Raw genomic sequence first — 57,366 nt, forward strand, 5'->3', positions numbered from 1 at the left:
GCGCGGCGCAGCAGGGCGCGGACGTCCTCGTCGGTCAGCGACTCCAGGGTGAGCAGCAGCGAGCGGGACAGCAGCGGGGAGATCACCGAGAAGTACGGGTTCTCGGTGGTCGCCGCGATCAGGGTGACCCAGCGGTTCTCCACGGCCGGCAGCAGCGAGTCCTGCTGGGCCTTGGAGAAGCGGTGGATCTCGTCCAGGAACAGCACCGTCTCCCGGCCGGACATGCCGACCGCCCGCCGGGCGCCGTCGATCACCGCCCGGACCTCCTTGACCCCGGCGGTGATCGCGGACAGCTCGACGAAGCGGCCTTCCACGGCCTGGCTGATCACGTGCGCCAGGGTGGTCTTGCCGGTGCCGGGCGGGCCCCAGAGGATCACCGAGCTGGTCGCCGCCGGCCCGCGCGAGCCCGAGACCAGCCGCCGCAGCGGCGACCCGGGCTTCAGCAGCTGCCGCTGCCCGGCCACCTCGTCCAGGGTGCGCGGGCGCATCCGTACGGCCAGCGGCGCCCGGCCGGGCTCCCTGCTCTGGCGTTCCTCGGCGGCGGCGGTGAAGAGGTCCGGTTCGTCCACACCGGAAGCCTATGCGAGGCCGCCGACACACCCGCCGGAGCAGCCGGCCCCATCGCGCCTACGCCCTGTCCCGCCGATCGAGGCGGGCCGCGTGGTCCGGGACGTACTTCTGCAGGTCGCGCGGGGGCCGCTGGTAGCCGCGCGGGGCCGGGCGGGGCGGCAGGTCGATCTGCGGGGCGGTGATCTCGCGGTACGGCACGGTGGAGAGCAGGTGGGCGATCATGTTGATCCGGGCCCGCCGCTTGTCGTCGCTCTCCACCACGTGCCAGGGCGAGTCCGGGGTGTCGGTGTAGACGAACATCTCGTCCTTGGCCCGCGAGTAGTCCTCCCACCGGGTGATCGACTCGACGTCCATCGGGGAGAGCTTCCAGCGCTTCATCGGATCCTCCAGCCGGTCCCGGAAGCGCCGTTCCTGCTCGGTGTCGCTCACCGAGAACCAGTACTTGCGCAGCAGGATGCCCGACTCGATCAGCATCCGCTCGAAGGTCGGGCACTGGTGCAGGAACTGCCAGTACTGCTCGTCCGTGCAGAAGCCCATGACCCGCTCGACACCGGCCCGGTTGTACCAGCTGCGGTCGAACAGCACGATCTCCCCGGCGGCCGGCAGCTGCTCGACGTACCGCTGGAAGTACCACTGGGTCTTCTGCCGCTCGGTCGGGGTCGGCAGCGCCGCGACCCGGGCGATGCGCGGGTTCAGGTACTCCGTCACCCGCTTGATCGCGCCGCCCTTGCCGGCGGCGTCGCGCCCCTCGAAGACCACCACCAGCCGGGCGCCCTCGACCCGCACCCACTCCTGCAGCTTCACCAGTTCCTGCTGGAGCCGCAGCAGTTCCCGCTCGTACGGCTTCCTCGCGAGTCGTTCCGGCTTCGCGGTCCGCTGCTCCTCGGCCACCTGGGGTCCTCCGTCCGGCTGCTGCTGATGAGCACTCACCGTAGGCGCTGGAGGCCGCCTCCGCAGGTCGGCGGACGGATGGGCGGCAGCGGCGGCCCCCTGAACCGCCGCTGCCGCGCTCCCCCGTCCGGTCGGCGCGAACGCCGAACGATCAACCTTGGCCCACACCTGCCGGACGGGTCCAATATCCGGTTCCATAACCTTGGGGCATGGATGTCGACACCCGCCTGCTGCGCAGCTTCGCCGCGGTCTGCGAGGAGGGGCAGCTGACCGCTGCCGCGGCCCGGCTGTTCGTCTCCCAGCCGACGCTCACCAAGCAGATCCGCCAGCTGGAGTCGCTGCTCGGGGTCGAGCTGTTCGAGCGGTCGCGGCGCGGCATGGCGCCCACCCCGGCCGGGCGGGCGCTGGCGGACTACGCCGGGGCGATGCTGGCCGGCTGGGAGGACGCGCTGCGGGCCACCCGGGCGGCCGCCGCCGAGCAGGGCTCGGTGCTGCGGGTGGGGTTCGAGGGCGGCATCATCAACCTGATGACCCGCAGCACCGTCGCCGACTTCGCCCGGCGGATGCCCGGCTGGCAGGTGGAGCTGCGGCAGAACAACTGGTTCGACCCGACCTCGGGCCTGGCCACCGGCGAGATCGACCTGACGCTCTGGCACGGCCCGGCGTGGCTGGTCGAGCACTACAACGTCGCCGTGCTCGGCGAGGAGGCGCGGGTCGTGGCGCTGCCGGCCGGGCACCGGCTGGCGGACCGGGCCGAGCTGTCCGTCGAGGATCTGCTGGACGAGCCGTTCGTGGCGATACCGCACGAGGCCGGGCACTGGCGCGAGTACTGGCTGGCGGGCCGGGAGCGGGGCGGGCGTCCGGTGCGGATCGGCGCGGTGGCGCACAACACCGACGAGTGGCTGGCCGCGGTGGTGTGCGGTCAGGGCGTCGGCTTCGCACCGGAGACGATGAGCCGGCTGGCCGTACGGGATGACGTCGCGTACCGGCCGGTGCGGGGGCTCAGCCCGAGCCGGGTCGGGCTGTACTGGCCGAAGGACCGCGAACTCACGCCGGCGATGGCCGCGTTCGTGCGCAGCTGCCGGGTCACGGTCCCCTTCGGCCGGCTGGGAAGGTCGGGTGGGACGGAGCCCCTGGTGAAAACGGAGCCCCGGGTGGGCACGCGGTCGGTGGAACCGACCTGACGGTCTACACCGCCACGAAGGCCTCGGGGTAGCGGCAGAGCCCGCGCGGAGCGCCGTCGTACGCGGGCAGCGGCAGCGCCTGGAAGTAGGCGTCCGGCACCTCGAACGGCCCGCTGATCTCGTGCCGTCCGGCCGCGCTGAAGCCGAACCGCCCGTAGTACTCCGGGTCGCCGAGGACGACCACGAGCTTCTCCCCCGCCTTCTCGGCCGCCGACAGCGCGGCCCGGACGACGAGTTCGCCGACGCCCTTGCGCTGCCACTCCGGCGCGACGGCGACCGGCGCGAGCGCGAGGCCCGCGCCGTCCTCGCCGACCCGCAGCCGGGTCAGCAGCGCGTGCCCGATCACCAGCCCGGCCTCGTCGACCGCGACCAGCGACAGCTCGGGCAGCCAGGCCGGATCGCGGCGCAGCGCGTCGACCAGGTCCGCCTCGTCCGGGCCGGGGAACGCGGCCATGTGGACGCGTCTGGTCGCCGGGACGTCATCCGGACACTCGACTCTTGTGATCACCTGCATGAGTCAACCCTCCTTGTGTCACACGTCATTGTGGACCGGCCCCGGACGGTGGGTGGACCGTCCGGGGCCGTTGAAGGTTAGCGGATCCGGTGTCAGGCGTCGGACTTCGCGGCGTCCTCGCGCAGCTTCGGCTTGGCGTCCACGCCGGCCTCCCGGCGCTGGGCCGGGGTGATCGGGGTCGGGGCGCCGGTCAGCGGGTCACCGCCGGTGGACGTCTTCGGGAAGGCGATGACGTCGCGGATGGTGTCGTACCCGCCGAGCAGGGTGACGATGCGGTCGAGGCCGAAGGCGACGCCACCGTGCGGCGGCGGGCCGTAGTTGAAGGCGTCCAGCAGGAAGCCGAACTGCGAGGCCGCCTCCTCCTCGGAGAGGCCGATCGCGTCGAACGCCCGCTTCTGCACGTCGCGCTGGTGGATACGGATCGAACCGCCGCCCAGCTCCGAGCCGTTGAGGACCAGGTCGTAGGCGTTGGACAGCGCCGAGCCCGGGTCGGTGTCGAAGGTGGCGAGCGACTCGGCGGTCGGGGCGGTGAACGGGTGGTGCACCGCGTGCCAGCCCTGGAACTCGCCCTTGTCGTCCTCGATCGGCTCGAACATCGGGAAGTCGACGACCCAGAGGAAGGCCCACTGCGACGCGTCGATCAGCTCGCAGCGGCGGCCGATCTCCAGGCGGGCGGCGCCCAGCAGCTCCTGCGAGGGGCGCTGCTTGCCGGCCGCGAAGAAGATCGCGTCGCCGTTCTTGGCGCCCGCGGCGGCGGCCAGACCGGCCAGGTGCTCCTCGGACAGGTTCTTGGCGACCGGGCCGCGCAGCTCGCCGGTCTCGGCGTCGATGACGACGTAGGCCAGGCCGCGGGCGCCGCGCGCCTTGGCCCAGTCCTGCCAGGCGTCGAGCGCCTTGCGGGGCTGCGAGGCGCCGCCGGGCATCACCACGGCGCCGACGTACGGGGCCTGGAAGACGCGGAACGCGGTGCCCTTGAAGTACTCGGTGAGGTCGGTGAGTTCCTGTCCGAAGCGGACGTCCGGCTTGTCGGAGCCGTAGCGGGCCATGGCGTCCGCGTAGGTCATCCGGGGCAACGGGTTGGGGAGCTCGTAGCCGTGCACCTCGCGCCAGATCGAGCCGACGATCTTCTCGCCGAGGGCCAGGATGTCCTCCTGGTCGACGAACGAGGCCTCGATGTCGAGCTGGGTGAACTCCGGCTGCCGGTCGGCGCGGAAGTCCTCGTCGCGGAAGCAGCGGGCGATCTGGTAGTAGCGCTCCATGCCGGCCACCATCAGCAGCTGCTTGAACAGCTGGGGCGACTGCGGCAGCGCGTACCAGTGGCCGGGCTGCAGGCGGACCGGGACGAGGAAGTCGCGGGCACCCTCGGGGGTGGAGCGGGTGAGGTACGGCGTCTCGATGTCGAGGTAGTCGTTCTCCTCCATCACCCGGCGGATGATGTTGCTCACCTTGGAGCGCAGCCGCAGGCCCTTGGCCGGGCCCTCGCGGCGCAGGTCCAGGTAGCGGTAGCGCAGCCGGACCTCCTCGTTGACCGTGCCCGGCTCGTACTCGGCGACCGGGAAGGGCAGCGGGGCGGCCTCGGAGAGGACCTCGATCTCGCTGACGACGACCTCGACCGCGCCGGTCGGGATGTCCGGGTTCTCGTTGCCGTCGGGGCGCACCCGGACGTCGCCGACGACCTTGACGCAGTACTCGGCGCGAAGGCCGTGCACCGAGTCGAGGTCGCGGACCACGATCTGCACGGTGCCGGAGGCGTCGCGCAGATCGATGAAGGCGACACCGCCGTGGTCGCGGCGGCGGGCGACCCAGCCGGCCAGGGTGACGGTGGTGCCTGCGTGCTCCGGGCGGAGCGTGCCCGCGTCGTGCGTGCGGATCACAGCTGCTTCTCCTTCAGGGTGGTGACGAGTGCGTCGAGGGCGACGGGGTTCTGCTCGCCGGTGGTCAGGTCCTTGAGCTGGACGACGCCGTCGGCGAGGTCCCGGTCCCCGGCCACGAGGGCGAAGCGGGCGCCGGACCGGTCGGCGGACTTCATGGCGTTCTTGATGCTCTTGACGCCGAAGGCGAGGTCGGTGGCGACGCCGGCCCGGCGCAGCTCGACCACCTTGGCGAACAGGACGTTCTTGGCCTCCTCGCCGAGCGCGACGGCGTACACGGAGGTCGCGGCGGGCAGGTCGAGGACGATGCCCTCGGCCTCCATCGCCAGGAAGGTGCGGTCCACGCCGAGGGCCCAGCCGACGGACGGCAGCGCCGGGCCGCCGATCATCTCGGACAGGCCGTCGTAGCGGCCGCCGCCGCCGATCGCGGACTGGGCGCCGAGGCCGTTGTGCACGAACTCGAAGGTGGTGCGGGTGTAGTAGTCCAGGCCGCGGACCAGCTTCGGGTCGTCGACGAAGGCCACGCCGTTCGCGGTGAGCAGCTCGCGGACCTTCTCGTCGTACGCCTTGCACTCCTCGCACAGGTAGTCGCGCAGCTTGGGCGCGTCGACCAGCTGGGCCTGCACCGACTCGCGCTTGTCGTCCAGGACGCGCAGCGGGTTGATGTCGGCGCGGCGGCGGGTGTCCTCGTCCAAGTCCAGGCCGGCGAGGAACTCGACCAGGGCGGCGCGGTAGACCGGGCGGCACTGCTTGTCGCCGAGGCTGTTGAGCAGCAGCGAGTAGTCGCGCACGCCCAGCGAGCGGAAGGCGTCGTCGGCGAGGATGATCAGCTCGGCGTCCAGGGCCGGGTCCTCGGCCCCGATCGCCTCGGCGCCGACCTGGGAGAACTGGCGGTAGCGGCCCTTCTGGGCGCGCTCGTAGCGGTAGTACGAGCCGGAGTACCAGAGCTTGACCGGCAGGTTGCCCTGCTTGTGCAGGTTGGCCTGGAGGGCGGCGCGCAGCACCGAGGCGGTGCCCTCCGGGCGCAGCGCGAGCTCGTCGCCGCCGCGGGTGGTGAGGTTGTACATCTCCTTGCTGACGATGTCGGTGGACTCGCCGACGCCGCGGGAGAAGAGCTTCACGTCCTCGAAGACCGGAGTCTCGACGTAGCCGTAGCCGGCCCGGCGGGCGGGCGCGGCGATGCGCTCGCGGATCGCCAGGAAGGTCGCGGAGCTGGGGGGCAGCAGGTCGTAGGTGCCCTTGGGGGCGGTGAAGGTGCTCAACTTCTCTTCCGTCACATTCCTCGTCGCGGGAAAGCCTGGGCGCCGGCCGCCCCTGCTGCCTGTCGGAGGTAGGGGTTGGTGGCGCGCTCGTGGCCGATGGTGGTCTGTCCGCCGTGGCCGGAGAGGACCACGGTGGTGTCGTCGAGGGGCAGGCACACCCGGGCCAGCGACCGCATGATCGCCTCGCTGTCCCCGCCCGGGAGGTCGGTACGCCCGATGGAGCCGGCGAACAGCAGGTCGCCCGAGAACAGCACCGGGGGGAGGTCCTCGGCACCGGGCGTCCGGAAGGTCACCGACCCCCCGGTATGGCCCGGGGCGTGGTCCACGGTGAGCTGCAGGCCGGCGAGCTCCAGCACGGCGCCGTCGGTGAGCTCGCGCACGTCGTCGGGCTCGCCGACGGTGAGCTCGCCCATCAGCTGGGTGCCCAGGGCGCGGCCGAGGGCCTTCTCCGGGTCGGACATCATGTACCGGTCCTCGGGGTGGATCCAGGCCGGGACGCCGCGGGCGCCGCAGACCGGGACCACCGAGGCCACGTGGTCGATGTGGCCGTGCGTGAGCACCACGGCGACGGGCTTGAGCCCGTGCTCGCGGACCATCTCCTCGACACCGCGCGCCGCCTGGTGGCCGGGATCGACGATGACGCACTCCTCGCCAGCCGCCGGGGCGACCAGGTAGCAGTTGGTGCCCCAGGCTCCAGCGGGGAATCCGGCGATGAACACGCGCGTCCTTCGTGATGCGGTCGGCAGTGGCGGCTACGGTCGCGGCTGCCGGGTCGGATGCAGCCACCAGTCATGCAGCAAACCAGTGAGGTAAAGGCAGCCTACCGGCGGTGCGGGTGCGGTTGCGAACCAGATAGGGGTGGCGCGCGCGGTTCGCACTGACAGGTTCACCGCGTTCTTACAGGCCCGGTCCCTACACTTGGCCGCCGATGGATGCGATGATCCGCTTCGGTACCCATCCACTTTCCCAGCACATCCGTAGGAGACACGGCCGGTGGTCAGCAGCGAACAGCGGCGGCGGCAGCTCGCCCGAGAGAAGTACGAGCGCCAGATGGAGCGGCGGGTCGCCGCGCGGTCCGCGCGCAGGCGCCGCAACACGATCCTGGGCTCCGCGCTCGCCGTCGTGGTGCTGGCCGGCGGCGGTGCGCTGGTCGGCACCGGGGCGTTCAGCTCGGACAAGGACAAGTCGGCTTCGGCCGCCTCCTCCGCCAAGGCCGCGCCGAGCCAGAGCGCCGAGCCGACCACCCCGACCCGCAAGCCGGTCGAGGGCTGCGCCGATCCGGCGCCGGGCGCGCCGAACGGCAAGCAGTGGCAGGCCGAGCCGGCCATGGCGGTCGACGCGGGTGGCTCGTACACCGCGACGCTGGACACCAACTGCGGCAAGGTGACGCTCGCGCTCGACGCGGCCAAGGCCCCGCACACGGTGAACTCCTTCGTCTTCCTGGCCGGGGAGAAGTACTTCGACCACACCAAGTGCCACCGCCTCACCACCGACGGCATCTTCGTGCTCCAGTGCGGCGACCCGACCGCCAGCGCGACCGTCCCGGGCGGCACCGGCGGCCCCGGGTACAAGTTCGCGGACGAGAACCTGACCGGCGCGACCTACCCGGCGGGCACCGTGGCGATGGCCAACTCCGGCCCGGGCACGAACGGGAGCCAGTTCTTCCTGGTCTACAAGGACACCCAGCTGCCCCCGAACTACACCCCCTTCGGCAAGATCACCGGGGGCCTGGACGCGGTGCAGAAGATCGCCGCCGCGGGCACCCTGGAGGGCGCCCCGGACGGCCACCCGATGGCCGACGTCACCTTCAACTCGGTGACCACGGCAAAGAGTTGAGATCTCCCGGGGCCGCCCACAAGGGGCGCCCGAAGCGCCTCGGCGCGGCCCCGGCCCGAAATCGCCCGGCCCGGATGCGGACAGCACCGGGGCCGGTCGCCTATGTTGGCGTTGTATCAGGGTGCCCGTACCCGCCTGGCCGTCACCCTCGGCAGCAAGTCACGGCGGACGGGGACGGCGGACTCATCGGTCCGCCGCACATCAACTGTGGACGACGGACGCGCGCCGCCCCGGCGCGGGCGCGACGTCATGTGGAGGACGCGCTATGAGCAGCGACCCGTGGGGCCGTGTCGACGAGCAGGGCACGGTCTACGTCAGGACGGCCGACGGCGAACGCGTCGTGGGTTCCTGGCAGGCCGGCTCGCCCGAGGAGGCCCTCGCCTACTTCGAGCGCAAGTACCAGGGCATCGAGGTGGAGATCGGCCTGCTGGAGAAGCGGGTGCGCACCACCGACCTGGCCGCCAAGGACGCCCAGGCCGCGCTGGACCACCTGCGCGCCCAGGTGACCGAGGGGCACGCGGTCGGCGACCTGGCCGCCCTGGCCAAGCGGCTGGACACGCTCGCCGGCGAGATCGAGAGCCGGCGCGAGGAGCGCAAGGCCGCTCGCGCCAAGGCCCAGGACGAGACCCGCACCGCCAAGGAGGCGCTGGTCTCCGAGGCCGAGCAGCTCGCCGAGTCCACCCAGTGGCGGGAGGCCGGGGACCGGCTGCGCGCCCTGGTGGACACCTGGAAGGGCCTGCCCCGGCTGGACCGCAAGAGCGACGACGAGCTGTGGCACCGCTTCTCGCACGCCCGCTCGGTCTTCTCCAAGCACCGCAAGGCGCACTTCGCGACCCTGGACGCCGAGCGCGAGCAGGCCCGGCAGACCAAGGAGGCGCTGGTCGCCGAGGCCGAGGCGCTGTCCTCGTCCACCGAGTGGGGCGACACCGCGGCCGCCTACCGCGACCTGATGGCGCGCTGGAAGTCCGCCGGCCGGGCCCAGCGGGACATCGAGGACGAGCTGTGGGCGCGCTTCCGCGGCGCGCAGGACGTCTTCTTCCAGGCCCGTTCCGCGGTGTTCAGCGAGCGGGACGCCGAGCAGGTGGCCAACCAGAAGCTCAAGGAGGCGCTGGCCGTCGAGGCCGAGGCGATCCTGCCGATCACCGACCTGAAGGCCGCCAAGGCGGCGCTGCGCGAGGTCAACGAGCGCTGGGAGGCGATCGGGCACGTGCCGCGCGACGCCCGTCCGAAGCTGGACGGCCGGCTGAACACGGTCGAGCGGGCCATCCGCGAGGCCGAGGACTCCGAGTGGAAGCGCTCCAACCCGGAGGCCAAGGCGCGCGCCGCCGGCATGGTCGGCCTGTTCGAGGCGAAGGCCGACAAGATCCGGGCCGATCTGGACAAGGCCCGCGCCGCCGGCAACGCCGGCCGGATCGCCAAGCTGGAGAACGAGCTGGCCGGCGTGCAGACCCTGCTGGAGCAGGCGCACCGGAGCCAGGAGGAGTTCAGCGGCTGATCCGCCGAACGCACGAGAGAGGGCCCCGGGATCTCCCGGGGCCCTCTCTCGTGCTCGGGGCGCTACTTGCGGGCCGAGGTGACGCGGTAGACGTCGTAGACGCCCTCGACGCCGCGCACGGCCTTGAGCACATGGCCGAGGTGCTTCGGGTCGCCCATCTCGAAGGTGAAGCGGCTCATCGCGACCCGGTCGCGGGAGGTCTGCACCGCCGCCGACAGGATGTTGACGTGCTGGTCGGAGAGCACCCGGGTGACGTCCGAGAGCAGCCGGGAGCGGTCCAGCGCCTCGACCTGGATGGCCACCAGGAACACCGAGGACTGGGTGGCGGCCCACTCGACGTCGATCATCCGCTCGGGCTGCTGGCTCAGCGACTCGACGTTGACGCAGTCGGCGCGGTGCACCGAGACGCCGTTGCCGCGGGTCACGAAGCCGACGATCGGGTCGCCCGGCACCGGGGTGCAGCAGCGGGACAGCTTGACCCAGACGTCCTCGACGCCCTTGACGATCACGCCCGGGTCGCCCTTGGCCCGGCGGCGCACCGCCCGGCGGTCGTGCGTCGGGGTCGCGGTCTCGGCGAGGTCCTCGGTGGCGCCCTCCTCGCCGCCGAGCGCCTGGACCAGCTTCTGCACGATGTTCTGCGCGGTGACGTGGCCCTCGCCGATCGCGGCGTAGAGCGAGGAGATGTCGGGGTAGCGCATCTCGTGGGCCAGGGTGACCAGCGAGTCGCCGGTCAGGATCCGCTGGATCGGCAGGCCCTGCTTGCGCATCGCCCGGACGATCGCCTCCTTGCCGTGCTCGATCGCCTCCTCGCGGCGCTCCTTGGAGAACCAGGCGCGGATCTTGTTGCGGGCGCGCGGCGACTTGACGAAGCCCAGCCAGTCCCGGGACGGGCCGGCGTTCTCCGCCTTGGAGGTGAACACCTCGACGGCGTCGCCGTTCTCCAGCGTCGACTCCAGCGGCACCAGCCGCCCGTTGACCCGGGCCCCTATCGTCCGGTAGCCCACCTCGGTGTGCACCGCGAAGGCGAAGTCGACCGGGGTCGCACCGGCCGGCAGGGCTATCACGTCGCCCTTGGGCGTGAAGACGAAGACCTCGTTGCTGGCCAGGTCGAAGCGCAGCGACTCCAGGAACTCGCTCGGGTCGGCGGTCTCCTTCTGCCAGTCCAGCAGCTGCCGCAGCCAGGCCATCTCGTTGACGGCGCCGGCCTTGTCGTCCTTGCGGACCTGGGTCGGGGTGTCGGTGCGGACCTTGGACGCGCCGGCCACCGCGCGCTGCTTGTACTTCCAGTGCGCGGCGATGCCGTACTCGGCCCGGCGGTGCATGTCGAAGGTGCGGATCTGGAGTTCGACGGGCTTGCCGCCGGGGCCGATCACCGTCGTGTGCAGCGACTGGTACATGTTGAACTTGGGCATCGCGATGTAGTCCTTGAACCGCCCCGGCACCGGGTTCCACCGCGCGTGGATGGTGCCCAGCGCCGCGTAGCAGTCGCGGACGGTGTCGACCAGGACCCGGATGCCCACCAGGTCGTAGATCTCGGCGAAGTCCCGGCCCCGGACGATCATCTTCTGGTAGACCGAGTAGTAGTGCTTCGGCCGGCCGGTGACGGAGGCGGTGATCCGGGCGCCGCGCAGGTCCCCCTGGACCTGGTCGATGACGGTCGCCAGGTACTCGTCCCGCTTGGGGGCGCGCTCGGCGACCAGCCGGACGATCTCGTCGTACATCTTGGGGTAGAGGATCGCGAAGGCGAGGTCCTCCAGCTCCCACTTGATGGTGTTCATGCCCAGCCGGTGCGCCAGCGGGGCGTAGATCTCCAGCGTCTCGCGGGCCTTCTTCTCCTGCTTCTCCCGCTTGAGGTAGCGCATCGTGCGCATGTTGTGCAGGCGGTCGGCAAGCTTGATCACCAGGACCCGCGGGTCCTTGGCCATCGCGACGACCATCTTGCGGACGGTCTCGGCCTGCGCGGCCTCGCCGAACTTGACCCGGTCCAGCTTGGTGACGCCGTCCACCAGCAGCGCCACCGAGTCGCCGAAGTCCTTGCGCAGGGTCTCCAGGCCGTAGTCGGTGTCCTCGACGGTGTCGTGCAGCAGCCCGGCCATCAGGGTCGCGGCGTCCATCCCCAGCTCGGCCAGGATGGTGGCCACCGCCAGCGGGTGGGTGATGTACGGGTCACCGCTCTTGCGCTTCTGCCCGCGGTGCCACTTCTCGGCGACGGCGTAGGCCCGCTCGATGTCCCGCAGCAGCGCCGGGTCGGCCTTCGGGTCGTTCGCCCGGATCGACCGGAACAGCGGCTCCAGCACGGGGTTGAGCACGCTGGAGCGCTGGCCGCCGAGGCGGGCCAGGCGGGCACGCATGCCACCCGAGGAGGAGCCGCGCCCGGTGGGGGCGGCCGGTCGCGAGGAGGTCGGCGCCGGGCGTGCCGGGGTGGCCCCCGAGGGCGTGGGACGGTTGTCGGGGGCGGCCGCTTCGGCCGTGGGCACAACCTCGTCGGGCAAGGACTCTCCTCGGGGCACCGGGGCCGACCCCTGCCGCGGCCCGTACGGTCGGACGCAACCGGGAGGGGGTGAATCTTCATGGTACCGAGCCGGGCGCCGCGGCGTTCATCCACCCGGGCCGGAAACGGAAGGGCGGCGGTCGGATGATCCGACCGCCGCCCTTCACTCAGGTCCTTCAGACCGTGACCAGCGTCTCCAGCGGAGCGCCGTTCAGGTGCCCGGCCAGCCGTTCCCGGCCGTCCAGGAAGCCCAGCTCCATCAGCACCACGACGCCCACCAGCTCGGCGCCGGCCTCCTTCACCAGGTCCAGCGAGGCGCCGATGGTGCCACCGGTGGCCAGCACGTCGTCCACCACCAGCACCCGCTCACCGGGCGCGAAGGCATCGCACTGCACCTCCAGCGTCGCCGAGCCGTACTCCAGCTCGTACGAGCGCCGGAACACCTCGCCGGGCAGCTTGCCCTGCTTGCGGATCGGCACGAAGCCGAGCCCGGCCGCGAAGGCCGCCGGAGCCGCCAGCACGAAGCCGCGCGCCTCCAGGCCCACCACCTTGGTCGCCCCGAGCTCCCGCGCCCGGTCCGCCAGCGCCCTGGTGAGGGCGCCGAAGGCCTCGGCGTCGGCCAGCAGCGGCGCGATGTCCTTGAACAGCACACCCGGCTTCGGGTAGTCCGGGACGTCCCGGATCCGGCTGTTCAACAGCTCGGCCAGTGCGGTGTCGGCGGTGGTCACGGCGTGTCCTTACGGTCGGGTCGGTTCAGCGCTTGGTGGACGGACGGCCCTTGGCACGCGTGGTGCCGGCCGCCCGGCCGCGCTGACCGACCATACCCGCAGGCAGGTCCTCGTCCGCGATCTCCTCGCCCGCCGGCACCTCGCCCGCGGCCTTGGCAGCGGCCGCGGCCCGGTGCTGCAGGACCCGCTTGCGCAGCGCCTTCATCTCCGGCTGCTCCTCCTTGAGCTGCGCCAGCAGCGGGGTGGCGACGCAGATCGACGAGTAGGCACCGGCCGCGAGGCCGATGAACAGCGCCAGCGAGATGTCGTTCAGCGTGCCGGCGCCCAGGAGGCCGCCACCGATGAACAGCAGCGCGGCGACCGGGAGCAGGGCGACCACGGTGGTGTTGAGCGAACGCACCAGGGTCTGGTTGAGGCCCGCGTTGGCCGCCTCGCTGTAGGTGAGCTTGTTCTGCTTGGTGAGGTCCTTGGTGTTCTCCTTCACGGTGTCGAAGACGACGACCGTGTCGTAGAGCGAGTACCCGAGGATGGTCAGGAAGCCGATCACCGTACCGGGGGTGACCTCGAAGCCCACCAGGGCGTACACGCCGATGGTGATCAGGAGGTCGTGGATGAGGGCGACCAGGGCCGCCACCGCCATCCGCCACTCGAAGGCGATCGCCAGGTAGACCGTCACCAGGACCATGAAGATGATCAGGCCGGTGAGCGCCTTCGAGGAGATCTGCTTGCCCCAGCTGGGGCCGATCACCTGGGCCTCGACGGTGTCCAGCGGCACGGCCAGCTTCTCGGAGAGCTGAGCGCGGATCTCGTCCGAGCTCTTCGACTCCTCGGTGCTGACCTGGATGCGGATCTTGCCGTTGTCGGTCGACTGCACCAGCGGGTGCGAGGAGACGATCTGGTTGGACGTCTCCTGCGCCTGCGAGACGGTCAGCCCCGGCTTGGCCACGGTGTAGACCGAGCCGCCCTTGAACTCGATGCCCAGGTGCAGGCCCATCGACAGACCGATCGCCGCGATCAGCACGATCACGCCGGAGATGGAGTACCAGAGCTTACGGCGCCCGACGAAGTCGAAGCTGACCTCGCCCTGGTAGAGCCGGTGTCCCAGATTGGAGAAGCGTGACACGGTGTCAGGCCTCCTTCACGGCGGCAGAGGAGGGGCTACGACGACGGCTGCTGCGCAGCGGCGGGCGGGCGCCCAGCCGCTTCGGGTCCAGGCCGGACCACGGGTGACCGTTGGCGAAGAACTTGCGCCGGGCCAGCAGCGTGATCACCGGCTTGGTGAAGAGGAAGATCACCACGACGTCCAGCGCGGTGGTCAGCCCCAGGGTGAACGCGAAGCCCTGGACCTTGCCGACCGAGACCACGTAGAGCACGGCGGCACAGAGGAAGGACACGAAGTCCGACACCAGGATGGTGCGCCGGGCGCGCGGCCAGGCCCGCTGGACCGCCGGGCGCAGCGGGGCGCCCTCGCGGACCTCGTCGCGGATGCGCTCGAAGTAGACGATGAAGGAGTCGGCGGTGATGCCGATCGCGACGATCGCACCGCAGACCGCGGGCAGGTTCAGCGCGAAGCCGATCCCGGCGCCGAGCAGGCTCATGATCGAGTAGGTCAGGGCCGCCGAGACGAGCAGACCGGCGATCGAGACCAGGCCGAGGCCGCGGTAGTAGACCAGCGAGTAGAGCACCACCAGCAGCATGCCGATCGCGCCGGCGACCAGACCGGCCTTGAGCTGGTCGCTGCCGAGCGCCGGGGAGACGGTGGTGATGTCGCTCTTGCTGAATTCCAGCGGCAGGGCGCCGTAGCCCAGCACGTTGGACAGGTCCTGCGCCTCGGCCTGGCTGAAGCGGCCGGTGATCACGGCGCTGCCGCCGGGGATCACGTTCTTGACCTCGGGGTGCGAGACGACCTGGTTGTCCAGCACGATCGCGAACTGGTTGTTCGGCGGGGTCTGGGTGGCGAGCTGGCCGGTGACCTTGGTGAAGGCGTCGGTGCCGGCGCCGTTGAACTGCAGCTGGACCTGCCAGCCGGCACCCGTCTGGGTGTCGAGGCTCGGCTGGGCCTTGGAGACGTCCGAGCCCTTCACGGCGACGGGGCCGAGGGCGAGCTTCTCGTAGTAGCCGTTCTCGGGCTTCTGCGAACAGGCGACGACGGCCTTGTCCTCGGGGCCGGTCTGGGCCGCGCGGACCTCCGGCTTGGTGCAGTCGAGGGCGGTGAAGGCCGCGGCCAGCTCCGGCGGCACGGTGCCCTGGGTCATCGCGGCGCTGACGTCCGCGGCGCTGGGCGGGGTGGCGGGCGCGGACGGCGTGGCGGCGGCGCTCGGGGCGGTGCTCGCGCCCGTGGCGGCGGCGCTCGGGCTGGCGTCGGCGGCCAGCGCCTCACCGGCCGGGCGGCCCTGCTTGGTGCCGCTCGCGCTGGGCGTTCCGGTGGCGCTCGCGCCGGCCGAGGCGGTGGAGCCGGCGGACGGGGCCGCGCTCGGGGTGCCGGTGGCCGAGGGGGAGCCGGTGGGCGCCGGCGGCGTGAAGCCGCTGGGCGCCACCGCGAGGACCGGGCGGAAGAACAGCTTGGCGGTGGTACCCACCTGGTCCGCCGCGTTCTGCTGGTTGCCGCCCTTGGGGATGTTCACGATGATCGTGTTGTCGCCCTGGGTCTGCACCTCCGCCTCGGAGACACCCATGCCGTTGACGCGGCGCTCGATGATCCCGGTGGCGATGTCCATGTTGGACTTGGTGATCGCCTTGGGGTCGGTCGACTTCGCGGTCAGCGTGATACTGGTGCCACCGGCGAGGTCGATTCCGAGCCGGGGCTTGGTGTGGCCCGTCCCGAACATGAGGGCGACCAGTCCGACGGTGACGACCAGGATGAGGGCCAGCGCCCGCCCTGGGTAGCCGTCGCGCGGGCGCGACTTGGGTGTTGCCACCTTGCTCGTTTCTCCCTGTCCATGCCACTCCCCCAACCGGACCCCCGTCCGGCTTGTGGCGGGACGGGGGCATGGCGGTTCTGCGGCCCTGAGGTCCTGTGGGCTCGCGGCACTGGGCCGCGCGGCCGGGCTGGTGCCCGACCGTACTACTTGCTCGCGGGAGCCCCGCCCTCGACGTCGCCCTTGGCGCCGCCGTCCTTGGTGAGCGTCAGCGGCTTGTCCTCGACCGGCTCGGCGTCGGTGTCCTCGGCCTCCGGCTCGGCCAGCTCGTCATCGGCGGGGCGACCGTTGATGATCGCGTCGTACTCCTGGGGCTCCAGGACAGCGGCGATCGCGCTCTTGGTGAAGTGGGTGACCACGCCGGGCGCGATCTCCAGCTCGATGGTCTCCTCGTTGATCGCCTTCACCGTGGCGTACAGGCCACCGATGGTGCGCACCCCCGCCCCTGGCTCCAGCGAGGTCTGCATCTGCTGCATCTGCGACTGGCGCTTCTTCTGCGACCGGAACATGAGCACGATCGCGATGATCGGGAGGAGAAGGATGATGAAGTTCACTGCAGCCAGGGTCCTTTACGGGCCGCCGACCGGCGGCCTGTGTGGTATTGGTCGGCCCGTCAGGTGAGCGGGGCGGTCCGGCGGAGTCTAGGCGACCCCGAACTGATCGGACAACGCCAAGCATCGCATCCTGCCGCCGAAAGTGGCGACCCTCCGCCTGCACAGTTTCCCCGGACTTCGCCCCCGGCTCGCACCCGGGCCACTCACCGGGGCGGTGCATCGGACGCCTCCCGGGAACCGTCGGGCGGCGATCACCCGTTCAGCCCTCGTCGGCCCGGAAGAGTTCGGATTGCGCGGGCACGGCGCCCCGGGTGGTCTGGATCGGCGGGGTCAGCCCGAGGTGCTGCCAGGCCGCCGCGGTGGCGATCCGGCCGCGCGGGGTCCGGGCGAGCAGGCCCTCGCGGACCAGGAAGGGCTCCGCCACCTCCTCGACCGTCTCGGACTCCTCCCCCACCGCGACCGCAAGAGTCGACAAACCGACCGGTCCGCCGCCGAACAGCCGCAGCAGCGCGGTCAGCACCGCGCGGTCCAGCCGGTCCAGACCGCGGGCGTCCACCTCGTAGACGTCCAGCGCCCGGGCGGCGATCTCGACGGTGACCTGGCCGTCGTGCCGCACCTGCGCGAAGTCGCGGACCCGGCGCAGCAGCCGGTTGGCGATGCGCGGCGTCCCCCGCGAGCGGCCGGCGATCTCGGCGGCGCCGGCCGGGTCGATCTCCACGTCCAGCAGGGTGGCCGAGCGGCGCACCACCCGTTCGAGCTCGGCCGGGGCGTAGAACTCCATGTGCCCGGTGAAGCCGAAGCGGTCGCGCAGCGGGGGCGGCAGCAGGCCGGCCCGGGTGGTGGCGCCGACCAGGGTGAAGGGCGGCAGTTCCAGCGGGATGGCGGTGGCGCCCGGGCCCTTGCCGACGATCACGTCGACCCGGAAGTCCTCCATCGCCATGTAGAGCATCTCCTCGGCCGGACGGGACATCCGGTGGATCTCGTCGAGGAAGAGCACCTCGCCCTCGGCGAGCGAGGAGAGGATCGCCGCGAGGTCCCCCGCGTGCTGGATCGCCGGGCCGGAGGTGATCCGGATCGGGGCGCCCAGCTCGGCGGCGATGATCATGGACAGGGTGGTCTTGCCCAGCCCGGGCGGCCCGCTGAGCAGCACGTGGTCGGGCGCGCTGCCGCGCTTGCGGGCCGCCTGGAGCACCAGGGACAGCTGCTCGCGCACCCGCTCCTGACCGATGAACTCGTCCAGCAGCTTGGGGCGCAGCGCCGCCTCGACCGCCTGGTCCTCCCCGTCGGCGGCGGCCGTCACCAGCCGGTCGCCCGGGTCCGAGTCGTACGGACTCATCAGCACATGCTCCAAAGTCGACAAGAGGACAGATCGCCAGATGGCTTTAGCGGGATCGGTTGAGGCCGCGCAGGGCGAGCCGGAGCAGTGCGCCGACGTCCGGCGTCTGCTGGGCCTCCGCCTCGGGGGTGACGGCCACGACCGCCTCGTCCGCCTCGCGCGGAGCGTAGCCGAGACCGGTCAGCGCCGAGTGCAGCTGCTCGCTCCAGGGGGCCGGGCCGCTCGCGATCGGCTTCTGCGCCGGCACCGCGCCGTGCGGGGCGCCCAGCTTGTCCTTGTACTCCAGCAGCAGCTTGGCGGCCTTCGCCTTCCCGATGCCGGGCACGGCCACCAGCGCCTTCTCGTCGCCGCCGGCCACCGCGGCCCGCAGCGCGTCGGGGCTGTGCACCCCGAGGATCGCCTGCGCCAGCTTCGGGCCGACGCCCGGCGCGGCCTGGAGGATCTCGAAGACGGCGCGCTCGTCGTCGTCCGCGAAGCCGAACAGGGTCAGCGAGTCCTCCCGGACCACCAGCGAGGTCGCGAGCCGGGCGGGCTCACCCAGCCGGAGCCCGGCCAGCGTGTTCGGCGTGCACTGCACGGCCATGCCGACCCCGCCGACCTCGACCACGGCGAGTCCGGAGGAGATGGCCGCCACGGGCCCTTGCACGAAGGCGATCACCGGCTGCTTCCTTTCAGGGGGGTGGCGCGGGCCTCCCGTACCGCGGCCTCCAGGCGGTTGACCGCCCCGCCGCGCCAGATGTGGCAGATGGCCAGCGCCAGCGCGTCGGCGGCGTCGGCGGGCTTGGGCGGGGCGTCCAGTCGCAGCAGGCGCTGCACCATGGCCGTGACCTGCGCCTTGTCGGCCCGGCCGGAGCCGGTGACGGCGGCCTTGACCTCGCTCGGGGTGTGCAGGGTGACCGGGATGCCGCGCCGGGTGGCGCAGAGCATCGCGACCGCGCTGGCCTGGGCGGTGCCCATCACCGTCCGGACGTTGTGCTGGGCGAACACCCGCTCGACGGCGACCAGTTCCGGCTCGTGCTCGTCGAGCCAGGCCTCTATGCCCTGCTCCACCAGCAGCAGCCGCCGCCCGATCTCCTCCTCGGCGGGGGTGCGCACCACGCCGACCCCGACCATCCGCAGCGGCCGCCCCGGCGCACCCTCGACCACGCCGATCCCGCACCTGGTCAGCCCCGGGTCGACGCCCAGTACCCGTACCACAGCCCCGCCTCTCGTTGATCGCCGCTCGCCTCCGGGCGCTCCGGCCCGGGCAGGCCCTCCGGCCCACGGCGGGCGACCTGCGAAGGCTACCGTCCGGGTCCGACAGCGCCCGCAAAGACACCGGCCCGGCGGTCGGGAGACCGCCGGGCCGGGGAGTGAGAACGATCACTCGGCGTCGAGCTGCGCACCGACCTCGTCGGAGATGTCGAAGTTGGCGAAGACGTTCTGCACGTCGTCGCTGTCCTCCAGCACGTCGATCAGCTTGAGGATCTTGCGGGCGCCGTCGACGTCCAGCTCGACCTGCATGCTCGGGAGGAAGTTGGCCTCGGCCGAGTCGTAGTCGACACCGGCGTCCACCAGCGCGGTGCGCACGGCGACCATCTTGGTGGCCTCGGAGACGATCTCGAACGCGTCGCCGAGGTCGTTGATCTCCTCGGGCTCCTGGTCGAGGACGACCTCGAAGAGCTTGTCCTCGTCCACGCCGTCAGCCTTGGGGACGATCACGACGCCCTTGCGGGTGAACAGGTACGACACCGAGCCCGGGTCGGCCATCGAGCCGCCGTTGCGGGTCATCGCGACGCGCACGTCGGAGGCGGCGCGGTTGCGGTTGTCGGTGAGGCACTCGATCAGGACGGCGACGCCGTTCGGGCCGTAGCCCTCGTACATGATCGTCTGGTAGTCGGCGCCGCCGGCCTCCAGACCGCCACCGCGCTTGACGGCGCGGTTGATGTTGTCGATCGGGACCGAGCTCTTCTTCGCCTTCTGGATGGCGTCGTAGAGGGTCGGGTTGCCGGCCGGGTCGGAACCGCCGGTGCGCGCCGCCACCTCGATGTTCTTGATCATCTTGGCGAAGAGCTTGCCGCGCTTGGCGTCGATCACGGCCTTCTTGTGCTTGGTGGTAGCCCACTTAGAGTGGCCGGACATTCGCCAGCTCCTTTACGTCGCCAAAGGGAAATGAAACAGATGAGATCTTACCGGTGTCGTCACCGGAAAGGCGCACACGGTCAGCGCCGTCCCAGGTGCTCCTCGACCATCGCGACGAAGTAGGCGTGCACCCGGTGGTCGCCGGTGAGCTCCGGGTGGAAGGAGGTCGCCAGCAGGTTGCCCTGGCGCACGGCCACGATCCGGCTCTCCGGACCGTCCGCGGCGGGCAGCTCGGCCAGCACCTCGACACCCGCGCCGACGCCCTCGACCCAGGGGGCCCGGATGAAGACGCCGTGCACCGGCGCGTCGCCCAGGCCCTCGAAGGCGACACCGGACTCGAAGGACTCGTTCTGGCGGCCGAAGGCGTTGCGGCGCACGGTCATGTCGATGCCGCCGACGGTCTCCTGGTCGTCCCGGCCGTCCAGGATCTTGTCGGCCAGCATGATCATGCCCGCGCAGGTGCCGTACACCGGCATCCCGGCGGCGACCCGCTCGCGCAGCGGGTCCATCACGCCGAACAGCAGCGCCAGCTTGGACATGGTGGTGGACTCCCCGCCGGGGATCACCAGCGCGTCGACCTCGGCCAGCTCCTCGGCACGGCGCACCGGGCGGGCGAGCGCGTCGGCCTCGGCCAGCGCGACCAGGTGCTCGCGGACGTCACCCTGGAGGGCGAGGACGCCGATGACTGGAGTGCTCACGGTCTTCAACCTCGTTCGATCGTTCTACGGATGTACGTGACGCGGCCCGCCGCGCGCCAAGGCGCTGCGACGGGCCGGCACAGGGGGCGACTACCAGCCGCGGTTGGCGTAGCGCTCGGTCTCCGGCAGGGTGTCGCAGTTGATGCCGACCATGGCCTCGCCGAGGTTGCGGGAGGCGTCCGCGATGATCTTCGGGTCGTCGAAGAAGGTGGTGGCCTTCACGATGGCGGCGGCGCGCTTGGCCGGGTCGCCCGACTTGAAGATGCCCGAGCCGACGAAGACGCCCTCGGCACCGAGCTGGCGCATCAGCGCGGCGTCGGCCGGGGTGGCCACGCCACCGGCGGAGAACAGCACGACCGGCAGCTTGCCGAGCTCGGCGACCTCCTTGACGAGCTCGTACGGGGCGCGCAGCTCCTTGGCGGCGGCGTACAGCTCGTTGTTGTCGAAGCCGCGCAGCTTGGCGATCTCGTTCTTGATCTGGCGCAGGTGGCGGACCGCCTCGACGACGTTGCCGGTGCCGGCCTCGCCCTTCGAGCGGATCATGGCCGCGCCCTCGGCGATGCGGCGCAGGGCCTCGCCCAGGTTGGTGGCGCCACAGACGAAGGGGGTGGTGAAGGCCCACTTGTCGGAGTGGTTGACCTCGTCGGCCGGGGTCAGCACCTCGGACTCGTCGATGTAGTCGACGCCGAGCGACTGGAGGACCTGGGCCTCGACGAAGTGGCCGATCCGCGACTTGGCCATCACCGGGATGGAGACCGCCTCGATGATCTCCTCGATCATGTTCGGGTCGGACATCCGGGCCACGCCGCCGTCCTTGCGGATGTCGGCCGGAACCCGCTCCAGCGCCATGACGGCCACCGCGCCGGCGTCTTCAGCGATCTTGGCCTGCTCGGCGTTGACCACGTCCATGATCACACCGCCCTTGAGCTGCTCGGCCATGCCGCGCTTCACCCGGGCGGTACCGATCTGCGGCTGGTCTGCGGTGGTGGGGGTGGTGGACACGTGAGACCTCACTCGAAGATGAACCAGTGCTATCGCCCTATGGTAGGCGGAACGGGTGACGCAACCATGCGCCACCAAGTCCAGCCCGGACGACGGGATGCGACAAACGGGCCGTATCCGAGCACAGCCTAGGCGGGTGCCCCTTCGGGCGTGAGCGCGGGCGGCGGAGCATCGTCCATCTCGAACGCCAGCGGGAACGGAGCCTTCCCCGCCAGCCGGAAGTACCGCACCAGACGGTGCTCGCGCACCGCCCGGGCCGCCCGCACCGCGTCGTTGTGGAACCGGCGCGCCATCGGCGCCCGGCGCACCGCCGCCGTCAGGTCGCGCACCGCGTCCTCGCCGCCCGGCTCCGCCACCAGCGCCGCCACCTGCTCCGGCTCGGCGAACACCGCCCGCAGCGCCAGGCTCAGCTGGCTCTCCGCCACCTCACGCTGGTCGTCCTCGGCCTGCCGGGCCGCGTGCGCCGCGTCCAGCAGCAGCAGCGAGGCCGCCGGGTCCAGCAGCGAGGACGTGGCCAGCTCCATCGCCACCGAGGCCCGACGGACCAGCTGCGCGTCCAGCGCCGCCCGCGCGGCGTCGATCCTGGCGTGCAGCCGGTCCAACCGACCGGCCGTCCAACTCAGGTACATGCCGAACAGCACCACGGCCACGCCGGCCCAGATCCAGGTAGTCACGGGGCGCAACGCTACCGGGTGTCACCGGCTCAGCCCTCCGCGCTCGCGCTCCGGTAGGACCCGCGGTCGATGTCGGAGACGTTCACCGCGGTGTACAACCGGGTGCCCGGCGCCGGCGCGACGTGCTCGGCCAGCAGCGCCAGCACGCCCTCGCTGAGCGCCGCCTTCGCCTCCGGCGTACGGCCCGGGAAGATCTGGAACTCGACGTACACCTGCGCGGCGGCCTCCTCGCCCTCCCCCACCACGAAGTCGTCGTTCTGCCGGAACAGCGTCTTGCACGCCTCCGGCTTCGCGTCGATCGTCCCCACCGCGAGCCGGTTGATCGCCACGCCCAGCGCCCGGCGGTCGAAGGAGCCGGCCAGGCTCGGCGAGTAGTCGACGGAGATCTGCGGCATCGGTGCCCCCATGCGTCGTGCCCGAATACGGTCGACCGACCCTAACGCCGCCGGCACCCCGGAAAAGTCCCGGGCCGGCCGGGCTCGGTCCCGGGCTCAGTCCCGGGCCAGCCCGAACCGGCCGCGCCGGCCGCTGCGCACGTCCTCCTCGACCACCGCCGCGGCCCCCGCCGCCACCGTCTCGTACACCGCCAGGATGTCCGCGCCGACCGTCGACCAGTCGAACCGCCGCACGTACCGCGAAGCGGCCTTGCTCAGCTCCCCCAGCCGCCCCGGATCGCCCAGCAGCCGCAGCGCCGCAGCGGCCAGCGCGTCCGCGTCCTCCACCGGGAACAGCTCGCCCGCGTCCCCGCCGTCCAGCACCTGCTTGAACGCGTCCAGGTCGCTGGCCAGCACCGGGGCGCCCGCCGACATCGCCTCGACCAGGATGATCCCGAAACTCTCGCCACCGGTGTTCGGCGCCACGTACAGGTCCACGCTGCGCAGCAGCCGGGCCTTGTCGCGGTCGCTCACCATGCCGAGGAACTCCACCTGCCGGCGGACCTCCGGCGCCAGGCCGGCGACGGCCTCCTCCTCGTCCCCCTTGCCCGCCACCAGCAGCCGCACGCCCGGCCGCTCGGCCAGGATCTTCGGCAGCGCCGCCAGCAGCGTCGGCAGGCCCTTGCGCGGCTCGTTGATGCGGCCGACGAAGCCGATCGTGCCCGGCTCCCCCGCCGCCGCGCCGCCGCGCCAGCGCTCGTCCGGCTCGGCGTCCGCGAAGAAGCCGACGTCCACGCCGTTCGGGATCACCACCGCGTCGCCGCCCAGGTGCTCCACCAGCGTCCGCCGGGCGTACTCCGACACCGCGATCCGGGCCCGCATCTTCTCCAGGCCGGGCTGCAGGATCGGCGAGGCCGCGATCATCGCCCGCGAGCGCGGGTTGGAGGTGTGGAACGTCCCCACCATCGGCCCGGACGCCGACCAGGCGGCCAGCATCGACACGCTCGGCGCGGCCGGCTCGTGCACGTGCAGGATGTCGAACCGGCCCTCGTGCAGCCACCGCCGCGTCCGCGCCGCCGACAGGACGCCGAAGCTCAGCCGCGCCACCGACCCGTTGTACGGCACCGCCACCGCCCGCCCGGCACCGACCACGTACGGCGGCAGCGCCTCCTCGTCCTCGGCCGGCGACAGCACCGAGACCTCGTGGCCCAGACCGATCAGGTGCTCGGCCAAGTCCCGGATGTGGAACTGCACCCCACCGGGGACGTCCCAGTCGTACGGGCAGACGATGCCGATCTTCACGGGTTCCTCATGCTCCTTCGGGTACTCCTGCTGGCCGGGATCAGGACCCGGAGGCCTCGGCCGCCGGCTCGCCGGCCGGCTCCGGCGCGGCCGCCCGGGCCGCCTCGGAGTGCGGCGCGGCCGCCTCCTCCACCGTCTCACGGACCGGGAGGTCGGCCAGCCAGAACCGCTGCAGCATGTGCCAGTCCTCGGGGTGCTCGCGGATCGCCTGCTCCCACACCTGCGCCAGCGCCTGCGTCATCACCTGCGTCCGCTCCTTGCGGTCGCCCTCCTGCGGCACCGGCACCTCGGGGTGGATCCGCGCCCGCATCACCGGGCCGTCGTACCAGAGCGTCACCGGCAGCAGCGCCGCCCCGGTGCGCTGGCACAGCGCCGCCGGACCGGCCGGCATCCGGGTCGCCTCCCCGAAGAACGACACCTCCACGCCCGCCTCCGAGAGGTCCCGGTCCCCCACCAGGCAGACCAGCCGGCCCTCGCGCAGCCGTCGCGCCAGCGTGCCGATCACGTTCACCCCGCCCCCGGTCAACGCCAGGACCTCCATGCCCTGGCCCTCCCGGAACTCCACGAACCGGTCGAACAGCCGCTCCGGCTTCAACCGCTCCGCGACCGTGGTGAACGGGAAGCCCAGCTGCGCCACCCAGGTGCCCGCCAGGTCCCAGTTGCCCATGTGCGGCAGCGCGATCACCGCGCCCCGACCGGCCTCGATGTGCTCTCGCAGGTTCTCCAGGCCCTCCGACTGGACGTCCCGGGCCACCCGCTCCCTGCTCCAGACCGGCAGCCGGAACGACTCCATCCAGTACCGCAGGTACGAGCGCATCCCGGCCCGGGACAGCGCCCGCAGGCCCGCCTCGTCCAGCCCTGGACGGACCCGGCGCAGGTTCGCCTCCAACTGGAGCACCCGCTTGCCCCGCCGGCGCCAGGCGTAGTCCGCCAGCCGGTCGAACAGGCCCCGCGCCACCCGCTCCGGCAGGTGCTTCAGCACCGCCCAGCCCAGCGCGTACGCCCAGTACACCAGTCGGTCCGTCACCGCAGGACGCCCCCCATCAGCTCCCGGCCGCCGCTCGGTCGGCCTCGAACGCCTCCCGGCGCACGGTCAGCATGCGCTGGACCACCGTCACCAGACTGCCCACCGCGACCAGCCACAGCGCCACCGGCAGCAGCCACTCCACGTACGGCACCCCGAACTTGTGCAGACCCGCGACCCCGGCCGCCACCAGGCTGGCCACCAGCCGCTCGGCCCGCTCCACCAGCCCCGACACGTCGCACGGCAGCCCCTGGCTCTGCGCCCGCGCCTTGGTGTACGACACCACCAGCCCGCTCGCCAGGCAGCAGATCGCCACCGCGCACAGCAGGTTGTCGTCACCCTTGCCCGCGTACCACATCGCCAGACCACCGAAGATCGCCGCATCCGCGACCCGGTCCAGCGTGGAGTCCAGGAACGCCCCCCACCTGGTGCTCCGGCCCAGCTGGCGGGCCATGTTCCCGTCCACCAGGTCCGAGAAGATGAACAGCGTGATCGTGATGGTGCCCCAGAAGAACTCCCCGCGCGGGAAGAACACCAGCGCACCGGCCACCGAACCGGCCGTACCGATCAGCGTCACGGCGTCCGGGCTCACGCCCAGCCGGATCAGGAACGCGGCGAACGGGGTCAGAACACGTGTGAAGAAGGCACGCGCGTATTTGTTGAGCATGGCCTTCCCGACCGCTCCGATCTCCCTGGTACCCGCCTGGCGCAACACGCGCGGCAGACGGCCGGACGGATCAGCCCGTCCGGCCCACCCATCGTAGCCAGGCCGGAGGCACGCTCCGTCGCACGCACCGCCCGACGACACCCCGGCCACGTCCCACACACGGACGGTCACCGCCCACCCGTACGACACGCGCCGCCGCAGCACCCGCACCTACACTTTCGAAGGACAGCCCCGGCGCGACGGGAGGAGACCCCGATGCCCGACCGCAGCACGGCACGAGCCGCCCAGGCGCCCGCCGTCACCGCCCCCCGGGACCTGCGCAACGTCGTCCTCATCGGCTCCAGCGGTGTGGGCAAGACCACCCTCGCCGAATCCCTCGCCCTCGCCTCCGGCGCCACCGGCCGGGCCGGTCGCGTCACCGACGGCACCACCGTCTCCGACCACGAGGACATCGAGCACCACCAGCAGCGCTCCGTCCAGCTCTCGCTGCTCCCGCTCGAATGGAAGGGCGTCAAGATCAACCTGATCGACCCGCCCGGCCACCCCGACTTCACCGCCGACCTGCGCGCCGCCCTGCACGCCGCCGACGCCGCCGTCTTCGTCGTCTCCGCCACCGACCCCGTCACCGCCCCCACCCGCGCACTCTGGCGCGAGTGCGCCGCCGAAGGCATCCCGCGCGCCATCGCCGTCGCCAAACTCGACCTCGCCCGCACCGGCTTCGACGACATCCTCACCGCCTGCCACGACGCCTTCGACCTGGGCCCCGACACCCTCCGCCCGCTCTTCCTGCCCGTCCTCCACGACGGCCGCCCCGACGGCAGCGTCGACCTGCTCACCGGCGACACCTACGGCCGGGCCACCCCGCTGCCCGACACCGGGCCCGCCCACGACAGCCTCGTCGAGGCCATCTCCGGCCAGGACGACACCCTCATGGAGCGCTACCTCTCCGGCGACACCCTCGACACCGACGCCCTCGAAGCCGGCCTGCGCCGCGAAGTCCTCGGCTGCGCCCTCCACCCCGCCGTCCCCACCAGCGAGAACGGCCTCGGCGCCACCGAACTCCTCGACCTGATCGTCCACACCTTCCCCGACCCCAGCGAACGCACCCGCCCAGCCCCCGACTGCGACCCCGACGCCCCGCTCGCCGCCCAGGTCGTCCGCGTCACCGGCGACACCTACGTCGGCCGGATCAGCCTGCTGCGCCTGTACGCCGGCACCCTGCGCCCCGACACCCGCATCCACCTCGCCGGCCCCGCCCACAGCGCCGACCAGAACGGCGACGAACGCGTCACCGCCCTCAGCAGCCCCTTCGGCAAGCTCCAGCGGCCCGTCCCGCACGCCGTCGCCGGCGACCTCGTCTGCATCGCCAAGCTCACCACCGCCCGCGCCGGCGACACCGTCCACGACCCCGGCCACCCCGTCGACCTCGACGGCTGGAACCTCCCCGAGCCCCTGCTCCCGATCGCCGTCGAAGCCCACAGCAAGGCCGACGACGACAAGCTCTCCCAGGCCCTCACCCGCCTCACCGCCGAGGACCCGGCCCTACGCCTCGAACAGAACCCCGCCACCCACCAGCTCGTCCTCTGGTGCACCGGCGAGGCCCACGCCGAGGTCGTCCTCGACCGCCTGCGCACCCGGCACGGCGTCCACGTCGACACCGTCGAACCCCAGGTCGCCCTCCGCGAGACCTTCGGCACCGCCGCCGCCGGCCACGGCCGGCTCGTCAAGCAGTCCGGCGGCCACGGCCAGTACGCCATCTGCGACCTGGAGGTCGAACCCCTCCCGGCCGGCTCCGGCTTCGAGTTCCAGGAGCACGTCGTCGGCGGCGCCGTCCCCAAGCACTTCATCCCCTCCGTCGAGAAGGGCCTGCGCGCCCAGCTCGCCAAGGGCGTCGCCACCGGCCACCCGCTCGTCGACGTCCGGGTCACCCTCACCGACGGCAAGGCCCACTCCGTGGACTCCTCCGACGCGGCCTTCCAGGCCGCCGCCGCCCTCGCCCTGCGCGACGCCGCCGAACACGCCGTCATCCGGCTGCTCGAACCCGTCGCCGCCGTCACCGTCCTGCTGCCCGACGACTACCTCGGCGCCGTCCTCGGCGACCTCTCCGCCCGCCGCGGCCGCGTCCTCGGCACCGAGACCGGCGGCCCCGGCCTGACCCTGCTGCGCGCCGAGGTCCCCGAACTCGAACTCGTCCGCTACCCGGTCGACCTGCGCTCACTCACCCACGGCACCGCCGAGTTCTCCCGCGCCTACCTGCGCCACGAACCCATGCCGACCGCCCTGGCCACCCGCTACACCGACTGAGCGCCCTGGCGCCGAGGCAGCGCGCACGCCGCCGTACCCCCCGGCATCCGGTGCCGGTTGCGCGCCACCCAGCGGTACGCCAGGCCCGCCACCGGCCGCACCGGCGCCGACGCCAGCACCGCCCCCAGGTACGCCCACGCGCCGCCCGAACGCATCAGCAGCCGCGCCACCGCCTGCGCGCCCCCGTACACCCGGCCCGCCGGCGTCACCCACAGCACCTCGCGCTCCGCCCGCTCCGCGGTCACCTCGCCCCGCCCGCCCGCACGCGCGTCCAGCGCCGCCAGGTCCTCGAACTGGAACGGCACCGCGTCCCAGCCCCCCGAGGCCAGCGTCTGCCGCAGATAGCGCTCCGCCCACCGCACGCAGGACGAGCAGAACGAACAGTCCCCGTCGAACACCAGCACCGGATCCATCGCCTGGGCTCCCTTCCTCGCCGTCACGGCCATCCTGCCCCACCCCGACGACCCGCCGCCGACCGGGTATCGACCAGCCCGAAGCTGGGCATCATGCCTCTCAAGCCCGGGCGCGGCCCGATCGTGACGGCACTTCAGACGATCATGCGCGCGGCGACACCACGGCACGATAACCTGCCGCTGACAAGGGGAGGAGGGGACGCCACCGTGACCACACTCGACATGACTCCGGGTGCGCAGATACCCCGCACCGACGCCGGGCCGCAAACCGGAGTCACCCCGGCGCTCTCCTCGGTCGCGTACCGCGACGGCAAGATCGAGGACTTCGTCGGCAAGGTCACCGCCGCGACCCACAAGAAGCCCCGGTTCAAGCTCTTCGAGGCGAACCTCGGCGAAGCGTTCAGCGCCGCCGTCATCTCCCGCACCGTCGGTGCCGGGCGCAAGCCGATCGTGCCCTCGTTCGGCACCGACACCCGCCAGATCGTCGAACACTGCCTGGCCGCACAGGAGTTGCGGGCCGCTCGGGACCGCAAGCTCACCGTGGTCACCGTGCTCTTCGGCCTGCTCGCCCTGCCCGGCACCCTGATCTGGATCGGTGCGTTCTACCTGCGCATCTACCTCATGAAGGGCAAGGCCCTCCAGGACGAGCTCTACGGCGCCCTCGCGCTCCTGGCCGCCGCCGTGGTCTCCGTCCTGTTCCTCGTCAAGCCCCCCGTCAACGGCCCGCTCGGCATCTACCTGCGCGTCGCCATGATCCCGCCGATCATCGGCGGGATCCTCGCCCGGCGCATCGTGCTGCGCTCCACCAAGGAGCTCCGCGAACGCTGGCTCGCCCTCGCCGAGGGCAGCTCCGTCGCCGCCACCGTCTCCAAGGCCGTCCCCCGCGACGACCTCGACAAGAAGGCCGTCGACCTGCGCGACAAGCTCGCCCGCATGGAGGCCGAGCAGGAGACCAACGTCCAGCACTACGCCGGCCCCAAGGGCATCCTCGGCGTCGGCAAGCGCTGGGGCGAATGGCGCCTGGTCGACGTGATGCGCCCCGCCGCGGGCCACTCCGACTTCCGCGCCTTCCACCCCTGGGACCTCGTCCGGAAGATCTCCTCGCACCTCAAGGGGCTCGCCGTCAGCGAGGTCGCCAACAGCGGGATGACCAACATCACGGTCAAGCAGTGGGCGGTCCTCGAAATCGGCGAGAACGCCGACGAGATCTCCCGCCCCGGCAACGCCGACATGGACGGCGACCGGATGCGCGACTTCGCCCTCCAGACCATCGCCGACAAGCAGACCTTCGCCGGCGGCGGCCCCCGGCACTACCTCGCCACCCAGTTCATCACCTTCGACGGCAAGCTGATCATCACCTTCACCGTCACCGTCACCCTGCTCGCCAACACCCTCACCGTCACCGTCGCCGGCTACGCGCTCGGCCCGGTCAACGGCGTCTTCTCCGACAAGCCCTCGGCCAAGGAGAAGACCGTCCAGAAGACCGGCAAGTTCTGGGAGGAGCGCACCGTCAAGCTCCCCCTGATCGACAACGACGAGGTGGTCCGCCAGGCCCTGCGCGCGCCGCTCACCCGCGCCCCCGGGCTGCTCTCCTGGCTCGGCGGCGGCCTGGGCCTGCCCGAGCCGTTCGGCTTCCGGCACGCCTGGGCGAGCCCGCCGTGGGGCAGCCGGTTCATGACCGACAACGCGCTCAACGCCTCCGTCCCGGTCCTCGGCGCCGTGCACGCCGCCACCCTGGAGTTCCTGGAGGAGCACGACCTGGACACCGACCGCTTCAAGAACCGCGCGTCGATCATCAAGTCCGAGGCCCAGGGCACCCGCCCGTACAAGGTCGACCAGTTCGAGTAACCCCGGCCCGCGCACACCGGAGGGGCCCGCCACCGACTCAGCGGTGACGGGCCCCTCCGGCGTTCCCGATCAGTCCTGCGGCCAGGCCTCGGCCAGCATCTTCCGGGTGTCCGCCAGCAGTTGCGGCAGCACCTTGGTGTGGCCGACCACCGGCATGAAGTTGGTGTCCCCGCCCCAGCGCGGCACCACGTGCTGGTGCAGGTGCGCCGCGATCCCGGCACCGGCCGCCGTGCCCTGGTTCATCCCGATGTTGAACCCGTGCGCCCCCGAGGCCGCCCGCAGCGCGGTCATCGCCCGCTTGGTGAAGTCGGCCAGCTCGGCCGTCTCCGCCTCGTCCAGGTCGGTGTAGTCCGCGACGTGCCGGTACGGGACCACCATCAAGTGGCCGCCGTTGTACGGGTACAGGTTCAGCACCGCGAACACGGCGGCGCCCCGGGCGATGACCAGCCCGTCCTCGTCGCTCAGCGAGGGGATCGAGCAGAACGGACAACCGTCGTCCGGAGCCGGACCGGTGGGCTTGTTCTCACCCTGGATGTACGCCATCCGATGGGGGGTCCACAGGCGGCGGAAGCCGTCCGGCTCCCCGACGCCCCGCTGCAGTTCCGGCTCAGTCGTCATGCTGATCAGCATATTCGCCCAGCGCTGCTTGCAAAGCCGCGCGGGGCGGACTCATGAAGAGCCCGCCCCGCGCGTGGTGGTCCGAAGGCGTCACACCTGGATGCGGTTCTTCACCGCTTCCACGATCTCGGCGACGGCGTCCGCCACCGGCACGCCGTTCTTCTGCTCGCCGTTGCGGTAGCGGAAGGACACCGCGCCCGCCTCGACGTCGTCGTTGCCCGCGATGAGCATGAACGGCGTCTTGGACCTCTGGGCGTTGCGGATCTTCTTCTGCATGCGGTCGTCCGAGGTGTCCACCTCGACCCGGATCCCCTGCTTCTTCAGCTCGGCCGCGACCTCCAGCAGGTACGGCACGTGCTCGTCGGTGATCGGGATGCCCGTCACGGTGACCGGGGCCAGCCACGGCGGCATGGCGCCGGCGTAGTGCTCCAGCAGCACCGCGAAGAACCGCTCGATGCTGCCGAACAGCGCGCGGTGGATCATGACCGGCCGCTGGCGCGAGCCGTCCGCCGCCGTGTACTCAAGATCGAAACGCTCGGGGAGGTTGAAGTCGAGCTGGATCGTCGACATCTGCCAGGTCCGGCCGATCGCGTCGCGCGCCTGGACCGAGATCTTCGGGCCGTAGAAGGCCGCGCCGCCCGGGTCCGGCACCAGCGGCAGCCCCTGCTTCTCGGCCACGCTGGCGAGGACGGCGGTGGCCTCCTCCCAGGTCTCGTCCGAGCCGACGTACTTGACCGGGTCCTTGGTCGACAGCTCCAGGTAGAAGTCGGTCAGACCGTAGTCGCGGAGCAGGTTGAGCACGAAGGTCAGCGTCGAGTCGAGCTCCTCCGCCATCTGCTCGCGGGTGCAGTAGATGTGCGCGTCGTCCTGCGTGAAGCCGCGGGCGCGGGTCAGGCCGTGCACGACGCCGGACTTCTCGTAGCGGTACACCGTCCCGAACTCGAAGAGGCGCAGCGGCAGTTCACGGTACGAGCGGCCGCGCGCGTCGAAGATCAGGTTGTGCATCGGGCAGTTCATCGGCTTGAGGTAGTAGTCCACACCCTCGTCGAGCTGCATGGGCGGGTACATACCGTCCGCGTACCAGTCGAGGTGGCCGCTCTTCTCGAAGAGCTTCCCCTTGGTGGCGTGCGGGGTGTAGACGAACTCGTAGCCCTCTTCCTCGTGCCGCTTGCGCGAGTAGTCCTCCATCGCCCGGCGGATGATGCCGCCCTTGGGGTGGAAGACGGCGAGGCCGGAGCCGATCTCCTCGGGGATGGAGAAGAGGTCCAGCTCGTTGCCGAGCTTGCGGTGGTCGCGCTTCTCGGCCTCGATCAGGAAGTCGAGGTGGGCCTTGAGCTCGTCCTTGGTCGGCCAGGCGGTCCCGTAGATGCGCTGCAGCATCGGGTTCTTCTCGCTGCCGCGCCAGTAGGCGGCCGCGTTGCGCATCAGCTTGAACGCCGGGATGTACCGGGTGCTGGGCAGGTGCGGGCCGCGGCAGAGGTCGCCCCAGCACTGCTCGCCGGTCTTGGCGTCCAGGTTGTCGTAGATGGTGAGCTCGCCGGAGCCGACCTCGACGTCGGCGCCCTCGCCGGCGGTGGCGGCGGAGCCCTTGAGGCCGATCAGCTCCAGCTTGTACGGCTCGGCGGCCAGCTCCTCGCGGGCGGACTCGTCGGTGACCACGCGGCGGGAGAACTTCTGCCCGCGCTTGATGATCTCCTGCATCCGCTTCTCGATGACCTTGAGGTCATCGGGGTGGAAGGGCTTCTCGACGTCGAAGTCGTAGTAGAAGCCGTCCTTGACCGGCGGGCCGATGCCGAGCTTGGCCTCGGGGTAGAGCTGCTGCACGGCCTGCGCCATGACGTGCGCGGTGGAGTGGCGCAGGATGTCCAGGCCGTCCTTGCTGCCGATCGCGACCGGCTCGACCTCGTCGCCGTCCTGGACGGCGTACGCGAGGTCCTTGAGCTGGCCGCCGACGCGGGCGGCGATGATCGAGCGGTCGTCGGCAAAGAGCTCGGCGGCCGTAGTGCCCGTGGTCACCACGCGCTCTTCCCGATCGGGTTCGCGGTTGATGATTACCCGGACGTCCGTCACCGGTCTCTCCTGACGTGCTGGATTCAGAGGACGCAACACTGCGCTGCGCGTGACGATGGTACCGAGCGCGTCGACCCGGCCGCGCACCTACGCCCCCTCTCCCCCTTCCCCGAGGCCTCCGTCGAGCTCTTCGCCGAGTTCTTCGCCGAGTCCCTCCCCGAGGGACTTCAGCAGCCGCTCGCGGTCGGCGTCCTCCCAGCCGCACAGTTCCAGGCCCTGCGGCCGGGTGAGCCGGCGGAAGCCGCCGCGGCTCTCCAGCCGGCCGGCGACCCGGACCGGCAGGCCCGCGAGGTGGGCCTCGGCGGCGAGCCGGTAGTCGGGGTCGGGCAGGCGGAGCTTGAGCTCGCGGACTTCGGCGCCGCCGAGGACGCGCAGCCGTACCGCGCCCGGTCCGGCCGGGTCGGCGCGCTTGAGCCGGACGACCACGCCGACGACGGTGACGGCGACGGCGGGCTCGATCCGTTCGAGCAGTTCGGCGGCCTCGGTCAGGGCGGGCAGGTCGCCGGGCGAGAAGTCGAGGACGACCCGGCGGTCCCCGAAGCCGCCCGGGGTCCCTGCAGCGGCGGACCAGGCGACGGTCAGCCTGGTCGCCGTCGCGCCGCGGACCAGGTCCTCGACGGACTGGACGAGTTCCCGGCTGACTCCGGCCTGGACGGCGTTCTCGAAGGCCTCGGGCCCCCCGCTGACCCGGCGGTAGTCGACGGCGTCGCGCAGTGCCTCCAGGGCGCGGACCAGGGTGGTGACGGCGGCCCGGCCCTCGGGCGCGGGGGTGTAGGCGGTGAGGGCCGCGCCCTGCTCGACGACCAGGACGCGGTCCAGGAAGTCCCCGGCGTGGGCGTCCAGCCGGGCGCCGAAGTAGGCGGCCGGGGCCCGGCCGGCCTTGGCCCCGGCGGCGAGCATCGCGCGGGCCGCCCGTTGGAGCCGCTCGGCGTCGTCCCAGGTGGCGGCCTCGGCGGGGCCGGCCGGCTCCCGGTGCCAGCGCAGTTCGTCGCCGGGGACGGCGAGTGCGAGCAGGATGGCGCGGGCGGACGGGGTGGAGGAGCGGGACAGCGCGGTGACGGCGTCGGCGAGGAGGTCGACGGCGTCGTCGAAGCCGTCCCCGGCGGGGACGAGGACGCTGGTGCCGGACTCGTCGTCGGGCGGCGTCCAGCGGCCGTAGCGGGCGGCGGGGCCGCCGCGCCGGACCCAGCCGTGCCGGGCGAGCAGGGTGGCGAGCACCGCCGGGTCGACTGCGGCGGGGTCGGGCAGGGCCTGGACCGGCTCGCCGGGTGCGTGCGGCGGTGTCATGGGTGCTGCTCCTCGCTGCCGGGGCCGGGACCGGGGCGGGCGGTCACGGGCTGCCACCCGCGCCGACCCGGGCCATGATGTCGCAGAGCGCGCGGTCGTCGAAGACCTTGCCGGTGGGGACCCGCACGTTGGTGCGCCGCTGTCCGGTGACCGGGTGGCCGGCCAGGTTGACCCAGTAACAGCAGTGCCGCAGTTCCAGCGCGTCCGGGCGGGCGTGCAGCCAGCGGTCGACCCGCCGCGGCAGCAGCATCACGACCAGGATGCGCGGCACGGCGACCCTCGCCCGGGCGAGCTTGCGCAGGTGGTCGTTGTCGAGGGTGAAGCTGAAGAACGGCCCGGTCGGATCGGCCGCGATCTGCTGGGTGGCCTTCAGCTGGATCTTGATGGTGACCTCGTCGTCCACCTCGTGCGCCCGGGAGCCGTGGCTGACCTGCCAGTCGATCCCGTTGTCCGGGAACGGCTGGGAGAGCGAGCAGCCGGCCGCGGCGGCGACCGCGTGCAGGTAGCCGACCTGCAGCGTCTCCATGCAGGCGGTGACCGCCAGGTTCCCCCGTAGAACGGCCGCCGCTCCCTCGGGCTGCGGCTGCGTGAGTGCCATCGCCCCGTGGCCTCCCCCTGCTCCGGGCCCGTCCGGATCGGAACGACGGGCCCACGGGCAGGATCCCCGGTCGGGCTTGCGCCAAACGGTTGAACGGGTGTCAGAACCGGGTATCAACCGGGCGCGCGGAACGCTCGCCTGAGGGGCAGTCATGCAGCAGCACTGGTACACCGGCCCACTCGCCTCCTTCGACACCGAGACCACCGGAGTGGACGTCGAGACCGATCGGATCGTCTCGGCCGCCCTGGTCGTCCAACTCGCCCCGGGTCGGCCGGTGCAGACCACCACCTGGCTCGCCGATCCGGGCGTCCCGATCCCGGACGGTGCCCGGGCGGTGCACGGCATCACCGACGAGCACGCCCGGACGCACGGGCGCCCGGTCGGCGCGGTGGTGGCGGAGGTCACCCGCGCGCTGGCGGACCAGGCGAGGGCCGGGCGCCCGGTGGTGGTGATGAACGCACCGTACGACCTGACGCTGCTGGACCGGGAGCTGCGCCGCCATCACGGGCTGACGCTGACCGACGGGGTGGGCACGGCCGGGCTGGTGGTGCTGGATCCGCGGGTGCTGGACAAGCACGTGGACCGCTACCGCAAGGGCCGTCGGACGCTGACCGACCTGTGCGCGCACTACGGCGTGGAGCTGGCCGGGGCGCACGACGCGGCGGCGGACGCGACGGCGGCGCTGGCGCTGACCCGGCGGATAGGCGCCCGCTACCCGGCGGCGCTGGGCGGGCTGACGGCGGCGGAGCTGCACCTGCGGCAGGCGATCTGGCACGCGGCGCAGGCGCGGGGGCTGCAGAACTGGTTCGACCGGTCGGGGACGCCGGAGCGGGTGGACCTGTCCTGGCCGCTGCGACCGGCCCGGTGCGGCTGCGGCCGCCGGCTGGAGCCCGAACACGGCTGCGAGGCGGCGGCGTAGCGGCGGCCGACGGATGCCCGCGAGCGCCGGCCCCGAACGCACCGCAGGCCCTGACCGGTTTCCTGGTCAGGGCCTGCGTGCTGTCCGGTGGGCGATACTGGGATCGAACCAGTGACCCCTTCGGTGTGAACGAAGTGCTCTCCCGCTGAGCTAATCGCCCGGGCAACGAGAAGAACAGTAGCACCATTTGGCGGTCGTCGTACAACTCGCCCCTTCCGGGTACTGCTGGCGCATCCGCAGAACTCGCGCTCCACGCGGAAGATGACTGAGCCTCAGCCGCATTCCGGATGGTTCTTCGGATGGATTCCGGAAATACACGTGAGGCCCAGCCGATAATCGGCTGGGCCTCACGTATCACAATGCATTCCGGTGGGCGATACTGGGATCGAACCAGTGACCCCTTCGGTGTGAACGAAGTGCTCTCCCGCTGAGCTAATCGCCCGGGTGCAGGGAAAACATTACCGCATCCCGGAGGGTGGTCCGAACACCCTGGTCACGGCGGCCCCCGGCCCCGGGCCGCTCAGCTCTCGCCCGCCGTCCAGGGGACGGCCAGGCCGTACCGGGCGAAGTACCAGCCGCCGATCCCGACGACCGCGGCGAGGCCGATGGCGGTGACGGTGAGGTTGCGGCGGCGCACCCGCGGGTCCATGGCCCGCCGGGCGGCCTCGGCGACCTTGCGGCGGCTCCACCGCAGCACCAGCCGGGCCCAGTCGAACTCGGTGGCCCAGACCCCCATGCCCAGGAAGATCACCACCCAGCCGGGGCCGGGCAGCGGCAGCATGATCACGCCGAGGACGACCACGGCGAGGCCGGCCAGGAAGATCGCCACCTGCCAGGTGAGGTGCAGCGGCCGCGAGCGGCGGACGAACGCCGGGGCGCGGGAGCCGGCCGCGTCATCCGACGTGACCGGTTCACCCGATCCCGTGTTCTTGGCCGTCTTGTCGTTTCGCACAGTCATGCCAGGAAACTAACCAAGAAGCGGCCCGGTAATGCCCGACCGGGCCACTCCGGGATGATTCCGCAATGCGCCGTAAGGGGTACGACTCGCGCCCGAATCGGGACAGAGGGGTTTACATCGGGCTTGGGGGTGGGATGGTCCGTTCGCCGACGTGCGATTCCCCGAGCGCACACTGAGCGAAAGGCCATGGCGCTTATGAACACCACGGTCAGCTGCGAGCTGCACCTGCGCCTCATCGTGTCCAGCGAGTCCTCACTGCCCGTCCCCGCGGGCCTGCGCTACGACACCGCCGACCCCTACGCCGTGCACGCCACGTTCCACACGGGCGCCGACGAGACCGTGGAGTGGGTGTTCGCCCGAGATCTCCTCGCGGAGGGGCTGCACCGACCGACCGGTACCGGCGACGTCCGGGTCTGGCCGTCCCGCAGCCACGGGCAAGGGGTGGTCTGCATCGCGCTGAGCTCTCCGGAAGGAGAAGCCCTGCTGGAAGCCCCGGCCCGGGCGCTTGAGTCATTTCTCAAGCGGACGGACGCCGCGGTGCCACCCGGCACCGAACACCGCCACTTCGACCTCGACCGGGAGCTGTCCCACATCCTCGCCGAAAGCTGATCCCGCCCGGAGGCGGTCACGCCCCGCCATCGGCGGGGTGGTACCTCCTGCCGTCACCGCTGCCGTCCTACTCGGGGGCACGGCAGCACTCAGCCGCGCGCGACGCGGCCTCGGGGCCGGTGGGCGGCCCGATCCCACCGGAGCGGGTCCGCGACACCGCAGGCGCCCGGCAACGAGGCCGGCCATCCATACGGGTGGCCGGCCTCGCTGCCGGGCGCCGTCGGCATTTCGGGGGGTCCTTCGCGGACCCGGCCGCCCGGACGCCGTCCGCTCCACGGCACTCTGACGGAATCCGTACGCACCTTCGAAAGAACCCACCGCCCTTCCGCCGCAAGGCCCGGTATGGTCTGGGGTAACCGTGGACGCGGGGTTCCGGAGTCCCCTGCGCGAGGAGTCCCCAACGTGCTGATCACCCATGACACCGAGTGCGCACTGAGCATCCTCGTCGAGCTGCTCAACACCGCGCCCGAGGTGTGCGGCACCGAGCGGCTGCCGGACGTGGCCGCACTGGACGCCTTCGTGGTCGGCCAGGAGATCAGCGAGATCGACTCGCTGACCGAGAACGACCTGCGCAAGGTGCACGAGCTGCGCACCCGGCTGCGCGAGGTGTTCGGGACGGAGTCCACCGCCGAGGCCGCCGAACTGGTCAACCGGATCGTCGCGGCCGCCGGTACGACGCCGCGGCTGACCAACCACGACCACCACGACTGGCACATCCACTACTTCGCGCCGCACGCCGCGCTCGGCGACCACCTCGCCGCCGAGCTGGGCATGGCGCTGGCCTTCATCCTGATGGCGGGCGAGCGGGAGCGGTTGCGCCGCTGCGAGGCGCCGGACTGTGCCCGGGTCTTCGTGGACCTCTCCCGCAACCGCTCCCGGCGCTACTGCGACAGCCGCACCTGCGGCAACCGGCTGCACGTCGCCGCCTACCGGGCACGGCAGCGCTCGGCGGAGGCCGTGCCCTCCGCCTGACGCCGACCCCCGCAGGGGTTCGGATGCCGCGTTCGAGTGCCGCGTTCGGATGCCGCTCAGATGCCGCGCTTGCGGAGGATCTCCTCGATGTCGGAGAAGTCGCCGAGGCCGTCGTCCCGCTTGCCCCCCGCAGGCTTGCCCGTCGCTGGCTTCTTCGGCGGCGTGGCGGCCACCGCCGGGCGCTCGGGCGCGGCACCGGCGGCCGCCGGGCGGTCCGGCGCGGCGTCCACGGCGCCCCGGCGGCCCAGCCAGCGCGTCGTCACCAGCAGGAGCGCGGAGAGGCCGAGCAGCACGATGCCGGTCCAGACCCGGGGGTCGAACACCAGCCTCGTCGCCCAGTCGGCGAACTCGCTGCCGATCGTCCGGGCCACCGGGAACAGGCCGGTCAGGTAGAGCCCGGCGGGCACCAGGGCCACCGCGAACCAGCGGGTCGCGGACAGGAACCGCCGCCGGTAGGCCCGCAGGCCGGCCACGGCCACCCCGCCCGCCGTGAGCGCGAAGCTGATCGCCGCCGTCAGCACGGCAGTACTCCTTCGCTTCCGGTCGTCCTGGTCATCACTGCCTCCCTGTCGGCCTTCGCAGGGGCGCACCGTCGGCCGGAGCGGGCGCCCACTAGTGAAACACTGGGGGAATGATCGATGGTTCCCTCCCCCGGCTCGAGTTCTGGTGCGACCTCCAGTGTCCGGACTGCCGCACCGCGCTGGACGACGTACGGGCGCTGCGCGCGCGGTACGGCGACGCGCTGCCCGTCGAGGTCCGCCACTTCCCGCTGGAGAAGCACAAGCACGCCTACGCGGCCGCGGAGGCCGCCGAGGAGGCGTTCGCGCAGGGGCTGGGCTGGCCGTTCGTGGAGGCGCTGCTGGCCCGGACCGAGGAATTGGACGCCCGCGGGCAGCAGGTGCTGCTGGAGGTGGCCCGGGCGGTCGGGGTGGACGCCGAGGAGGTCGACACCGCGCTGATCGACGGCCGGCACATGCTCACCGTGGACGCCGACCAGGCCGAGGGCCGGGCGATCGGGGTCACCGGCACGCCGACGTACGTGATCGGCGGGCAGCGGCTGGACGGCGGGCAGAGCCAGGACGGCCTGCGGGACCGCATCGTGGCCGCCATCGAGGCGGCGGCGGGTTCCTGACGTCACGTCGGGTCACAGCGGCTTTCCGTAGATGCGGTTGGTGACCCGGTAGCCGAGCGAGGCGTAGAGGCGGATCGCGACCTCGTTCCCGGCGAACACGTTGAGGCCGAGGTCGCGCACGCCGGCGGCCAGGCACTCGCGTTCGGCGAGCAGCATCAGCGTGCGGCCGTGTCCCCGGCCCCGGTGGGCCGGGGACACCTCGACGGTCATCACCCAGGCGAGCGGCCCGCCGTTCGGCAGGTCGCGCCGGTGGAAGTCCACCCAGAGCGAGCCGAGCGGCTCGGCTTCGCCGTCCGCGCGCAGGCGGCGCAGGGCGACGCCGGGGCTGTCGGCGCCCTGCGGGAGCTGGCGCTGGTGGTCCAGCTGGGATCGGGCGCGGGCCTGCTCCTCGCTGAGCCCGGACTCCACGAGCGAGCGGAGGTAGCCCCGCGCGGCCCGGTCGAGCCAGGCCTGGAACTCCGGGGGCTCGATCCGGTCGGCGGTGATGCCGGCGGGCAGGGCGGGGGCGGCGGTCAGCCGCTTGGCCAGGTTCCGCATCCGCTCGGTGTAGCCGAGGGTGGCGGCGAGCCCCCGGGCGATCCGCGCCGTCTCGGGGATGTTGGCGTCCACCCGGGTGCAGTCCCAGTTGCGCAGCACCTCCTCCGCGGCCAGCGCGCCGAACGTGCCGCGGCCCCGACCCCGGCCTTCTCTGACCTCCAACTCCGATATCTCGCCCCAGAGTTGGCTGCCGTGCGGGATGGCGGTGGTGCGCAGCGCGCCGACCTGGCGGCCGTTGGCGCAGATCTGCCAGCGCCTGGTGCGGCCGCCGGCGTCGGTGGGTGTCTCCGGGCCCTCGGGGCGCAGCGTCGTGGTCATGTGGTGGTCCCTTCCCCGCGCCCGGGCCCCTATGCCCGGGTTGCCGTTGCGGGGATCACGGGTCGAGGTCGTCGCCGCTGCGTTCGGCGAAGACGGCCATGGCCTTGGCGGTGACGGGGCCGATGCCGGGCAGCTCGCGGTCGTCCACCCGGGTCACGGCCTGGACGTCACGGGTGGTGGAGGTCAGGAAGACCTCGTCGGCGTCCTGGAGGGCGCTGAGCGGCAGGTCGGCCTCCTCGGCGCCGCACCAGTCGACGACCAGCTGCCGGGTGATGCCGGCCAGGCAGCCGGAGGCGAGGGTGGGGGTGAGCAGGCGGCCGCCGAGGACGACGAAGACGTTGGAGCCGGTGCCCTCGCAGAGCAGGCCGACGGTGTTGGCGAACAGGGCCTCCGAGGCGCCGGCGCGGTGGGCGGCGGCCAGGGCGACGACGTTCTCGGCGTACGAGGTGGTCTTGAGGCCGGCGACGGCGCTGTGCTCGTTGCGGCGCCACGGGACGACGGCGGCGGCGGTCTCGTCGGGGCGGCGGTTGATCGCGCCGAGGGCGACGACGAGGGTGGGGCCGGCGGTGCCGCGCTCGGAGCCGAGCGGGGAGGTGCCGCCCGTGTAGGTGACGCGCAGGCGGCCGAGCGGGGCCGGGTTGGCGGCGAGGACCTGGGCGCAGGCCTCGCGGACCAGGTCGTGGTCCGGGTCGGGCAGGCCGAGGCCGCGGGCGGAGCGGGTGAGCCGGTCGAGGTGCCGGGTGACGGCGAAGGCCCGGCCGTCGGTGGCCTTCAGGGTCTCGAACACCCCGTCGCCGGTGGTGAGTCCGTGGTCGAGGACCGAGACGGCGGCGTCGGCGGAGTCGACGAGCGCCCCGTTGACCCAGCTCGTGGTCGGGTTCTGCATCGAGGGCTGCTCCTTGGGCGGGGTGGGGGCGGGGCGGTTCATGCCCCCGTCGGGTCGGTGTCGCTGCCCGACGCTATCGCGACCAGGCGGGCGGCCTTCAGTTCGGTTTCCGCCCACTCGCGGTCGGGGTCGGAGCCCCAGGTGATGCCGGCGCCGGTGCCGAAGCGCAGCACGGGCGCCTCGGGGTCGGTCCGGTCGAGCCAGAAGGTGCGGATGCCGACGGCGAGTTCGCCCTCGCCGCGGTCGGCGTCGACCCAGCCGACGGCGCCGCAGTACGGGCCGCGCGGGGCGGTCTCCAGGGCGTCGATGATCCGCAGGGCGCTGGACTTGGGGGCGCCGGTGACGGAGCCGGGCGGGAAGGTGGCGGCGAGCAGCTCGGGCCAGCCGGCGCCCTCGCGCAGGGTGCCCTCGACGGTGGACACCAGGTGGACCAGGCCGGGGTGCTTCTCGACGGCGCACAGGTCGGGGACGGTGACGCTGCCGGTCGCGCAGACCTGCCCGAGGTCGTTGCGGACCAGGTCGACGATCATCACGTTCTCGGCGTGGTCCTTGTCGAGGAGGTCGTCCTCGGTGCGGCCGGTGCCCTTGATCGGGCCGGAGGAGACGGTGCGGCCGGTGCGGCGCAGGTACAGCTCGGGTGAGGCGGTGGCGATCTCGACGCCGTGCCCGGGCAGGCGGATGGTGCCGGCGTAGGGGGCGGGGTTGCCGTGGGCGAGGAGGCCGGTGAGGGCGTCGACGTCGCTGCGGGCCGGGTCGGGCAGCGGTGCGGACAGCACGCGGCAGAGGTTCGCCTGGTAGACCTCGCCGGCGGCTATGTGCTCGCGGATGCGGCGTACGCCCGCGGTGTAGGCGGAGCGGTCCAGGGAGCTGTGCCAGTCGCCGGCCTCCGGTCCGCGCCAGCCGGCGCCCGAGGGCGGCGCGGGGGCGGGGCGGACGTCGTCGAAGCGGGCGCAGGTCAGCCGACCCTCGAAGTCGTAGGCGACGGCCCAGTAGCCGGTGGAGTCCAGGGCCGCCGGGTCCGAGGTGACGTCGCGCAGGCCGGTGGCCAGGCGGCCGCCGAAGCGGGCGAGCGGGGTGCTGGGTTCGGTGGGGCCGGACACGGTTCTCCTGCGCGGTGGTCCTGGGCGGCGGTGCCTGAAGTGTAGGTCGGGGGTGCGGGCCCGGCGCGGGGGTGTGGCGCGGGGGCGTGAGCAGCGCCCGGCGTCGCGCGGGTGTGCGCCGGGTGGCCTGCGGATGATCGTCCGGAAGCGCCGCAGGTGGCGGCCGGTGGCCGGGTCGAGGGGTCGGCGGGGAGGCGCTCGGCGGGCATCCCATCGGCACGCTGCGGGAACGGATTTTTAGCTGGCCCAGGAATCCGCTAGAGTTCAACACGTCGCCAGGGAGCGCAGCCGAAGAAAAGCGGTGAAGGTCCCGGGAGACAGGCGGACGTGGCTCAGTTGGTAGAGCATCACCTTGCCAAGGTGAGGGTCGCGAGTTCGAATCTCGTCGTCCGCTCGATGGAGAACAGTGTAAGATCGTTCTTCGTGTGTTGCCTGGTGGAGTGGCCGAGAGGCGAGGCAACGGCCTGCAAAGCCGTGTACACGGGTTCAAATCCCGTCTCCACCTCCGAGAGGTTCGACCGGTTCCGGCCGGAAGACCTCCCCGCGCGATTAGCTCAGCGGGAGAGCACTACCTTGACACGGTAGGGGTCACTGGTTCAATCCCAGTATCGCGCACGTCGGATCCTTCGGGGTCTGCTGCAGGACCGCCACACCAGGCGCGATTAGCTCAGCGGGAGAGCACTACCTTGACACGGTAGGGGTCACTGGTTCAATCCCAGTATCGCGCACGTCGGGCCCTTCGGGGTCTGCTGCAGGACCGCCACACCAGGCGCGATTAGCTCAGCGGGAGAGCACTACCTTGACACGGTAGGGGTCACTGGTTCAATCCCAGTATCGCGCACAGTAACGGCCGGGGCCGCGATCCGTCAGGATCGCGGCCCCGGCTGTTTGGCGTTGACGACGACTTCGGGGCAGCCGACGCCTTCGAGACAGACGACGGCTTCGGGAAAAGAGAAGAGCCGCGTACGGTCGCCCTCACCGACGTCCGTACGCGGCGTCTCCGCCTGCCGGGGCGCTCTGCGCACCACACACGCCCGTCCGCGTGTCATCGCGGCCGCGGCCTCCCCGGCGGCACTGTTCCCCGTCCCCAGGGGACCAGTGCCCGTTCTGTGGCCGACCCCGTCGGGGCCGGCATGTTCTCAGCGGCCGATCAGATCGGCGACGGCCTGGGCCTGGTTCGCCATCTGATCCCAACCGCCGAACAGCAGCACCAGCAGCACCGCGCACGGCAGGGCCATGGCCAGCGCCACGGCCGGGTGCCTGGTGGGCTGCTCGGCCGACCGGGACTGGACGACGGCCGACCGACGGCGGGGGTTTCCCGTGAGCTGCGGTGCCATGCCCTTACTCCTGTGGTCCGGTCGAGTTGGCGCGGTGAACGGCTTACCTCGGGGGACGAGCTCCCCGTCCACCGCTGAACACAACGCTATTGCTCAGGGGGCCGTCCGGGCGTCATGCCGTCGTACTGTTCCTCGGGCATCCCGGAGGATGACGCTCAGACTTCAGGCGTACTACCGCAGGGGGAGGGAGCCTTGGCCGCGACCCCGGGGGAACCCTGAGGGGCAACCCCGAGAAACGCTTCGGCACCCCTATGACCTGCGGGTCAGCGCACGATCCGACAATCACACGGCTGCTTGAGGTGTTGCGTATCAGCACACCGCAGGGGGCAGTCCGTAAGCTGTGCCAGACAGGAACTGACGATGCCCCAACCGACGGGGCCTCACCCACAGGCTGACGGGGAACGGAACATGGCGATGATGCGGCTGAGGCGTGAGGACCCCCGCATCGTCGGGCCGTACCGCCTGCACCGGCGACTGGGCGCCGGCGGCATGGGCGTGGTCTACCTCGGCTCCGACCGCCGCGGACAGCGCGTCGCCCTCAAGCTGATCCGCGCCGAACTCGCCGAGGACCAGGAGTTCCGCACCCGCTTCGCCCGCGAGATCGCCGCCGCCTCCCGCATCCGGGGCGGCTGCACCGCCCGCGTCGTCGGCTCCGACATCGAGGCCGACCGCCCCTGGCTCGCCACCGCGTACGTGCCCGGGCCCTCCCTCTACAAGCAGGTCGGCGACGAAGGGCCGCTGAGCTGGCCCGAGGCCGCCCGGATCGGCGCCGCACTCGCCGACGGGCTGGTCAAGGTGCACGAGGCCGGGGTCGTCCACCGCGACCTCAAGCCCTCCAACATCCTGCTCTCGCCGCGGGGCCCGCGCATCATCGACTTCGGCATCGCCTGGTCGCGCGGCGCCAGCACCCTCACCCACGTCGGCACCGCCGTCGGCTCCCCCGGCTTCCTCGCGCCCGAACAGGTCCGCGGCGCCGCCGTCACCCCCGCCACCGACGTGTTCGCGTTCGGGGCCACCCTCGCCTACGCGCTCACCGGGGACACCCCGTTCGGATCCGGGGCGTCCTCCGAAGTCATGCTCTACCGGGTCGTCCACGAGGAACCCGACCTGTCCGCCGTACCGACGCCGCTGGCACCGCTCATCCGCGCCTGCCTCGCCAAGGAACCCGCCGAGCGGCCCGGCGCGGCCGCACTGCACGAGCGCCTCAGCGAACTCGCGGCGCGCGGGGCGGCAGCCGGAACCGCCACCCGGACCGCGCGGCCCGGCCACGGGCGGGTCGCGGCACCCGCCCCGGCGGGTCCGGCGGCCCAGCCCGCCCCCGACGGCGCCCGGCACGGCGTGCCCGCGCCCGGACGCTCCCCCGAGCCCGCCGCCCCGGCACGGTCCCGGGCCGCCGCCGCAGCCGCGGCCCGGCGCTCGCAGGCGGCCACCGCCCCGCTCCCCCGGCCCGAGGCCACACCGGTGACCCGCCCGCTGCGGGAGCGGCCGCACACCCCGCCCCCCGGCCGGCCCGGCACCCGCGACCGCGGGCACCCCCGGGACCGCCAGCACACCCCCGCCCCCGGCGGGCGGCCCGGCAACGCGCGGCAGCGGCTGCTGCGGCAGCGGCTCGTGGTCTTCGTCACCGTGACGCTCGGCGTCGCGCTGGCCATCGCGGCCGCCCAGGGGTGCGAGAACCGCAGCAAGCAGGGCCTGCGGCCGTCCGGCGGGTCCAGCGCCAGTGCGCCCGCCGCGGGCGGCGCGCAGGCCGTGCCGGGGACCTCGGTGGACGGGGCCGCCGCCGCAGCCCCCGGCACCCAACCCCCCGCCGCCCAGCCTCCGGCCACCCCGCCCGCCGCCGCTGCGGCCGCACACGGCGGCACGGGCGACAGCCCGTTGGCGCCCCCGTACGGATCGGGGCCGGTGGTGGACTGGCCCAACCGCAGCTACCCCGACGGGACCGGCGGGCCCGGCATCGCGCTCCGGGACGGCCGGTCGGTCGGGGCCGGCCCGCAGGTCGTGCTCAGCTCCGTGCTGCCCGCCCGGTACAAGGGCGCCCCGGCTGCGGTCGTCGTCCTGCGGCGGGCCGAGGGCTCGGTGCCGGTCGACCTCGTCCAGCTCTTCTCCTTCATCGGGGACACCCCGGTCGCCGCCACCTCCCGCACCTCGGCGGCCGACCCGCAGGCGACGGCCACCTGGCGGCTCGACGGCGGGACGGTCGTCCGCGAGGAGCGGGTCGCCGCGACCGGCGCGACCACCTCCACCCGCTACACCGTCCGTACCGACGGCACCCTGGACGAGTCCTGGCCCGGCGCCTCCGGCCCCGCCACCCAGCCCCCGGCCGCCGCCCCGGCTCCGCCCACCGCTGCGGCGGGCTGAGCACGGGAGGGCGCGGCACAGGAAGTCGGCCTGGCCGACTTCCTGCTTCCCGCTTTCTATGTGGGGGCTCCTCCGGCGTGAGAGGGGAGGCAGACGTCCCCGTCAGGCGGTGGGGGCGGTGACGGCGTAGAAGGAAACAGCGGCGGCGGCGCCGACGTTGAGGGAGTCGATGCCGTGGGCCATCGGGATGCGGACGGCGTGGTCGGCGGCGGCGAGAGCGGGTCCGGTCAGGCCGTCGCCTTCGGCCCCGAGCATCAGGGCCGCCTTGGGGAGGCGGTGCGGGGCGAGGCCGGCGAGGTCGACGGCGCCGTCGGCGGGGGTCAGGGCCAGCAGGGTGAACCCTGCGGTGCGGACGGTCTCCAGGGCGGCCGGCCAGGGGTCGAGCCGGGCGTAGGGCACCACGAAGACGGCGCCCATGGAGACCTTCACGGCGCGCCGGTACAGCGGGTCGGCGCAGTCGGGCGAGAGCAGGACGGCGTCCATGCCGAGGGCGGCGGCGCTGCGGAAGATCGCGCCGAGGTTGGTGTGGTCGACCAGGCCTTCCAGGACGGCGACCCGGCGGGCGCCGGCGAGCAGGTCCGCGGCCTGCGGCAGCGGCTTGCGTTCCATCGAGGCGAGCGCGCCGCGGTGGACGTGGTAGCCGGTGACGGCTTCGGCGAGCCCCGGCTCGACGACGTGGACGGGGGCGTCCGCCTCGGCGATGACGTCGGCCATCACCTCCAGCCACTTGGAGGTCAGCAGCATCGACCGCATCCGGTAGCCGGCGGCGAGGGCGCGGCGGATGACCTTCTCCCCCTCCGCGATGAACAGGCCTTCGGCGGGTTCGCGCCGACGGCGCAGTTCGACGTCGGTGAGGCCGGTGTAGTCGCCGAGGCGGGGGTCGGCGGGGTCGGTGATGGTGCTGGGTTCGGACACCCTGCGATCTTGCCAAGGCGGGGCGGGGAAGGCCAAACGGCCCAAGCCGCGGGGCGGGCTGGCCTTGGCCCTGTGCCAGCCATGGTGCAAACATGGCCGTATGGCCCGTTTTCCGGGCCGATCCTGGGCTCCGTCGGCCTCTGGTGCTACTGGTTCCGCCGGCTCCTCCGGTGGGCGCCCAAACGGTCGGCTACAGCTGCCACGCGCGAAGCGGCCGTGGCCCGTACGGCACCGGTCGGTGGCCGGGCAGGTGTTCGCGCTGCAGGTCCTCGTCGTCCTGCTGCTGGTGGCGGCGGCCGCGGTGGCGCTGGTGGTGCAGTCGCGCACCGACGCCGACCACGAGGCCCGCAACCGGTCGGTGTCGGTCGCGCAGACCTTCGCCAACTCGCCGGGCATCGTCGACGCGCTGCGCTCCCCCGACCCGACCGCGGTCCTGCAGCCCAAGGCGGAGGCCGCGCGGATGTCGTCGGGCGTCGGCTTCATCGTCGTGCTGAACGACGACGGCATCCGCTACACCCACCCCGACCCGGCCCTGATCGGCCACAAGTTCGTCGGCACCTACCTGCCCGCGGTGCACGGGCAGGTGGTGACCGAGCGCGTCACCGACTCGCTCGGCCCGCTGGTCCAGGCGGTGGTCCCGGTGTACGCGCCGGACGGCTCGGTGGCCGGGCTGGTCTCGGCTGGCGTCACGGTGCGCAGCGTCAGCAGCGCGAGCGAGCGGCAGCTGCCGGTGGTGCTGGGCGCCGCCGCGGGCGCGGTCGGGCTGGCCACCCTCGGCACGGCGCTGATCAACCGGCGGCTGCGGCGCCAGACCCACGGGCTGGGCCCGGCGGAGATGACCCGGATGTACGAGCACCACGCGGCCGTGCTGCACGCGGTGCGCGAGGGCGTCATGATCGTCGGCGCGGACGGTCGGCTGCTGCTCTGCAACGACGAGGCGCGGCGGCTGCTGGACCTGCCGCCGGACGCCGAGGGCCGGCCGGTGACCGAGCTGGGCCTGGAACCCGCGCCCGAGGAGCTGCTGACCGCCCAGCGCCCGGTGACGGACGAGGTGGTGCTGGCCGGGGAGCGGCTGCTGGCGGTGAACGTCCGGCTCACCGACCAGGTGGGCGGCCCGCCGGGCTGCGTCGCCACGCTGCGTGACTCCACCGAGCTGCTGGCGCTGTCCGGCCGGGCCGAGGGCGCGCAGCGGCGGCTGCGGCTGCTGTACGACGCCGGGGTGACGGTGGGCAGCTCGCTGGACGTGACGCGGACGGCGGAGGAGCTGGCGCAGGTCGCGGTGCCCCGGTTCGCGGACTTCGTCACGGTGGACCTGGCGGACCAGGTGCTGACGGGCGAGGAGCCGCCGCCGGGCACCTCGCTGGGGCGGATGCGCCGCGTGGCGCTCGCCGGGATCCGGGACGACGCCCCGTTCTACCCGGTGGACACGGTGCTGGACGTGGTGCCGGCCACCCCGCTGGCCGGGGCGCTGCACAGCGGGGAGTCGGGGCTGGAGCCCTGGCTGGCCCAGGCCCCTAGGTGGCGGGAGCAGGATCCGGAGCGGTCGGCCCGGGTGCTGGCGTACGGGGTGCACTCGATGGTGCGGGTGCCGCTGCGGGCGCGCGGGGTGCTGCTGGGGGTGGCCCGGTTCTGGCGGGCGGACCGCTCGGAGGCGTTCGAGGCGGACGACCTGGTGCTGGCCGAGGAGCTGGTGGCGCACGCGGCGGTGTGCATCGACAACGCGCGCCGCTACACCCGGGAGCACGCGATGGCGGTGACGCTCCAGCACAGCCTGCTGCCGCGCAACCTGCCGCCGCAGAGCGCGCTGGACGTCGCGCACCGCTACCTGCCGGCCCAGGCCGGGGTGGGCGGCGACTGGTTCGACGTGATCCCACTGCCGGGCGCGCGGGTGGCCCTGGTCGTCGGGGACGTGGTGGGGCACGGCCTGCACGCGGCGGCGACGATGGGCCGGCTGCGGACGGCGATCCACAACTTCTCGACACTGGACCTGCCGCCGGATGAGCTGCTGGGGCACCTGGACGACCTGGTGAACCGGATCGACCAGGACGAGGCCGGGAGCGGCGAGGGCGCGGCCCTGACCGGGGCGACCTGCTTGTACGCGATCTACGACCCGGTGGCACGGCGGTGCACGCTGGCCAGCGCCGGCCATCCGCCGCCCGCCGTGGTGGGCCCGGACGGGCGGGTGGTGTTCCCGGAGCTGGCGACCGGGCCGCCGCTGGGGCTGGCGGTGCTGCCGTTCGAGAACGTCGAGCTGGACCTCGCGGAGGGCAGCCGTCTGGTGCTGTACACCGACGGGCTGGTGGAGGACCGCGAGCGCGACATCGGTGAGGGGCTCGAACTGCTGCGGGCGGCGCTGACCGGGCCGCCGCGCACGCCGGAACAAACCTGCGCGGACGTGCTGGGGGCGATGCTGCCGGAGCGTCCGCTGGACGACATCGCGCTGCTGGTGGCGCGGACCAGGGTGCTGGCGCCGGACCAGGTCGCGGAGTGGGAGGTGCCGCCCGAACCGGCGGCGGTGGGCGCCGTCCGGGCCGAGGTCGCGGAGCGGCTGGCGGCCTGGGGGCTGGACGAGGCGGCGTTCGTCACCGAGCTGATCCTGAGCGAACTGGTGACCAACGCCATCCGGTACGGCACCGGGCCGATCCGGGTGCGGCTGCTGCGGGACCGGGCGCTGATCTGCGAGGTGTCGGACGGCAGCAGCACCTCGCCGCACCTGCGGTACGCGGCGACCACGGACGAAGGCGGGCGCGGGCTGTTCCTGGTCGCGCAGTTCGCGGACCGCTGGGGGACGCGCTACACGGCGACGGGAAAGGTGATCTGGACGGAGCAGCCGCTGGAGTAGCCGCCCGGAGTGGCCGAGTGGCCGGCCAGAGGGGGAAGTCGGAGTGGGAAGTCGACGGGCCCGACTTCCCACTCCGGGCGCTCAGCGCTGGAAGGCGGCCGCCAGGACGTTGACCACGTCGCCGACGACGATCACGGCCGGCGGCTTGATCCGCTCGGCCTCGACGGTCGCGGCGACGGTGGCCAGGGTGGCGTCCACCCGGCGCTGGGCGGCGGTGGTGCCCTCCTGGACGATCGCGACCGGGGTGTCGCCCGGGCGGCCGTGCTCGACGAGCTTCGCGGCGATCGCGCCGATCTTGTCCACGGCCATCAGCAGCACCAGGGTGCCGCGCATCTTCGCGGCGGCCTCCCAGTTGGTGAGCGAGCGCTCGTCGTCCGGGCCGACGTGACCGGAGATCACGGTGAACTCGTGCGTCATGCCCCGGTGGGTGACCGGGACGCCGGCCGCCGCCGGGACGCTGATCGAGCTGGAGATGCCCGGGACGACGGTGACCGGCAGTCCGGCCTCGGCGCAGGCGAGCAGCTCCTCGCCGCCGCGCCCGAAGACGTACGGGTCGCCGCCCTTGAGTCGGACCACGAACTTGCCGGCGCTGGCGTGCTCGATCAGCGTCCGGTTGATCGCCTCCTGGGCCATGAACCGGCCGTAAGGGATCTTGGACGCGTCGATCACCTCGACGTGCTCGGGCAGTTCGGCGAGCAGCTCGCGCGGGGCGAGGCGGTCGGCGACCACCACGTCGGCGTCGGCCAGCAGGCGGCGGCCGCGCACGGTGATCAGATCCGGGTCGCCCGGGCCGCCGCCGACCAGGGCGACGCTCCCCTGGCCCGGCTGGCCCGAGGCGCCGCCGACGCCGTGCGCGCGGAACTGGCGGACGGCCAGCGAGCCGTCCCGCAGGCCGTCCACGATGGCATCGCGCAGAGCGGCGGAGTGGCGCGGGTCACCGGTGAGGACCGCGACGGTGGCACCCGCGTCGCGGCCGCTGGCCGGGGTCCAGGCGGTGGCGGCGGAGGCGTCGTCGCTGCGGGCGCAGAACACCCGCTCGCGCTCGGCCTCGGCACTGACGGCACCGTTGACCGCCGGGTCGTCGGTGGCGACCAGGGCGTACCAGGCGCCGGCCAGGTCGCCGTCCCGGTACGGGCGGGCGTGCCAGGTGAGCTCGCCCGCGTCGGCCATCGCCTGCACGGCCGGGGTGGTGGCCGGCGATATCAGGTGCAGCTCCGCACCGGTGGCGATCAGCGCGGGGAGCCGGCGCTGCGCGACCTGGCCGCCGCCGACCACGACCACGCGGCGGCCGGCGAGCAGCAGGCCGACCGGGTACGGGGTACGGCCTTCGGTGCTGGGGTGCGGGGTGGGCGCGGTCATCGGCGGTGCTCCTGATCGGGGGTGAGGGTCGGGGGTGCGGGTGCGGCGTGACGCCGCTCCGCGGACCGGCGCGCCCTCGGGCCGGTCCGCGGAGTGGTGACGGAGGACGTCAGCCCTTCTCGGTGACCCCGGCGGAGTCGAAGGTGGCTACATCGTGCATCGCCCGGGCCGCGCTCTGCACCAGCGGCAGGGCCAGCAGGGCACCGGTGCCCTCGCCGAGCCGCAGGTCCAGGTCGATCAGCGGACGCAGGCCCAGCTTCGCCAGCGCGGCCTGGTGGCCGGGCTCGGCGGAGCGGTGGCCGGCGATGCAGGCCGCCAGCACCTCGGGGGCGATCGCCTTGGCCGCCAGCGCGGCCGAACCCGCGATGACGCCGTCCAGGACCACCGGGGTGCGCAGCGAGGCCGCACCCAGCAGGAAGCCGGCCAGGGCCGCGTGCTCCAGGCCGCCGACGGCGGCGAGGACGCCGATCGGGTCGGCCGGGTCGGGCCGGTGCAGGGCCAGCGCGGCCCGGATGACCTCGATCTTGCGGGCGTGCGTCTCGTCGTCGATGCCGGTGCCGCGGCCGGTGACCTCGGCCGGGTCGAGGCCGGTGAACACCGAGATCAGGGCGGCCGAGGCGGTGGTGTTGGCGATCCCCATGTCGCCGGTGACCAGCGCCTTGTTGCCCGCCGCGACGAGGTCGCGGGCGGTCTCGATACCGACCTCGATGGCCTTGAGGGCCTCCTCGCGGGTCATCGCCGGACCCTGGGTCATGTCGGCGGTACCGGGCTTGACCTTGCGCGGCAGCAGGCCGGTGGTGCGGCCCTGCTGGATGGCCTCCGGCAGTTCGGCGGCGACGCCGACGTCGACCACGCAGACCTCGGTGCCGATCTGCTTGGCGAAGGAGTTGATCACCGCGCCCCCGGCCAGGAAGTTGCCGACCATCTGGGCGGTCACCTCCTGCGGCCACGGGCTGACGCCCTGCGCGTGCACGCCGTGGTCACCCGCGAAGATCGCCACGCAGGCGGGCTCCGGGATCGGCGGCGGGCACTTGCGGGACAGGCCGCACAGCTGGGCGGAGATGATCTCCAGCATGCCGAGCGAGCCGGCCGGCTTCGTCATCCGCTTCTGCCGGTCCCAGGCCTCGCCGAGCGCCTTGGCGTCCAGCGGGCGGATGCCGCGCAGGGTCTCGGCGAGCAGGCTCTGCGGCTCCTCGCCGGGCAGCGCGCGGTTGCCGTACTGCTCCTCGTGGACCACCCAGGACAGCGGGCGCTTCTTGGCCCAGCCCTGCTGCTCCAGCTCGGGCTCGTCCGGGAAGGAGTCGACGAAGCCGACGCACAGGTAGGCGACGACCTCCAGGTGCTCGGGCAGGCCGAGCTCGCGGACCAGCTCCTCGTCGTCGAAGAAGCTCACCCAGCCGACGCCCAGGCCCTCGGCGCGGGCGGCCAGCCAGAGGTTCTCGACCGCCAGCGCGGCCGAGTACGGGGCCATCTGGGGCTGGGTGTGCCGGCCCAGCGTGTGCCGGCCGCCGCGGGTGCGGTCGGCGGTCACCACGATGTTGACCGGCGTCTCGAGGATGGCCTCGATCTTGATTTCCTTGAACTGCTTGGCCCGGCCCTTGGGCAGCGAGTCCGCGTACACCTCGCGCTGGCGCTCGGCCAGGGCGTGCATCCGCCGGCGGGTCTTGGCCGAGCGGATCACCACGAAGTCCCAGGGCTGGGAGTAGCCGACGCTGGGCGCGGTGTGGGCGGCCTCCAGGACGCGGATCAGCACCTCGTGCGGGATCGGGTCCGGGCGGAAACCGTTGCGGATGTCGCGGCGCTCGCGGATCACCTGGTGGACGGCCTCGCGTTCGGCCTCGCCGAAGCCGGGCGCGGCCGGGCCGCGGGGCTCGGCCGGCTCCTCGGCCTGCTCCTCGGCCGGCGCTTCCTCGGCCGGCTGCTCCGCCTGGTCCTCCGTCGACGCCTCCGCCGGCTCCTCCGTCGACGCCTCCGTCTGCGGCTCGGCGGCCTGCTCGGCAGGCTCGGCCGGCTGCTGCTCGGCGGCGGGGGCCTCGGCTGCCACGGACGCGTCAGCGGCCTGGTCGGCGGCGGGGGCCTCCGGTGCGGCGGCCTCCTCGGCGACGGACTCGGCGGCCACGGGCTCGACGGTGGGGGCCTCGGCGGCGGGGGCCTGCTCGGCGGACTCTGCGGCCGGCTCGGTGACGGGCTGGGCCTGGTCCTCCGGGGTGGCCGGGGCAGCCTCGGCGACCGGCTCAGCGGTCTCGATGGTCTCCGCGGTTGCGGCAACGGGCTCGGTGGCCTCGGCAGCCTCGGTGACCGGGGCGGCGTCCGCGACCGGCTGCGGCGCGGTCTCCGCTGCGGCGGCCTCGGTCTCAGGCTCGACGACGGGCTCGACGACCGGCTCGACCGAGGCCTCGACGGCCTGGTCCACGACCGGCGCGGCCTCCTGCGGCTGCTCGCCCTCGGCGGGCTCGACAACGGGCTCGGCAGCGACCTCGACGGCAGCCTCGACGGGCTCGACGACGGCCTGGCCGGAGGGCATCTCGCCCGTGCCGGCGGCGGTCTCGGCGACCGCCTCGACGACCATTTCGACGACGGGCTCGACGACCGCCTCCGGCGCGGGCGCCACGGCCTCGGCGGGCTCGCCGGTCTCGACCGCTCCAGCGGCCTCGACGGGCGGGGCGGCCTGGACCGGCTCCTCGGCCGGCTCCTCGGCCGCTATGGGAGCGGGCTGCTGCGGGGCGGCCTCCTCGGCCACCGGGGCCTGCGCGGCCGCCGCGACCGGAGGCAGACCGGTGGGCGCGGCGAGGAATGCGGAGATGCGCCGCGGCGGGCCGGCCGGGGCGGGGGCCTCGGTCTGCTCCGCGGGCGCGGCCTGCGCAGCGGCCTCGACGCCAACCTCGGCGACGGGCTCGACGGCGATCTCGACCGGCGCCTCGGCGGGCGCCGGCACCACGGCCCCGGCGAGAGGCGTGGCGAGGGGCGTGCCGCTCGGGTCGACGACCGGCTGGCCGGACTCCGCCGGGACCGGCTCGGCCACTGCGGCCTGCGCCGCGTCCACCACGGCCTCGGCGACGACGACGGCCTCCGGCAGTTCGACGACCTCGATCACCTCGATCGCCCCGACCGTCTCGACGGCCAGCTGGGCCTCGACCGGGTGCGAGGCCAGCGGCACCTGCTGGAACTCCTGGGCCTCCGTCGCGGGAACCGCCGGCGCCACCGAAGGCGCGGGCGCTGCCGGAACGGCCTGCGGCGCGGCGGCCGGCGCCGGGGCGACGGCCTCGGTCATCGGCGGCCGGCCGACCACCGGGATGCCGTGCGCGGGCGTGCCGCCCTGCGACGGGCCGCGGTCGGCGAGCGAGCGCACCGGGACCTGGCCGGTCATCAGCGACGGGTCCGGGATCGGCGGGCCTGCGTGCAGCGGGCGGCGCGGCGGCTGAGCGGCCGTCATCGCCTCCGTGGCCTGCTGGTGCGCCGGGGCGGCGTGGAACGGCTGCTGCGTCTGCTCGGCGCCGAGCGCCGGCGGCTCCAGCGGCGGCCACGAAGGCTCGACCGGCGTGCCGTCCTGCTGCGGGGCGAGCGGCGTCTGCTCGGTCGGGAGGGGCGCCAGCGGCTCGCCCCAGGAGCCCTGCGGACCGGGCATCAGCAGGACGTCGTCCTCGTCGTCCTGGTCGAGGAAGTGGAAGGCCGGACGCGGGGCGCCCGGGTCGATTCCCCAGCCCTCACCGGGCACACCGGGAGCCGGTGCGCCGGGAGCCGACAGGCCGGGGGCCGGTACGGCGAAGCCGGACGCGCCCAGCGGCTGGCCCTGCGGCGGGATGACACCCGCGCCGGGGGGCATCGCACCACCGGCCGGGCCGTGGCCCGGCGCCGTCGGGTTCGGGATCACGCCGCCGTCCGTCGCGACGCCCTGGAGGGGTGCAACGCCCGCGACGCCCTCCGGTCCGCCGAGCGTGTCCGGCCCGGCGTTCAGGTGCTCCGGCAATCCCTCGCCCGGGACGTGGCCGCCATCGGTCATTGTCAAACGCTCCTTCCAGGCCGCTGCCGCGCCCTTGGCGACACGATCACCGACCGCAGCGCCCATCCGCACGGGCCGGGCCTGCACCGGCCCGTCCCTCAACCACACGCGGCCGCCGCGCCGAGGCGCTGCGGCCCAAGTCTTTCCGGCGCACTGCGGCACCCCGGCCTGCGCACCGCCCACACCGGGCGGCGCACCATCTGAAACAACGACAACCCGGAGCAACCGGCACGACCGCACCGGACCCTACGGCATTCTCCAGGTCCGGCACGCGGCCCGTCGAATTGCCCACACTCCGAGCAAAACCGGATTGCACCACGTCAAAAAGGCGACAAACCGACTGAATCGGGTGGGTCGCCGACCGCCGCAGCCGCCCAGGACGCCACACTACCGGCCCAGCACGGTCACCTCTCGAATCGGTGTCCGGATGCGACCTGGATCACCGCCCGGCCCCACCACGACCCCTCAGCAGCACAGCGCGGGACCAGAATGCGCCCGGCGGATCAGGTCGAATCCACAGGACGCACCCCGGTCCTTCACGCGATCTGCTCACCCCAGAGCAGCAGCACGCCGGTTCCACCCGCCCCCAGAACCAGCCCGCCACCGGCGCCACCGGCGGCCGACAGCGGAGTGGACTGCAGCAGCACACCGTCCGCCCGGTAGCCGGCCTCGGCGATCGCCCGGTGGATCTGCTCCCCCTCCGCGAGGGTCCGGGGCACCGCGACGAACCGCTCAGGACGGCGGGCCAGCACCGCGCGCACCACGTCGAGGCCGCCGGACTCCACCACCGCCACGTCCGGCTCGGGCAGGCCGCCCAGCACCTCGGGGCCCTGCCCGTGCACGGTCTCCACCTCGACGCCGTACCGGCGCGCGTTCACCGCCAACCCGGCGCAGGCCGAGCGGGACGCCTCGACCGCGACCACGGCGGCGCCGAAGCGGGCCGCCTCCACCGCGAGGGCGCCGCTGCCCGCGCCGACCGACCAGACCAGATCCCCCGGACGAGCACCCAGACGGGCCAGCACCAGGGCGCGCACGTGCGCGGGGAGCGCCTCCGATGCGCCGGGCTCGTCCCCCGCGCGCCCGGCGCCCGCGTAGGCGTCACCGGGGAGCGCCCAGCCGCGGTCCGCGCCGGGGAAGCCGACCGGGCGCCCTGCCAGCCAGCCGGCCTCCGTGTCGACCCCGCCGGCCTGCGGACCGCCGTGGCCTCCGATCACCAGCACCACGTTGGGGTCGCGCCACACGTGGTCGGCGATCCGGTCGGAGGTGAGGACGGTGACGTCCTCGTCCGGGGTGCCCAGGGCCTCGCAGACCACGAAGGTCCGGTGCACCCCGCGCAGCATGAGGGCCAGTTCGCTCGGCCCCGCGCCGGGCGCGGTCAGCACTGCGACCTTGGGGTGGGCCCGGCAGATGTTGGCCGCGCGGCGCAGCCGTCCGCCGTGGGCGCTGACCACCTGGGCGTCCTCCCAGGGCATGCCGGCCCGGGCGAAGGCGGCGGCGACCGAGGAGACGGCGGGCAGGACCTCCAGTTCGAGGCCGTACTCGGGGCGGCGCAGCGCGCGCACGACGCCGAAGAAGCCCGGGTCGCCCTCGGCGACCACGACGGCGGCGCCGCGGTGCTCGGCGATCCGCCGGGCAGCCTGCCGGACGTTGCCGAGGGTGATCCGCTCGGCGGCGTCCGGCACCGGGAGGGCGTTCAGTTGGTAGGGGGCGCCGGCCACCAGGGTCGCTGCGGCGAGGGCCGCGCCGGCGGCCTCGGTCAGCGGCGTGCCGTCCCACCCGATGACCGTGATCCGGTCAGCCATCTGCGGCCGTTCTCCCTCGACTCGGTGCGCGGACCGGCCTGCGACCCGGGGTGTCCCTGTGGTGTCACCCGGTGTGCGACTCGGTGCGCCGACAAACCGCGCCGGTGTGCGGCGCCGGTGCAGAGGCTACCGGGTGTGATCCCCTCGGCGCCGACATCTCGTACACATGTCCGTGACGAGCCGCCGGCGGATCGGCTGCTCAGGCGGCTCAAACGGCTCGGGCGGTACAGGCGGCTCGCGCGATCGGGGCGGCTCAGTCGCGCAGCACGTAGCGCTGGTCGCCGTGCCAGCCGCCCCGCTGCGGCTCGGGCTCGGGCGCGTCCAGGTCCTCCGGGAGCAGGCTCCACAGGATGAGGTCGCTGCGGCTCTCCACCGCGGCCTCGCCGGACCCGCCGGACTCGCCCCGGACTATCCAGGCGCTGCGCAGCACGCCCTCGCTGATGCCGCCGATCTTCTGGGCGACCTGCTGGGCGGCGGTGTTCCCGGCGGCGGTGCGCAGCTCCAGACGCAGGAAGTCGCGGTCCTCGAACAGCCACTGGCTGACGCCGAGGACGGCCTCGGGCGCGTAGCCCTCGCCGCGGGCCCAGGAGGCGGTGACGTAGGAGATCTCGGTGCTGCGCAGGCGCCAGTCGGTGTTGCGCAGTTCGACCAGGCCGACCAGGCGCTGGGTGA

General features: G+C 73.1%; 48 protein-coding genes, 7 tRNA genes and 1 pseudogene (2 of these 56 only partly in view). 16 read left to right on the forward strand and 40 right to left on the reverse strand.

Features of this window, described 5'->3' with window-relative positions; translation table 11 throughout:
• On the reverse strand, positions 1–569 hold the 5' portion of the coding sequence (locus A6F73_RS05840) for a replication-associated recombination protein A (protein WP_063346793.1). 781 nt of this gene lie to the left of the window's left edge; only the first 569 of its 1,350 coding nucleotides appear in the window; the start codon lies at positions 567–569; the stop codon falls past the left edge of the window.
• Positions 570–627: 58 nt separating this feature from the next.
• A complete protein-coding gene (ppk2, locus tag A6F73_RS05845) occupies positions 628–1,461 on the reverse strand; it encodes a polyphosphate kinase 2 (protein ID WP_063346794.1) in 834 nt (277 codons plus the stop codon).
• A gap of 209 nt (positions 1,462–1,670) precedes the next feature.
• Between ppk2 and A6F73_RS05850 the strand changes: the two genes are divergently transcribed.
• Complete coding sequence (locus A6F73_RS05850) at positions 1,671–2,645, forward strand: LysR family transcriptional regulator (protein WP_063346795.1); 975 nt, start codon at positions 1,671–1,673, stop codon at positions 2,643–2,645.
• A gap of 4 nt (positions 2,646–2,649) precedes the next feature.
• On the opposite strand, the gene A6F73_RS05855 is transcribed toward A6F73_RS05850, so the two are convergent.
• The 4 genes from A6F73_RS05855 to A6F73_RS05870 form a co-directional block, all read right to left on the reverse strand.
• Entirely contained in the window at positions 2,650–3,159 is a 510-nt protein-coding gene (locus tag A6F73_RS05855) for an N-acetyltransferase (protein ID WP_063346796.1), read from the reverse strand.
• Positions 3,160–3,251: 92 nt separating this feature from the next.
• Positions 3,252–5,033, reverse strand: a complete 1,782-nt coding sequence (gene aspS / locus A6F73_RS05860) for an aspartate--tRNA ligase (protein ID WP_063346797.1) — start codon at positions 5,031–5,033, stop codon at positions 3,252–3,254.
• The gene (gene hisS / locus A6F73_RS05865) at positions 5,030–6,292 is read right to left on the reverse strand and encodes a histidine--tRNA ligase (protein WP_063346798.1); all 1,263 of its coding nucleotides are present in this window, start codon (positions 6,290–6,292) and stop codon (positions 5,030–5,032) included. Before hisS ends, aspS begins: the two co-directional genes overlap by 4 nt.
• A gap of 11 nt (positions 6,293–6,303) precedes the next feature.
• Positions 6,304–7,011, reverse strand: coding sequence for an MBL fold metallo-hydrolase (locus tag A6F73_RS05870; protein ID WP_063346799.1), 708 nt, complete (start codon positions 7,009–7,011; stop codon positions 6,304–6,306).
• 274 nt (positions 7,012–7,285) lie between these two features.
• On the opposite strand from A6F73_RS05870, the gene A6F73_RS05875 reads away from it, so the two are divergent.
• Positions 7,286–8,128 (forward strand): peptidylprolyl isomerase, encoded by an 843-nt coding sequence (locus tag A6F73_RS05875; protein ID WP_063346800.1) that lies wholly within the window; start codon positions 7,286–7,288, stop codon positions 8,126–8,128.
• A 265-nt stretch (positions 8,129–8,393) separates the two neighbouring features.
• The gene (locus tag A6F73_RS05880) at positions 8,394–9,623 is read left to right on the forward strand and encodes a DUF349 domain-containing protein (protein WP_063346801.1); all 1,230 of its coding nucleotides are present in this window, start codon (positions 8,394–8,396) and stop codon (positions 9,621–9,623) included.
• Between the two features lie 62 nt (positions 9,624–9,685).
• Here the strand turns inward: A6F73_RS05880 and A6F73_RS05885 are convergent, their stop codons facing one another.
• The 16 genes from A6F73_RS05885 to pgsA all read right to left on the reverse strand — a co-directional run bounded on the left by A6F73_RS05885 (position 9,686) and on the right by pgsA (position 25,512).
• Complete coding sequence (locus tag A6F73_RS05885; protein WP_244293591.1) at positions 9,686–12,100, reverse strand: bifunctional (p)ppGpp synthetase/guanosine-3',5'-bis(diphosphate) 3'-pyrophosphohydrolase; 2,415 nt, start codon at positions 12,098–12,100, stop codon at positions 9,686–9,688.
• A 190-nt stretch (positions 12,101–12,290) separates the two neighbouring features.
• Complete coding sequence (locus A6F73_RS05890) at positions 12,291–12,842, reverse strand: adenine phosphoribosyltransferase (protein WP_063346803.1); 552 nt, start codon at positions 12,840–12,842, stop codon at positions 12,291–12,293.
• Positions 12,843–12,867: 25 nt separating this feature from the next.
• Entirely contained in the window at positions 12,868–13,965 is a 1,098-nt protein-coding gene (gene secF, locus A6F73_RS05895; protein ID WP_063346804.1) for a protein translocase subunit SecF, read from the reverse strand.
• A gap of 4 nt (positions 13,966–13,969) precedes the next feature.
• Positions 13,970–15,670, reverse strand: coding sequence for a protein translocase subunit SecD (gene secD / locus A6F73_RS05900; RefSeq protein ID WP_079136207.1), 1,701 nt, complete (start codon positions 15,668–15,670; stop codon positions 13,970–13,972).
• A 236-nt stretch (positions 15,671–15,906) separates the two neighbouring features.
• Positions 15,907–16,314 (reverse strand): preprotein translocase subunit YajC, encoded by a 408-nt coding sequence (gene yajC, locus A6F73_RS05905; protein WP_063346806.1) that lies wholly within the window; start codon positions 16,312–16,314, stop codon positions 15,907–15,909.
• A gap of 259 nt (positions 16,315–16,573) precedes the next feature.
• A complete protein-coding gene (gene ruvB / locus A6F73_RS05910; RefSeq protein WP_063346807.1) occupies positions 16,574–17,650 on the reverse strand; it encodes a Holliday junction branch migration DNA helicase RuvB in 1,077 nt (358 codons plus the stop codon).
• Between the two features lie 46 nt (positions 17,651–17,696).
• Complete coding sequence (gene ruvA / locus A6F73_RS05915; RefSeq protein ID WP_063346808.1) at positions 17,697–18,308, reverse strand: Holliday junction branch migration protein RuvA; 612 nt, start codon at positions 18,306–18,308, stop codon at positions 17,697–17,699.
• A complete protein-coding gene (gene ruvC, locus A6F73_RS05920; protein WP_063346809.1) occupies positions 18,305–18,847 on the reverse strand; it encodes a crossover junction endodeoxyribonuclease RuvC in 543 nt (180 codons plus the stop codon). The genes ruvA and ruvC overlap by 4 nt, the downstream gene beginning before the upstream one ends.
• A 165-nt stretch (positions 18,848–19,012) precedes the next feature.
• Positions 19,013–19,771, reverse strand: a complete 759-nt coding sequence (locus A6F73_RS05925) for a YebC/PmpR family DNA-binding transcriptional regulator (protein WP_063346810.1) — start codon at positions 19,769–19,771, stop codon at positions 19,013–19,015.
• A gap of 80 nt (positions 19,772–19,851) precedes the next feature.
• Positions 19,852–20,469, reverse strand: a complete 618-nt coding sequence (pdxT, locus tag A6F73_RS05930; protein ID WP_063350971.1) for a pyridoxal 5'-phosphate synthase glutaminase subunit PdxT — start codon at positions 20,467–20,469, stop codon at positions 19,852–19,854.
• Between the two features lie 90 nt (positions 20,470–20,559).
• The gene (gene pdxS, locus A6F73_RS05935; RefSeq protein WP_063346811.1) at positions 20,560–21,471 is read right to left on the reverse strand and encodes a pyridoxal 5'-phosphate synthase lyase subunit PdxS; all 912 of its coding nucleotides are present in this window, start codon (positions 21,469–21,471) and stop codon (positions 20,560–20,562) included.
• 128 nt (positions 21,472–21,599) lie between these two features.
• Positions 21,600–22,100 carry a hypothetical protein gene (locus tag A6F73_RS05940; RefSeq protein ID WP_063350972.1) on the reverse strand — a complete coding sequence of 167 codons (501 nt, stop codon included), beginning with the start codon at positions 22,098–22,100 and terminating at the stop codon, positions 21,600–21,602.
• A gap of 74 nt (positions 22,101–22,174) precedes the next feature.
• Complete coding sequence (locus A6F73_RS05945; RefSeq protein WP_063346812.1) at positions 22,175–22,540, reverse strand: hypothetical protein; 366 nt, start codon at positions 22,538–22,540, stop codon at positions 22,175–22,177.
• Between the two features lie 96 nt (positions 22,541–22,636).
• Positions 22,637–23,821 (reverse strand): glycosyltransferase family 4 protein, encoded by a 1,185-nt coding sequence (locus A6F73_RS05950; protein ID WP_063346813.1) that lies wholly within the window; start codon positions 23,819–23,821, stop codon positions 22,637–22,639.
• 40 nt (positions 23,822–23,861) lie between these two features.
• Complete coding sequence (locus A6F73_RS05955; RefSeq protein ID WP_244293308.1) at positions 23,862–24,848, reverse strand: phosphatidylinositol mannoside acyltransferase; 987 nt, start codon at positions 24,846–24,848, stop codon at positions 23,862–23,864.
• Positions 24,849–24,864: 16 nt separating this feature from the next.
• The gene (gene pgsA, locus A6F73_RS05960) at positions 24,865–25,512 is read right to left on the reverse strand and encodes a phosphatidylinositol phosphate synthase (protein ID WP_063346814.1); all 648 of its coding nucleotides are present in this window, start codon (positions 25,510–25,512) and stop codon (positions 24,865–24,867) included.
• 255 nt (positions 25,513–25,767) lie between these two features.
• Here pgsA and A6F73_RS05965 point away from each other — a divergent pair, with 255 nt between their 5' ends.
• The gene (locus A6F73_RS05965) at positions 25,768–27,816 is read left to right on the forward strand and encodes an elongation factor G-like protein EF-G2 (protein WP_063346815.1); all 2,049 of its coding nucleotides are present in this window, start codon (positions 25,768–25,770) and stop codon (positions 27,814–27,816) included.
• On the opposite strand, the gene A6F73_RS05970 is transcribed toward A6F73_RS05965, so the two are convergent.
• Positions 27,804–28,229, reverse strand: a complete 426-nt coding sequence (locus A6F73_RS05970) for a DUF393 domain-containing protein (RefSeq protein WP_063350974.1) — start codon at positions 28,227–28,229, stop codon at positions 27,804–27,806. The two genes, A6F73_RS05965 and A6F73_RS05970, sit on opposite strands and share 13 nt — an antisense overlap.
• A 207-nt stretch (positions 28,230–28,436) precedes the next feature.
• On the opposite strand from A6F73_RS05970, the gene A6F73_RS05975 reads away from it, so the two are divergent.
• On the forward strand, positions 28,437–30,077 hold the full coding sequence (locus A6F73_RS05975; RefSeq protein ID WP_079135466.1) for a hypothetical protein: 1,641 nt from the start codon (positions 28,437–28,439) through the stop codon (positions 30,075–30,077).
• 69 nt (positions 30,078–30,146) lie between these two features.
• Here the strand turns inward: A6F73_RS05975 and A6F73_RS05980 are convergent, their stop codons facing one another.
• The 4 genes from A6F73_RS05980 to A6F73_RS05995 all read right to left on the reverse strand — a co-directional run bounded on the left by A6F73_RS05980 (position 30,147) and on the right by A6F73_RS05995 (position 34,650).
• Entirely contained in the window at positions 30,147–30,707 is a 561-nt protein-coding gene (locus A6F73_RS05980) for an HIT domain-containing protein (RefSeq protein ID WP_063346816.1), read from the reverse strand.
• A gap of 78 nt (positions 30,708–30,785) precedes the next feature.
• The gene (thrS, locus tag A6F73_RS05985; RefSeq protein ID WP_063346817.1) at positions 30,786–32,765 is read right to left on the reverse strand and encodes a threonine--tRNA ligase; all 1,980 of its coding nucleotides are present in this window, start codon (positions 32,763–32,765) and stop codon (positions 30,786–30,788) included.
• Between the two features lie 87 nt (positions 32,766–32,852).
• Complete coding sequence (locus tag A6F73_RS05990) at positions 32,853–34,052, reverse strand: hypothetical protein (RefSeq protein WP_063346818.1); 1,200 nt, start codon at positions 34,050–34,052, stop codon at positions 32,853–32,855.
• A 43-nt stretch (positions 34,053–34,095) separates the two neighbouring features.
• Positions 34,096–34,650 carry a DUF4365 domain-containing protein gene (locus tag A6F73_RS05995; protein ID WP_063346819.1) on the reverse strand — a complete coding sequence of 185 codons (555 nt, stop codon included), beginning with the start codon at positions 34,648–34,650 and terminating at the stop codon, positions 34,096–34,098.
• Between the two features lie 151 nt (positions 34,651–34,801).
• Between A6F73_RS05995 and A6F73_RS06000 the strand changes: the two genes are divergently transcribed.
• Complete coding sequence (locus A6F73_RS06000) at positions 34,802–35,569, forward strand: exonuclease domain-containing protein (RefSeq protein ID WP_063346820.1); 768 nt, start codon at positions 34,802–34,804, stop codon at positions 35,567–35,569.
• An 88-nt stretch (positions 35,570–35,657) separates the two neighbouring features.
• Here the strand turns inward: A6F73_RS06000 and A6F73_RS06005 are convergent.
• From A6F73_RS06005 to A6F73_RS06015, 3 genes are all read right to left on the reverse strand, one after another.
• Positions 35,658–35,729, reverse strand: a tRNA-Val gene (locus A6F73_RS06005).
• 210 nt (positions 35,730–35,939) lie between these two features.
• Positions 35,940–36,011, reverse strand: a tRNA-Val gene (locus A6F73_RS06010).
• 78 nt (positions 36,012–36,089) lie between these two features.
• Positions 36,090–36,527 (reverse strand): TIGR02611 family protein, encoded by a 438-nt coding sequence (locus A6F73_RS06015; RefSeq protein ID WP_063346821.1) that lies wholly within the window; start codon positions 36,525–36,527, stop codon positions 36,090–36,092.
• 195 nt (positions 36,528–36,722) lie between these two features.
• Here A6F73_RS06015 and A6F73_RS06020 point away from each other — a divergent pair, with 195 nt between their 5' ends.
• Positions 36,723–37,136, forward strand: a complete 414-nt coding sequence (locus A6F73_RS06020) for an SsgA family sporulation/cell division regulator (RefSeq protein WP_030056266.1) — start codon at positions 36,723–36,725, stop codon at positions 37,134–37,136.
• A gap of 402 nt (positions 37,137–37,538) precedes the next feature.
• The gene (locus A6F73_RS06025) at positions 37,539–38,108 is read left to right on the forward strand and encodes a CGNR zinc finger domain-containing protein (protein WP_063346822.1); all 570 of its coding nucleotides are present in this window, start codon (positions 37,539–37,541) and stop codon (positions 38,106–38,108) included.
• A gap of 56 nt (positions 38,109–38,164) precedes the next feature.
• Here A6F73_RS06025 and A6F73_RS06030 read toward each other — a convergent pair whose 3' ends face one another.
• Positions 38,165–38,629, reverse strand: coding sequence for a hypothetical protein (locus A6F73_RS06030; RefSeq protein ID WP_063346823.1), 465 nt, complete (start codon positions 38,627–38,629; stop codon positions 38,165–38,167).
• A gap of 110 nt (positions 38,630–38,739) precedes the next feature.
• Between A6F73_RS06030 and A6F73_RS06035 the strand changes: the two genes are divergently transcribed.
• Positions 38,740–39,240, forward strand: coding sequence for a DsbA family protein (locus A6F73_RS06035; RefSeq protein WP_063346824.1), 501 nt, complete (start codon positions 38,740–38,742; stop codon positions 39,238–39,240).
• 12 nt (positions 39,241–39,252) lie between these two features.
• Here the strand turns inward: A6F73_RS06035 and A6F73_RS06040 are convergent, their stop codons facing one another.
• The 3 genes from A6F73_RS06040 to A6F73_RS06050 are packed head-to-tail and all read right to left on the reverse strand — an operon-like array spanning position 39,253 to position 42,081.
• Positions 39,253–40,095, reverse strand: coding sequence for a GNAT family N-acetyltransferase (locus A6F73_RS06040; RefSeq protein WP_063346825.1), 843 nt, complete (start codon positions 40,093–40,095; stop codon positions 39,253–39,255).
• A 55-nt stretch (positions 40,096–40,150) separates the two neighbouring features.
• Positions 40,151–41,023 (reverse strand): aminodeoxychorismate lyase, encoded by an 873-nt coding sequence (locus A6F73_RS06045; protein WP_079135467.1) that lies wholly within the window; start codon positions 41,021–41,023, stop codon positions 40,151–40,153.
• Complete coding sequence (locus tag A6F73_RS06050; RefSeq protein ID WP_063346827.1) at positions 41,020–42,081, reverse strand: chorismate-binding protein; 1,062 nt, start codon at positions 42,079–42,081, stop codon at positions 41,020–41,022. The genes A6F73_RS06045 and A6F73_RS06050 overlap by 4 nt, the downstream gene beginning before the upstream one ends.
• 321 nt (positions 42,082–42,402) lie before the next feature.
• Between A6F73_RS06050 and A6F73_RS06055 the strand changes: the two genes are divergently transcribed.
• From A6F73_RS06055 to A6F73_RS06075, 5 genes are all read left to right on the forward strand, one after another.
• Positions 42,403–42,475: transfer RNA gene (locus tag A6F73_RS06055), tRNA-Gly, on the forward strand.
• Positions 42,476–42,515: 40 nt separating this feature from the next.
• Positions 42,516–42,586: transfer RNA gene (locus tag A6F73_RS06060), tRNA-Cys, on the forward strand.
• A 38-nt stretch (positions 42,587–42,624) separates the two neighbouring features.
• A tRNA-Val gene (locus A6F73_RS06065) sits at positions 42,625–42,696 on the forward strand.
• Positions 42,697–42,737: 41 nt separating this feature from the next.
• Positions 42,738–42,809 (forward strand) — tRNA-Val (locus A6F73_RS06070).
• Between the two features lie 41 nt (positions 42,810–42,850).
• A tRNA-Val gene (locus A6F73_RS06075) sits at positions 42,851–42,922 on the forward strand.
• Between the two features lie 298 nt (positions 42,923–43,220).
• Here the strand turns inward: A6F73_RS06075 and A6F73_RS06080 are convergent.
• Positions 43,221–43,418 carry a hypothetical protein gene (locus A6F73_RS06080; protein WP_063346828.1) on the reverse strand — a complete coding sequence of 66 codons (198 nt, stop codon included), beginning with the start codon at positions 43,416–43,418 and terminating at the stop codon, positions 43,221–43,223.
• Positions 43,419–43,826: 408 nt separating this feature from the next.
• On the opposite strand from A6F73_RS06080, the pseudogene A6F73_RS06085 reads away from it, so the two are divergent.
• Positions 43,827–45,125: pseudogene (locus A6F73_RS06085) on the forward strand (serine/threonine-protein kinase); the annotation flags it as partial.
• A 753-nt stretch (positions 45,126–45,878) separates the two neighbouring features.
• Here A6F73_RS06085 and A6F73_RS06090 read toward each other — a convergent pair.
• On the reverse strand, positions 45,879–46,691 hold the full coding sequence (locus tag A6F73_RS06090; RefSeq protein WP_063346830.1) for an RNA methyltransferase: 813 nt from the start codon (positions 46,689–46,691) through the stop codon (positions 45,879–45,881).
• 100 nt (positions 46,692–46,791) lie between these two features.
• Between A6F73_RS06090 and A6F73_RS06095 the strand changes: the two genes are divergently transcribed.
• Positions 46,792–49,533 (forward strand): SpoIIE family protein phosphatase, encoded by a 2,742-nt coding sequence (locus tag A6F73_RS06095; protein WP_079135468.1) that lies wholly within the window; start codon positions 46,792–46,794, stop codon positions 49,531–49,533.
• 81 nt (positions 49,534–49,614) lie between these two features.
• Here A6F73_RS06095 and cobA read toward each other — a convergent pair whose 3' ends face one another.
• From cobA to A6F73_RS06115, 4 genes are all read right to left on the reverse strand, one after another.
• The gene (gene cobA / locus A6F73_RS06100; protein ID WP_063346832.1) at positions 49,615–50,892 is read right to left on the reverse strand and encodes a uroporphyrinogen-III C-methyltransferase; all 1,278 of its coding nucleotides are present in this window, start codon (positions 50,890–50,892) and stop codon (positions 49,615–49,617) included.
• Positions 50,893–51,001: 109 nt separating this feature from the next.
• A complete protein-coding gene (gene cobT, locus A6F73_RS06105; RefSeq protein WP_079135469.1) occupies positions 51,002–54,892 on the reverse strand; it encodes a nicotinate-nucleotide--dimethylbenzimidazole phosphoribosyltransferase in 3,891 nt (1,296 codons plus the stop codon).
• Between the two features lie 536 nt (positions 54,893–55,428).
• The gene (cbiE, locus tag A6F73_RS06110) at positions 55,429–56,694 is read right to left on the reverse strand and encodes a precorrin-6y C5,15-methyltransferase (decarboxylating) subunit CbiE (protein ID WP_063346833.1); all 1,266 of its coding nucleotides are present in this window, start codon (positions 56,692–56,694) and stop codon (positions 55,429–55,431) included.
• Positions 56,695–56,947: 253 nt separating this feature from the next.
• Positions 56,948–57,366: the 3' portion of a GNAT family N-acetyltransferase gene (locus A6F73_RS06115; RefSeq protein ID WP_063346834.1), read on the reverse strand. The gene runs 232 nt beyond the window's last position; 419 of the gene's 651 nt are visible here — the last part of the coding sequence; its start codon lies off the right edge, out of view — the gene reads right to left on this strand; its stop codon occupies positions 56,948–56,950.

Origin of the sequence: Streptomyces sp. MJM8645 (assembly GCF_001625365.1) — a bacterium.
Classification (GTDB): Bacteria; Actinomycetota; Actinomycetes; order Streptomycetales; family Streptomycetaceae; genus Kitasatospora.

Coding starts and splice junctions, on each gene's coding strand:
- A6F73_RS05850 (WP_063346795.1), top strand. CDS start 1,671: ATGGATGTCGACACCCGCCTGCTGCGCAGCTTCGCCGCGGTCTGCGAG.
- A6F73_RS05855 (WP_063346796.1), bottom strand. CDS start 3,159: ATGCAGGTGATCACAAGAGTCGAGTGTCCGGATGACGTCCCGGCGACC.
- A6F73_RS05880 (WP_063346801.1), top strand. CDS start 8,394: ATGAGCAGCGACCCGTGGGGCCGTGTCGACGAGCAGGGCACGGTCTAC.
- secD (WP_079136207.1), bottom strand. CDS start 15,670: ATGTTCGGGACGGGCCACACCAAGCCCCGGCTCGGAATCGACCTCGCC.
- ruvB (WP_063346807.1), bottom strand. CDS start 17,650: ATGAGTCCGTACGACTCGGACCCGGGCGACCGGCTGGTGACGGCCGCC.
- A6F73_RS05925 (WP_063346810.1), bottom strand. CDS start 19,771: ATGTCCGGCCACTCTAAGTGGGCTACCACCAAGCACAAGAAGGCCGTG.
- A6F73_RS05940 (WP_063350972.1), bottom strand. CDS start 22,100: ATGTACCTGAGTTGGACGGCCGGTCGGTTGGACCGGCTGCACGCCAGG.
- A6F73_RS05945 (WP_063346812.1), bottom strand. CDS start 22,540: ATGCCGCAGATCTCCGTCGACTACTCGCCGAGCCTGGCCGGCTCCTTC.
- pgsA (WP_063346814.1), bottom strand. CDS start 25,512: ATGCTCAACAAATACGCGCGTGCCTTCTTCACACGTGTTCTGACCCCG.
- A6F73_RS05965 (WP_063346815.1), top strand. CDS start 25,768: ATGCCCGACCGCAGCACGGCACGAGCCGCCCAGGCGCCCGCCGTCACC.
- A6F73_RS05970 (WP_063350974.1), bottom strand. CDS start 28,229: ATGGATCCGGTGCTGGTGTTCGACGGGGACTGTTCGTTCTGCTCGTCC.
- A6F73_RS05980 (WP_063346816.1), bottom strand. CDS start 30,707: ATGCTGATCAGCATGACGACTGAGCCGGAACTGCAGCGGGGCGTCGGG.
- A6F73_RS05990 (WP_063346818.1), bottom strand. CDS start 34,052: ATGACACCGCCGCACGCACCCGGCGAGCCGGTCCAGGCCCTGCCCGAC.
- A6F73_RS05995 (WP_063346819.1), bottom strand. CDS start 34,650: ATGGCACTCACGCAGCCGCAGCCCGAGGGAGCGGCGGCCGTTCTACGG.
- A6F73_RS06000 (WP_063346820.1), top strand. CDS start 34,802: ATGCAGCAGCACTGGTACACCGGCCCACTCGCCTCCTTCGACACCGAG.
- A6F73_RS06015 (WP_063346821.1), bottom strand. CDS start 36,527: ATGACTGTGCGAAACGACAAGACGGCCAAGAACACGGGATCGGGTGAA.
- A6F73_RS06020 (WP_030056266.1), top strand. CDS start 36,723: ATGAACACCACGGTCAGCTGCGAGCTGCACCTGCGCCTCATCGTGTCC.
- A6F73_RS06035 (WP_063346824.1), top strand. CDS start 38,740: ATGATCGATGGTTCCCTCCCCCGGCTCGAGTTCTGGTGCGACCTCCAG.
- A6F73_RS06040 (WP_063346825.1), bottom strand. CDS start 40,095: ATGACCACGACGCTGCGCCCCGAGGGCCCGGAGACACCCACCGACGCC.
- A6F73_RS06045 (WP_079135467.1), bottom strand. CDS start 41,023: ATGAACCGCCCCGCCCCCACCCCGCCCAAGGAGCAGCCCTCGATGCAG.
- A6F73_RS06080 (WP_063346828.1), bottom strand. CDS start 43,418: ATGGCACCGCAGCTCACGGGAAACCCCCGCCGTCGGTCGGCCGTCGTC.
- A6F73_RS06095 (WP_079135468.1), top strand. CDS start 46,792: ATGGCCCGTTTTCCGGGCCGATCCTGGGCTCCGTCGGCCTCTGGTGCT.
- cobA (WP_063346832.1), bottom strand. CDS start 50,892: ATGACCGCGCCCACCCCGCACCCCAGCACCGAAGGCCGTACCCCGTAC.
- cobT (WP_079135469.1), bottom strand. CDS start 54,892: ATGACCGATGGCGGCCACGTCCCGGGCGAGGGATTGCCGGAGCACCTG.
- cbiE (WP_063346833.1), bottom strand. CDS start 56,694: ATGGCTGACCGGATCACGGTCATCGGGTGGGACGGCACGCCGCTGACC.